We start from the raw sequence: 55,457 nt of genomic DNA, 5'->3' as shown, positions 1-55,457 counted from the left end.
ACGGGATTTCCCCTTTTTTCAGGGTTATGCGGGACGGGCTGAGCACTGGCCCCGGCGTCTTGAGGCATCGAAGCGTTCTTTCGGTGCAGATATTTCCCGGACCTTTTGCCTGGGCAGGGTCGGTGAGTTTCCTGCAAGCATCTGTCGACGTAAGACTTATCCCGGGCGCCAGCTGAGCACTTCGTCCATGGAGGTCGGCGCGCCCTGGCTTGGAAATCGAGCGGTCGCGACCATAGTATTCCGGTGCCGCCGTCGTCCAGGATAAGTATGGCCGATCCAGCCCGCGAACAGGCTGTCGAGCGCGGAACGCCCGGGGCGACATCATCGAGGGCCCCGGTGCGCCACCACCCGCGCCTGACCGGCTCGACCGCGACCGGGCGCGATGCGGGGCCCTGCGTCGGCACCGTCTGGTAGACCCTGCGCGACTGGGATGCCCGGATCAGCCCGCCAGATGGCGACGCTGCGCCGTCGGCGCTGCGGGGATCGTGCCGCGCGGTACCCTCGTGACGCGGGCCATGGTGTTGGCTGTCGCGTTGCTGGATGCGGTGTCGCTACAGGGCAGGGGCGTTGTTACTCCGCAGCCCGAAGGGGCGGTTGCGGGGGGGAGGCCTCGGCCGGCTCGGGCTCCGCATCGGTCTCGGGCGCTTTCGCTTCCTCCGGCTCGGGGGCCGGCGCAGCGACAATGCCGGGGTCGGGGCGGGGGTCTTCGTCCCAGTAGATCGTCGGGTTGGTCGCGCGCCGCGCCTGCCGCATCAGCGCGTAATCCTGCGCCTGACGCCCCATGCTGCCTGCGCCCATCCGCGCCAGACCGCGCGCGACCCAGGCCAGGATGGTCCAGAACCACACCCGCAGCGCCAGAAGCGAGGGCGTCACCACCAGCGTCAGCACCGTCGCGATGCCAAGGCCGAAGACCACGGCGGTGGCAAGTTGCTTCCACCACAGCGCGGTCGGGCTGTCGACCGTGTAGCCGCCATTGGCGAAATCCAAGCTGATGCCGAACATCATCGGCGCAAGTCCGGCCATGGTCGTGATCGTGGTCAGCAGCACGGGGCGGATACGTGCCTCGGCGGTTCGGGTGATCGCCTCCAGCCGGGGCATGTAACGGGCGTATTCCTGATAGGTGTCGATCAAGACGATGTTGTTGTTCACCACGATGCCTGCCAGCGCGACGATGCCCGTGCCCGTCATGATGATCGAGAATGTCTGGTCCATCACCAGCATGCCGATCAGCACGCCCGTGGTCGACAAGATCACCGCCAGAAGCACGAGGATGGAATTGTAGACCGAGTTGAACTGAGCCAGCAAGATGATGAACATCAGCCCCAGCGCGGCCCCGAAGGCCTGTCCGAGGAACGCCTCGCTCTCGGCCTGATCCTCCTGATCGCCCGCCCATTCCCATGTGACCGAGGCAGGAAAGGGGTTTTCGGTCTCGATCCAAGTCGTGATCGCGGCGATCCGTTCATTGGCGTTCACCGGAACCAGCGTTGCCGTCTCGGCGCGCAACGCATCGCGCAGGGTTTGGGACGTCTGACCCTCGGACAGCGCGTAGACCTGCCACGACACGTCGCGCAGCGTGATGTCTGCCGTCCCGCCCGAGGCAATGGCCGCGAGATCGCGCAGATAGCCCAATGTCGCGCCATCCGCGTCGGCGACACGCGACAGGCCCGCAATCACATCGGCCTTCACGTCAAAGATGCGGCGCTGGTCGATGCGGCTGATTTCGGCCAATTGCGGGGCAGGGGTGTAGGTGACGAAATTCGACAGCGGCACCAGACCGTCCTGTGTGCGAACGCGCAGGCTGTCGAGCGTGGACAGAACGCGCGCCTCTTCGGGAAAGCGGACGCGGATCTCGATCTCCTCGTCCGAGGTCGGCACCCGCATGGTGTCGAGCAAGATGCCCCGTGTGATGAGCTGCACCATTGCGCCCACCGTCGCCACATCCGCGCCGAACCGGCCCGCGGCCTCGACATCGACGTCGATCTGCCAGTCGATGCCGGGCAGGGGCAGTGTATCTTCCACCAGCGTCAGGCCCTCGAGGTCGTCGAAGCGGGCACGCGCGATCCGCGTCGCCTCCTGCAACTCCTCCCAATTGTCGCCCGACAGGCGCAGCGAAACGGGCTTGCTGGACCCCGGCCCATTGGCGGCGGCAAGGATTTCGGTCTGGATACCGGGCATATCGGCCAGTCTCGCGCGCAATTCGTCGATGATGACATTGCCGCTGCCCCGCGCGCCCCATGGCTCGAAGTCGATCTGCACCTGTCCGATTGTGTCGGCCGGCGCCTCGGCCCCGCCGGTGTTGTTGTTCAGCCCACCGTCGCCCGCAAAGGCAAAGACATCGCGGATGCCGGGCTGCTGCATCACAAGCTCTTCGACCTGGCGGACCAGCGCGTCCTGTTCCCCGATCGACAGGTTGCCGCGGGCGCGGACATAGACGATGGCGCTTTCGGGTTCGGTCTCGACGAAGAATTCGACCCCGTTGTTGTTCTCGCCGAAGTAGGTGAAGGTCGCCACAACGAAGGCTATGACGGCCGCAATGGTGACGACCGGCATCACAGGATTGCCGACGATGGCGTGGATGACCCAGCCAAAGGGTGTGCGCCTGTATCCGGCAGTGACCGCGCGGGGCTTGCGCGCGATCTGCACCGATCCCAGCAGGACGGACATCAGCACCGAGGCCGCGACGAAGATCAGCGCGCCGGGCGCCATCCGCACGATCGGGCTGGCCTCAGTGGGCATCGTGATCAGGACGCCGGGGTTGATCGTCTGCATCGCGCCCAGAAACATCAGGTATGCGACCGCCAGCGTCATCGCCAGCCGCACGAGATACCATGGCACCAATGCCGTCAGCAGCGCCGTGCCGCGATCCACGACACGGGTAAAGCGCGCCGCCACCCCGCCCAGAACCGGCAGATACACCAGCGCCACGATCAGCGAGGCCGACAGCACGAAGATCATCGTGACCGGTAGCATCCCCATGAATTCGCCCGCGACGCCGGGCCAGAACAGCATCGGCAAAAAGGCGCACAGCGTCGTCGCGGTCGATGCCACGACTGGCCAGAACATCCGCTTGGCGGCGTCGGTATAGGCTTGCATGGGCCGCGCGCCCGCCTGCAGGCGCTTGTCGGCGTATTCCACCACCACCACCGCGCCATCGACCAGCATGCCCACCGCCAAGATCAGGCCGAACATCACGATGTTGGAAATCGCCACCCCCATGATGCCCAGCAAAACGAAGGCCAGCATGAAGGAGGTCGGAATTGCAAAGCCCACCAGCATGGCCGAGCGCGTGCCAAGCGCCGCCAGCACCACGATCATCACCAGCGCGATGGCCGTCAGCACCGAGCTTTCCAGCTGGCGCACCATGTCGGCCACCGTCACCGACTGGTCGAGCGTCGTGGTGACCCGCACTGCCTCTTGCAGTTCGGCGGGCCATTGGCTGCGCACACGGTCGACTGTCTCGCGCACCATTGCCGAGGTGTCGATGATGTTGAACCCCTGCCGCTTGACCACCTGCAACGCGATGGTCGTCTCGCCATTGAAGCGCGCGGTGCCGACCCGGTCCTCGTAGGTCAGGCGGATCTCGGCCAGCTCGCCCAGCGTCACCACCCGGTCGCCGTTCACCGTGATCGGCAGGGCGTAGACATCGGCCACCCCGTCAAAGCTCGACGGGATCTTGACCGAGATGGCCCCGTTTTCCGTCGTCACCTCGCCCGCGGCGATCAGCTGGTTGTTGTTGACAACCGCGTTGATCAGATCGGCGGCGGTGACATCATAGACCTCAAGCGCGAGCGGGTCGAGGATGACCTCGAGCATCTCCTCGCGCGTGCCCGCAAGACCCGCCTCCAGCACCGGCGACAGCGCCTCGAGGGCGGTCTGCATCTCGTTGGCCAGCCGGATCAGCGTGCGTTCGGGCGCGTCGCCCGAGAGCGCCACGATGATGATGGGAAATTCCGAGAAATTGATCTCGCTGATCGAATAGCTTTCGGCACCCGCCGGAAACTGCGTCTCGGCCCGGCCCATGGCGTCGCGCACATCCGCGATGGTCGAGGATTTGTCCCAGCCGAATTCGAATTCCAGAAACATCCCCGCAAAGCCTTCGGCGGCGGTGGCGCTTATCGTGGTCAGCCCGTCGAGGTCCTGAAACTCGGCCTCCATCGGGCGCACCAGCAGGCGCTCGCTGTCCTGTGCGGAAATGCCGGGGAAGGGGACAGAAACGAAGAGGCCCGGAATGTCGATGTCGGGCTCGCCTTCCTTGGGCAGACCGACATAGGCCGCCGTGCCAACCGTCAGCGACAAGATGACGAAGGCCACGACCATGCGCGCACGGCTGGCGGCCCAGTCGACGATCCCGATCATTGCGACAGCTCCTCGAAGGTGACGCGCACGGGCGTCCCCTCGGTCACGAATTCCTGCCCCACGGTGATGACATCGGCCACCTCGTCCAGCCCGGTCAGCCAGACGCCGGTGGCGGTGTCGCGGATCATGCGCACGGGGACAAAGGCCACGATCCCGTCCTCGACAATCCGCACGCCCAATTCGCCCGCATCGCTCAGCGTCATGGCAGAGGCCGGCAAAAGATGGGCCGATGTGCCTTCGGTCCGGATCAAGATATCGGCGGTCTGGCCGTCGCGGATCGCCTGATCCGCGTTCGGCACGGTGATCTCGACGCGGAAGGTGCGGGTCTGCGGATCGGCCGATCGGCTGAGAAACGTCACCTGACCGGTCACTTGCCGACCCGACGCCAGCCGCGCGCCGGCCTCGGCGCCAAGCGCGATGCGGTCCACATTCGCCTCGGGCACGAAGCCCACAAGCTTGATCGGGTCAAGCTGGATGATCGTGGCGCAGGGCGTTCCGGGCTGCATCAGGCTGCCCAGTTCGGCGGTGTCGCTTTCCAGCAGGCCCGCGAAAGGCGCGTGGATGGCAAGGCGGGTCAACTCATCCTGGGCGCGGGTCACGGCGGCCTCGGCGGCAAGGATGCCGCTTTGGGCGCTCTGGATCGCGGCCTGCGCGGCCTCGACGCCGGCGGCGGCCGATGAAACGGCAGCTTCGGCCGAGGAGACGGCGGCGACAGCACCGGCGGCGCGTGTTTCAGAGGCGAAGCCGCTTTCACTCAGCCGCGCGGCGGCGTTGCCGTCGATGCGGGCGGCGTTGAGCGAGGCCTCGGCCTCGGCCTGACGGGCGCGGGCCAGCGGCAGTTGCGCCTGCGCCTCGGGCAGACGGGCCTGCGCCTCCAGCAGGCGCGCCTCGGCCTCGGCGAGCGCGGACAGGCGCGTTCCCGGGTCGATCTCGCACAGCAGTTGCCCCTCGGCCACGTCGGCGCCCGCGCGCAGCGGCTCGGACACGATCCGCCCCGAGGTTTCGGCCGCGACCACGACCTGCCGCAGCGCTTCTGTCCGGCCGCGCAGGACCACGGCGTTCTCCGTCACCTGCGCCACCGACCGGCGCGCGACGACATGGATGCGCCCCACGACTGCCGCGTCACCTTCGGTCGCATCCGCAGGTGTCGCTATTGCTGTGGTGGCCGCGTCTGGCGCGGCGGCGGGGGTCTGTTGTGTCGTGTCCTGTGCGCCGAACCGGGCGGCGAAATCGAGCAAGGTCTGCCGGTCGAGGATCAGAAAATACAGCGCCACGCACACAAGGGCGGCAGTGATGATCGGAAAGATGCGCATTCATGTCCCCGTGTTCGGCAATCTTGTCGGTTGGCGCTATTCATTGCGCCCTCGGCATCGGGGCAGGCCCCCATGCGCGCGACCACTCTGAACCGACCGGTTCAGATTAGGGGATCCCGCGGCGACGCGCAAGAATGAACTAATCCGTTCAGATTGCCGTGCAAGGTCCCGCGCAGCATTCTGCCCCTACGCGCGCGACCCTTGCACGGATCGGCCGCATCGGGCTAAGAGGCGCAGCAACACAAAGAGGTGCCCGGCGGGGCCCGGGGCGGGGGCAGCATGGCCAACAGCGACAGTTTCATCGAAGAGGTCAGCGAAGAGCTGCGCCGCGACCGCCTGTTTGGGGCGATGCGCCGTTGGGGCTGGGTCTTGGCGTTGATCGTGCTCGGTCTCGTCGGCGGGGCGGCATGGCTGGAATACCAGCGATCACAGGAGCGGGCGGCGGCCGAGGGGTTCGGCACCGCGCTGATCGCGGCACTGGACCTGCCCGATCCCGAGGCCCGCTTGGCCGCGCTTGAGGCGATCCCGACCGAGGGGCCTGTGCCCGCCATCGTGCTGGCCCTTCTTGCCGCGGGCGAGATCGTTCAAGACGGTGAAGGGGCGGACATGGCTGCCGACCGGCTGCGCGCGGCGGCCCAAGGGGCCGAAATTCCGCGTCGCTATCGTGATCTGGCCCTGCTGCGGGCCGAAATCCTTGCCCCGTCTGACGCGGAGACAGCACGGCTGGTGCTGGGCACGCTGGCCGAGGCCGGGGCGCCCTATGCCGCGCTTGCCGAAGAGCAATTGGCGCTGCTCGACCTGCGCACGGGCGATCTCGACGGCGCGCTGGAACGGTTGCGCGGGCTGGAACGCAGCGCTGCCGCCACGCCGGGCTTGCAACAACGCGCGTCTCAGTTGATTGTGGCGCTGGAAGCTGGGTCGAGGCTGGTCGATGCGGCCCCGGCGCCGGTGCCTGAGGTGGCGCCAGAGGTCGAACCGCTGGTCGAGGATGTGGCCCCAGAGGCGGATGTCGGACAGGATGCCGACACGCCCCCGGAAACGGCGGCCGAGGAACCGGCCCCCGACACGGGCAACTGATCCGCGCGGAGCGGCGCGGCAAGACAGGATCCGCCACAGTGGCGGCAAGACAGAGAGGCCGGGAGCAGATGACCGGGGTTGAGGGCAGAACAGCGGCACAGCGCATTGCACGGATCGCGGCTCTTGGCGTGCTGTCTGTGATGGGGCTGGCCGCCTGCGAACGCGACACGGTGCTGCCGGGCGAGCGCTTCGGCACGCGCACGGCGCTTGAGGCAACCCTGCCCGGCCCCGATGGGCGCGCTGCGGCCTCTGACGTCGCCAGCACGGATGCCGCCCGCTCGATCAGCCTGCCCGCGCCGACCCGGCTGGCAGACTGGCCGAGCCGCGGCTACAGCGTCATCAACCAATTGCCCCATGCCGCCCTTTCCGCCAATCCGGTCGAGGTCTGGGCGGCTCCGATCGGGGCGGGCAACACGCGGCGCAACCGCATCGCCACCGATCCGGTGGCGGGGAACGGGCTGGTCTACACCATCGACTCAGGTGCGCAGCTGCAAGCAACCGCGCTGGCCAATGGCGCACCCGCATGGATCGCCAGCCTCGTGCCCGATTTCGACCGCGGCAGCAACAATTCGGGCGGCGGTCTGGCGCTGGCGGGCAATCGGCTCTATGCGACCACGCCCTATGGCGAGGTTGTCGCGCTGGACGCGGCGACAGGCGCGGTGATCTGGCGGCAACGGCTGGGCGTCGTTCTCGGCGCGCCAACGGTGTCGGGCGGGCTGGTCTATGTGGTCGGCCGCAACTCCGAGGCCTGGGCGATCGAGGCCGATGACGGCCGCCTGCGCTGGCGTATCCCGTCCTCTGAGGCGCCTTCGGTTCTGGTCGGCGGGGCAGCCCCCGCGGTCGCAGATGACCGGGTGGTCTTTCCTTTCCCTTCGGGCGAGATCGTGGCGGCCTTTCCGAACACGGGCGTGACGCTGTGGAATTCCTTTGTCGCTGGCGGGCGTCTGGGCACCGCCTACGCGGGTTTCAACGACATCACTTCGGACCCGGTGATCATCGGCGGCACGATCTACGCCGGCAACCAGTCGGGTCGCGTGGTGGCGATGAACGCGCGCACCGGCACCCGGCTCTGGACCGCGACCGAGGGGGCCTATTCCCCCATGGTCGTTGCCGGAGGCGCGGTGTTCTTCGTGTCCGACCGCAACGAGTTGATGCGCCTTGACGCCAGCGACGGCAGCCGCGTCTGGGGCACGGAACTGCCATTCTATCAGGCCAACCGCGCCCGGCGGCGGGACGAGGTCTTTACACATTACGGCCCGATCCTTGCGGGCGGTCGGCTGGTGGTGGCCTCGGGCGACGGGCTGATCCGCCTGTTCTCGCCCGAAAGCGGCGCGCTGGTCGGCTCTCTGGAGCTGCGCGGCGGTGCGGCCTCCCATCCGATCGTGGTGGGCGACACGCTTCTGGTCGTCAGCGAAGACGGGCGGCTGCACGCCTATCGTTGATCGGCCGCATGCGCGTCAGTTGAACCATGCGATGCGGGTCTCGCGGTCGATGCCCAACATCCCTCCCGCACCATAGGCCGTTGCGCGGGCAAGGTTGAACCAGATCGCGACGCTTTCGCGCAGGACCCACCACACAATCGACCTGTCATCGGGATGCGGCACGGGGTCCACCATCGGCGCTGCTGCATGAAGCACGACCTCGTTCAGACCGAAGGCCTTGAAGATCACAAAGGCACGCGGCAGGTGGAACGGGTCCGACACCACGATGACGCGGTCCGTTCCTTCGTCCAGCAGGGCAAGGGAAAAGGCCGCGTTCTGGATTGTCGAATGTGACGCGGGTTCGCGCAAGATCGCCTCGGGCGGCAGACCCGCGGCCAGGGCGAGGTCGGCCATGGCGTCGGCCACTGCCCGATCCGGGCTGCCGGCGCCTGAAAAGACGACAACGGGCGCAGCCCCCGCGGCCTGCAGCGCCGCACAGGTCAGGGCTCGCCGTTCGGAGGCGGGGCCGGGCAACTGGCGGTCATGGTGGGACAGGCCCGCGCCAAGGCAGATGATCGCATCCGCAACAGCCGGGGGCGGGCGGTCATCTGGCCAAAAGATCTCGGTGGCGGCGATCAGCAAGAGGGTCATGGCCCAGAGGCCGAACAGCACCGCAATCACTTGCCCCAAGATGAGGCCGAACCGCTGCACCCTTGTCTTGATCGAGGCGCCCGCCATGCTGTCCGGTCCTCAGGGGGCTTCGGTGATCTTGTAGTCGCGCATTATGCCGACGGTGGCCGCCGCGAATCCCGACGCGGCCGTGCGGGATTGATGGGCGTCAAAGGCCGCCCGGTCGGCAAAACGCTCCTCGACCTGCCAGATCAGCGGGTCGTCGGACTGGGTCACCTCGAACGACAGACAGCCCGGTTCGGCGCGGGTCAGGCGGATATGGTCGGGCAACAGTCCTGCCAAGCGCGCGGCAGTCTCGGCATTGGGGCAGATCACCCGGCCAGAGAGGTGGATCATTCCCATTCGATCGTGCCCGGCGGCTTGGACGTGATGTCATAGGTCACGCGGTTGATGCCCGTGACCTCGTTGATGATGCGGGTGGCGGTCTCGCCCAGAAACTCATGGGTGAAGGGGTAGTAATCGGCCGTCATTCCGTCAACGCTCGTGACCGCGCGCAACGCGCAGGCGAAATCATAGGTCCGCCCGTCGCCCATCACGCCCACGGTGCGGACGGGCAGGATGGCGACGAAGGCCTGCCAGATCTCGTCATAAAGCCCGTGGCGCCGGATCTGGTCGATGAAAACGGCATCGGCCTTGCGCAAGATGTCGAGCTTTTCGCGCGTGATCTCGCCGGGGCAACGGATCGCCAGACCGGGGCCGGGAAAGGGATGGCGGCCGATGAAGCTGTCGGGCAGGCCAAGCTCGCGGCCCAGCGCACGCACCTCGTCCTTGAAGAGTTCGCGCAAGGGCTCGACCAGTTTCAGGCCCATCTTTTCGGGCAGGCCGCCGACATTGTGGTGCGACTTGATCGTGACCGACGGGCCGCCCGAAAAGCTGACCGATTCGATCACGTCAGGGTAAAGCGTGCCTTGCGCGAGGAAGGCCGCCCCCTCGATCTGGTCGGCATAGTGCTGGAACACATCGATGAACAATCGCCCGATTGTCTTGCGCTTTGTTTCCGGATCGGAAACGCCGTCCAGCGCCGTCAGGAAGCGCTCGGACTCCTCGGCATGGATCAGCGGAATGTTGTAGGTGTCGCGGAACATGGTGACGACCTGCTCGGCCTCGTCTTCCCGCAGCAAGCCGTGATCGACGAAGACGCAGGTCAGCTGATCCCCGATCGCCTCGTGGATCAGGACGGCCGCGACCGAACTGTCGACACCGCCCGACAGGCCGCAGATGACCTTTGCCTCGCCCACCTGCTCGCGGATGGCGCGGATCGCCTCCTCGCGGTAGGCGGCCATGGTCCAGTCGCCCGAAAAACCTGCAAGCCGCACGAAATTCTCGTAGAGTTTCGCGCCCTTGGGGGTGTGGTGCACCTCGGGGTGGAACTGCACGGCGTAGAAATGGCGGCTGGCATCGGCTGTGACGGCGAAGGGCGCGTTGGGCGAGGTGCCATAGACCTCGAACCCCGGCGCAAGCTGGGCGACGTGGTCGCCATGGCTCATCCAGACCTGTTCGCGCCCGGTCTCGAACCAGCCGTCGAGCAGGGGCAATTGGCCCGCAGGCATGACATAGGCGCGGCCAAACTCCGCAGTGCCGCCGCCGCCGGTGATCTTGCCGCCCTCCACCCGGCCGCCCAGATCTTGCATCATCACCTGTTGACCGTAGCAGATCCCGAGGATGGGCACGCCGCGGGTGTAGACCGATTGCGGCGGGCGGGGTGATCCGGGCCGCGTCACGCTGTCCGGCCCACCCGACAAGATAACCGCCTTGGGCGCGAAATCGTCGAGGAAGGCGTCGTTGACCTTCTGGTAGGGGTGGATCTCGCAATAGACGTTCAGCTCGCGCAGGCGGCGGGCGATCAGTTGCGTCACCTGGCTGCCGAAATCGATGATCAGCAGGCGGTCATGGTCTTGCGGGTCGGGAACGGCGGATGTGCTCATGCCCCTCGCATTAGAACCCGGCGGGACGCCGTGCAAGCCCGGGCCTTGCCGCCCATGTCGCTTTCCCCCTCAGGGTGCCGCAATCCACCCGTGCAGGCGCGACCCGAGGGAGTAGGAACGCGGCAGGACACACCACCTCGCACGGGGGAGATCAAGATATGGCGGCAGCGGATCAGACAGCGCGGCGGCAGCGGGGCGGCGGCGGGGCCGCGCGGCGGGCCGAACGCTCGGCCGTCAGCTTCGAGACCGCGCGCTACATCGAGCGCAACATCCCCAACTTCGAGATCCTGACGCCCGAGGCAATCGAGATCATCGAGCACAACGCCGAGATCGTGCTGGAGGAGATCGGCGTCAACTTCGTCGAAAACCCCGCCGCCTTGCAACGCTGGCGCGAAGCGGGCGCCGATGTGCAGGGCGAGCGGGTGCATATTCCGCGTGGCCTCGCGCGGTCCTTGTGTGCCACTGCGCCGTCCCGCTTCACCCAGATCGCGCGCAACCCTGCCCGCAATGTCGAGATCGGGGGCAACACGCTGGTGCTGGCGCCGGTTTACGGTCCCCCCTTCGTGCGCGACCGGCTGGGCGGGCGGCGCTATGCGACCATGGCCGATTTCGAGATGTTCGTGAAACTGGCCTATATGTCGAAATGGCTGCACCATTCGGGCGGCACGGTCTGCGAGCCGACGGATATTCCGGTCAACAAGCGCCATCTCGACATGCTCTATGCCCATATGAGCCTGTCGGACAAACCCTTCATGGGATCGGTGACGGAACCCTCGCGCGCTGCCGACAGCATCGAGATGGCGCGCATCCTCTTCGGCTCGGACGTGGTCGACAGCCAATGCGTGATGACCTCGCTCATCAACATCAACTCGCCCTTGGCCTTTGACAGCACGATGATGGGATCTCTGGAGCATTATTCCGCCGCAGGCCAAGCCTGCATCATCTCGCCCTTCATCGTCGGCGGCGCGATGGCGCCGGTGTCGGTGGCGGGCACGCTGACGCAGGTGCTGGCCGAGGTTCTGGCGGGCGTGGCCTATTCCCAACTGGTCCGCGCGGGCGCGCCGGTGATCTTCGGCGCCTTCGTCACCTCGATCGACATGAATTCCGGCGCCCCCACCTTCGGCACGCCCGAGGCAAGCCAGATCACCTATGGCGCGGGGCAGTTGGCGCGCCGGCTGAACCTGCCGTATCGCTCGGCCGGCGCCTTCAACGGGTCCAAGCTGCCCGATGCGCAGGCGGCTTACGAGAGCGCCAATTCGCTGAACGCGGGGCTTTTGTCTGGTGTGAATTTCATGCTGCACGCCTGCGGCTGGCTGGAGGGCGGGCTGGTCGCCAGCCCAGAGAAATTCGTGATGGACGCCGACCAGCTCGGCATCTTGCACAAGCTCGCCGAAGGCGTGCCCTTTGACACCAACGCGCAGGCGATGGACGCACTGCGCGAGGTGGGGCCGGGGGGCCATTTCCTCGGCTGCGCCCATACGCAGGAGAATTATGCGAGCGCCTTTTGGCGCACCAACTTGCTGGACTACAAACCCTATGAGACATGGTCCGAGGAAGGCGCGCGCGACACAGAGGCGCTGGCCTCAGCCAAGCTCGACAAGATGCTGGACGATTACCGTCAGCCCCATCTTGATCCCGTGATCGACGAGGAATTGCGCGCCTACATGACGCAAAAAAAGGCGTCGATGCCCGACGCCTTTATCTGACTGCAGGCTTCAACTGATCGAGCGGGCAGCGCACAGGATCGCGCTCATCACCTCGACATGGCGCGAGGGGGAATAGCCCAAGCCCCCGCCAAGGCGCGCGGCGTTCAGACGGTCCTCTTCGGCCAGCAGGGTCTGGACGGGGCGGCGCTGTGCCCGCCTGTGCGCGTCGCCGGTCAGGGCCGCCATCCGGGCTGCCCTGAGCAGTAGACCGGGGCGGCGCATCGTGGACAGGGTGGAGATCAGATCGGACATCGCGGGGCCTCCTGCGGGGTGATCGTTGCATGCCCAGCCTGACCCCGGAGCGTGGGGTGTTGCACACAGGCTTATCCACCGGGCGCACCCCCGCTAGTCGTTTACGAAATCGAAACAAATTTCAATTTATCCACTCATTTTAACGAAACGGTAATCAATTCGGCGAAATCCTGCCGCTGTTGTCCAATCGTGAGGGAGGTGGAACCATGCCATCGGCCACGGCCGATCACGGCCGCCCTGTGCCTGATCAAACCCTGTTGCCGCCCAGTCCGCCCGACTGGGTGCCGGTGCCTGCGCTGCAATATCTTGCCCATACCACGGCCGGTCGCTCGCTGCGCGAGATCGCGCGCGTCACTGGCGAGGCGCCTTCGACCGTGTCCCGTCGCGTGCGCCGGATCGAGGCCCGCCGCGACGATCCGCTTCTGGACGAAGCGCTGACCCTGCTGGGTGCGACCCTGCTGTCGCCCCCCGACACTGACCTCCAGTCAAAGGAGCACTTGCCCATGACAGCCCCGTTCCGGTCTCCGCTCGACGACGAAGGCACGATCGCCCGCGAGGCGCGTCGCATCTTGCGGCGGTTGTGCGAAACCGATGCCGTTCTTGCCGTCGCCGGTGATCTCGACAAGGCGGTTGTGTTGCGCCCCGGCGCGGATGGCGAACAGACCCGCACCGCCGTCGTCGACCGCAAGATCGCGCAGGCCTTTGCCGTCAAGGACTGGATCAGCTGCCTCAAGCCCGGTCGCATCGCGCGCTACACGATCACGGCGACCGGCAAATCCGCCCTGCGCCGACTGCTGGACGAAGATCGAAAGCGCCGTCACGAGGCGCTGGGCTTTGCCGAGGCCGCGACGCCCTTTCAGGCGCAGCATATGGTCTGGGGGCATGCACAGGTGGCCGAGCCCGGCGGGCGGTCGCGCAAGCTGCGCGTCAATCTGGCGGAATCGCCGCTGGCCGTGCTGGCGCGGCGCAAGGGGTCCGACGGCAGGGTCTTCCTTACGCCCGATCTGGTGCAGGCGGGCGAGCGTCTGCGCGAAGATTTCGAGCGCGCACAGATGGGCCCGCGCGTGGGCCAGAACTGGGACCGCTTCCTGACCGGCGGCGACCGGGGCGGGTTCCTCAGCGACAGCGGCATCGCCGAAGGGCCGCGTGCGGCGCGACAACGGGTGTCGGATGCGCTGGACGATCTCGGGCCGGGACTGTCGGATGTGGTGCTGCGGGTCTGCTGTTTCCTCGAGGGGTTGGAATCGGCCGAACGGCGGCTGGGATGGTCGGCGCGGTCGGGCAAGATCGTGCTCAAGATCGGGTTGCAGCGCCTGCTCAAGCATTATCAGGACCGCCACGGCTTCGTGCCGGCGCTGCGGGGCTGATCCAGAGAATTTTCCGAAAATCTCCATCAACCTGCGGGTTTGCATGTGATGCAACTCGGCTGCGCCGAAATGCGCATGCAGACCCGCGCAAGATGCGCTAGGTAAGGCATGAACCGGAGGAGAGAGGCCCGATCCATGCGCGATCTGAAGATCCCCGAACAGCGCCATCCCGAAAAGGCGCATCGCCCTGACAATGCCCAGCCTAAGAAACCAAGCTGGATCAGGGTCAAGGCGCCCGTGGGCAAGGGATATCAGGACACCGCGCGGATCATGCGCGACAACAAGCTGGTCACCGTCTGCGAAGAGGCGGGCTGCCCCAATGTCGGCGAATGTTGGTCGCAGGGTCACGCCACCATGATGATCATGGGCGACATCTGCACCCGCGGCTGTTCGTTTTGCAACATCGCCACCGGCAAGCCGCAGGCGCTCGACCTGTTCGAGCCGGGCCGGGTGGCCGATGCGGTCGCCAAGCTTGGGCTGAACCATGTGGTGATCACCAGCGTGGACCGCGACGATCTGGAGGATGGCGGGGCGGAGCATTTCGCCATGACCATCCGCGCGATCCGCAAGCGCGCGCCTGGGACCACCATCGAGATCCTGACCCCCGATTTCCTGAAATGCGCAGCCTCCGTTCTGGAAACCGTGGTTGCGGCCAAACCCGATGTGTTCAACCACAATCTCGAAACGGTGCCGGGCCTATATCCCTCGGTCCGGCCCGGCGCGCGCTATTTCCACAGTTTGCGCCTGCTGCAGCGGATCAAGGAACTGGACCCGACCATCTTCACCAAATCGGGCATCATGGTGGGCTTGGGCGAGGATCGGCAGGGCGTTCTTCAGGTGATGGACGACATGCGCGCGGCGGACGTCGATTTTCTGACCATCGGGCAATATCTGCAACCCACGCCAAAGCATCACGCCGTCGACCGTTTCGTGCATCCCGACGAATTCGCGGCCTATGAGAAGGCCGCCTATGGCAAGGGGTTCCTGATGGTCTCGGCCACGCCGCTGACGCGGTCGAGCTATCACGCGGGCGATGACTTCGCGCGGCTCAGGGATGCGCGGCTGGCGCGGCTGGGGCGGGGCTAGGGGCGCGCGCCTAGCTGCCCAGCGGCGACAGCCAGCTTGCCACGGTGATCACGACCGTGGCCGGGTCGTTTTCGCCCCGCAGAACCGCAAAGGGGATTTCCTCATACCATGTCAGCCCGATCCCGCCTGACGGGCCGGGGCCCCGCCATCCCTCGGCGGTCATCATCGCAATAAAGCTGCCCGGTTCCGGCTGTTCCCCGGTGACGTTCACGGAAAAAGGCCCGATGCTGTCGAACAGCCCGGTCAGGATGGCGGGCGGTGCGGCGGTGATGGCGTCAGGGTCCGCGATCGGCACGCCCAGAAAGCAAAACTGCGCGGCGATCGCGTCGTGCGGCACCTCGCGCCATGCGACCGCAACCGCATGGCTTTCCAGCCAGGTGGCTGGCGGGGCCAGCGCGTGCAACACTTCCTCGAGCCGCGCCACATCGCGGTTGTCCTGTGCGGCATAAAGCAGCTGGATTTCGCGCAGCGCCGCCAGCCTGTCACGGCCCGTGCGGATGCAATGGATCGAGACCGGCGGGTTGAAGCTGGCGTCGGTCAGCCCCCCGAGCCACGGATCATCAAAAGGCCCGGGCGCGGATGGACCGGGGATGCCCACGAAACCCGACCATGTGATGGCGCGGTCGCCCGCCACGATCTCGCGCAGCGTGGTGAGGTCGTCCGGCCATGCTTGCCCAATCTCCAGTGCGATGCTCAAGGCGTCATCAAGGGTAAAGAGAGCATGATCTTGCGCGGCCGATGGCGTGGCTAGGCCGATCAGGGCGGCGAAAACATAGGACACGTTGCGCAAGTTGGGGTCCTCATGACATCGATAGCCGAGATTTGTGGCCGAGCGCCCCAGCTGTCAAGGCGAGCGCCGGTTCACTCGTCGGAGGGCAGCGCCTTGAGGTAGGCCGCGATGGCCAGTCGGTCGGCCTCGGGCAGCATCGCCATGTTGCGGATCACCGACACCATATGCCCGCCCGCGCTGTCGAAATCCGGTGTGAAGCCGTCGTTCAGATAGGCCGCGATGTCGGCTTCGGACCAGCGCAGCCGGTCGGGCGTCAGGGCCGGGATCGTGCCGGACCCCGACGGGTTCGGCGCGCCCGTCATCCATGCCGACCGGTCGAGCCCCCCAAGCGCGTCGCGCGGTGTGTGGCATTCGGCGCAATGGGCCAGTGCCTCGGACAGGTAACGGCCGCGCGCCTGCTGCTCGGTCAGGTCGCCCGCCACCACGAACTCATCCGACAGGTTCAGCAGGTTCCACGCGCCCACGGCCCGCCGGATCGAAAAGGGAAATCCGACCTCATGGGGCAGGGACGGCGTGTCCGAGGCGGGTAGGGTCTGCCAGAATGCCCAGAGATCGGCCAGATCCTGCCGCTCCGCCAGCCGATAGGCGGTGTAGGGAAACGCGGGGTAATAATGCCTCCCCTCGGGGCTGATCCCGTTTTGCAGAGCCGTGACGAACTGCGCCAGTGTCCAGTCGCCGATGCCATGCACCGGATCGGTCGAGATGTTGGGCGCGACGAAAGTGCCGAAATCGGAGGCAAATCGCTGCCCGCCCGCCAGCACCAGCCGCGCCGCGTCCGTCGCGCCCTCGGCGGCATGGCACGAGGCGCAGCCCGCCGCCCAGAACACCGCCTCACCCGCTCCGGCATCTCCTGTCAGCCCCGCAAGCTCGGTACCGTGGACGAAGCTGGGGCGCGTCGCGATCAGGCCTGCTGCAAGCGTTGCAAGGCCAAGGACGAGAGCGATGACGATGAGGCGGCGCATCGTGACAACAGCCCGGGGTGCGCAAAGCCGCGCGCCCCGGGCCCGATCTTTACTGCGGCGCGCGGTACGCGTCGTGGCAAGAGCCGCAGGTCGCGCCCAGCGGGCCCAAAGCGGCCTGCATCGGTTCGAGCCCGGTGCCCGCGACGGCGGCCAGACCTTCGGCGGCTGCGCCGAAGGCGCCCCATTTCTCGACGACGTCGGGAAGGTTTTCCCAGATGGCGGGCAGGGCGCGGGTGCCGTCGAGCGCCATGTTGTCGGTGCCCTCGGGCCAGTGGAAGGACTGGTCGAGCATGCTGATGGCCACAAGGTTGTCGGCGGCGGTCTGGGCTGCGGTGGCATCATACTCGGCATTGCCGCGCGCCATGCCGCCCAGAATGCCGACATTCAGCGCCATGATCTGGAACTGACCCTGACGCGCCTGCACCGGGGCGGGCAGGTCTTGCGCGATGGTGGCAGTGGCGCCCACGCCGATGATGGCGAAGGTGGCAGCCGCAAGAACACGGATGCGGTTGGTCATGATGGAAAGCTCCCCTTTGGGTGGCAAATACACGGATCACACACGCTGAACCCTAAAGGCGCCGGGTGATGCGTCAACCTACGCTTTTGTGACTTGCCGCAGGGGGATGGTGCGTCGGCGATGACCTGCCCGCCTTTTGTCGTCACGGCGTTGTCAGTCGGGGGCCGCGGGGCAGGCGGTCTGCGGTCAGCCAATCGGGCCAGCCCACCAGCCATTCGATCGCGGCAAATGCTATGCCGATGCCGCAGATGACCGCGATGGCGATGCGCTGATTGCGTGACGGCGGGTGGCGCAGCCACAAGACCATGCGCAAGAGGAAAGGGGGCATCAGGCCGCGCCCGTCATCCTGACCTTGCCGATGAAGGGCAGGTTGCGGTTGCGCTGCGCGTAGTCGATGCCGTAGCCGACCACGAATTCGTCGGGGATCTCGAAGCCGATCCAGTCGGCCTTGATCGCCACCTCGCGCCGCGACGGCTTGTCGAGCAGGGCGATGGTCCTGAGGCGCGCAGGATCGCGCGAGCGCAGCAGCCCCACCACATGGGTCAGCGTGTGGCCGGTGTCGACGATATCCTCGACCACCAGCACATCACGCCCCGCGATCTCGCCGCGCAGATCCTTGAGGATGCGCACCTCGCGCGAGCTTGTGGTGGCATTGCCGTAGCTTGACGCCTCGAGGAAATCGACCTCGACGGGCAGGTGCAATTCGCGCACGAGATCGGCGATGAAGACGAAGGACCCGCGCAGCAGGCCCACGACCACCAGCTTGTCGGTGCCGGCGAACGCCGCCTCGATCTCGCGGGCCAGCGTCTCGATCCGCGCCGCGATGGATTTGGCCGAGATCATCTGGATGACCTCATAGCCCGGTGTCGCGCCGTCAGGCGCGCCTGTTGCGGTGCCCTTGCCCGCGACCGTGGATGCCTGCGCCATAATGCCCCCCGGCCGATCCGGCCCGAACCCCTTGAACTACGCCCGAGGTTTTATGACATGGTGGCGAGGGAAGAAAGACGAAAGCACCGATGCCGACCCATTCCGAAATCCGGGCGCTGCCTTACAGCGCCGACCAGATGTATGCGCTGGTGGCCGATGTCGCACAGTATCCGCAGTTCATTCCGTGGATCAGCGCCAGCCGCGTCCGCTCGGTCACGCCCGAGGGGGGGCATGCCGTGATGCTGGCCGACCTCGTGATCGGCTTCAAGATGTTCCGCGAGCGTTTCCTGAGCCGCGTCACCTTGTGGGAGGCCGACCGCAAGATCGACACCGAATATGTCGACGGCCCGTTCAAGCACATGATTTCCAAGTGGGAATTCGCGCCCGCGCCGGATGGCAAGGGCGGGTGCGAGGTACATTTCTCGGTCGATTTCGAGTTTCGCAACAAGCTTTTGCAAGGTGCGGCGGGGCTGTTCTTTCACGAGGCCATGCAGCGCATCGTGCGCGCCTTCGAGACCCGGGCCGAGGCGCTTTACGGGCGCGACGGCGCGGCGATTTCGGCCTAATCCTCGGGCGGGATCAGCCGGATCTCGCCTTCCTCCTCCAGCGCGCGGATGGCGGTGACCACCTCGGCCATCGCGGCCTCTCCCTCGTCGGGGCGCAGCGTCGGCAGGCTGCCTGCGTCGTCGCGGATCTGTTCGGCCAGCCGCTTGGACATGTTTTCCAGCAAGAACTCCACAGACAGCGGCGCCTGTTCGATCCCCGCCGCAATGGCGCGGGTGACCACATCTGGGTCGACCCGGCGCAGGATGCGCGGCACATCCGCAGGCTCGACCCGCTTGGGGATATGCTGGAAGGTGAAGATCGCGCGCCGCACCTCGATGGCAAAGCCCTTGTCTCGCGCCTCGAGCCCACCCAGAAGCGCTTCGCGCAGGGCGCCGTTGACCGAGTTGAGAATGGCGCCGATCCGGTCCACCGGACTGGCGCGAAAGGCGGATTCGCTCACGCTGTCCAGCTGTTCGACCAGATGCGCGCCGATCCGCTCCACCATGGCGGGCGTGACCGTCGCGGTCAGCGACACCGCATGGGCGATCACCTGCGCCCGCGCCTCGGGCAGGCCCGCCAGCAGCGCCGCCGCCTTGGCGACCCCCAGCTTGGACAGCAAGATCGCCGCGACCTCGGCGCTTTCGGACATCAGCAGCGGGCGCAGACGGTCCGTCTCCATCGCGGCCAGCCGCGTCCATGGGTCGGTCGGATCGCCCGCCTCGGCCTCGGCGCGCAAGCCGTCGCGCGCTGTGGGCGAGATATGCGGCTCCAGAAGCGCGATGGCATCGGCGAGGGTGTTGGGCGTGGTCAGGGCCAGCCCGTCGAGCCGCGCGGTAAACTCGCGCACCACCTCGGCCAGCGTCACCCGGCTGATCGGCCCCAGCGAGGCAAGGGCGCGGGCCAGATCCGCCTGCATCTCGGGCGTCAGCCGGTCCAGTGCCGGCGACACGTTCTGGCTGAGCAGAAGGCGCACGATCACGGCCGCCTTCTGTTGCGAACTGAGCCGCGCCGGCAGCTCGACGACACGCATGTTTTCACCGCCCATGGCGGGATCGCAAATATCCAGTTGCAGGCCCATGTCCCACCCATCCTTCGCTCGCAGTCACCCAAGCCCCAAGGTGGCGGGCCGGGGTTAAGGCGGTGCTGACGCGGCTGGGTGAGTCACGGCGTATTCGGCGCGAATGCGAGACGGATTTGGTGAAAACTGGCGCGGTTTGGTGCAGGCAAACATCAAAAAAATCGCGCGCAGCGGACTGCGCGCGATCTCAAAGGGTTTGGTCTGGCGGCCTTTGCTCAGCTGGTCGCGGTGGCGACGCAGGTCTGGGCCGTCGCATCCCAAGTCATGCCTTCGGCACAGCTCATGGAGGCTTCTTGCATCCGGCCCCAGGAACATTCGGCATAGGCAAAGCCCGGCATGGCCAGCAGGACGAAAGCGGCCAGGAAAGTCTTGATGCGCATTCTCGCGTCTCCTGTCTCAACTGCGGTCTGGTCGTCTGTTGCAGTTGAAAAGGTAGCACGCGAGCCTTGAAAGACAACGATCTTGCGCGGCTGGTCCGCAACTATTCCGCTTGTTGCTGAAATCAGGCGCAAAACTGCTCTGCCCCTGCGTCAGTTTTCCCCAAAGACCCGCCCAAAGATCGTGTCGACATGCTTGGTGTGATAGCCGAGGTCGAACTTGTCCTCGATCTCGGCGGGGCTCAACGCCGCCGTCACCTCCGGGTCAGCCAACAGTTCCTCGCGGAAATCGCGGCCCTCTTCCCAGACCTTCATCGCGTTGCGCTGCACCAGCCTGTAGGCATCCTCGCGGCTGACACCGGCTTGCGTCAGCGCCAGCAGCACGCGCTGCGAATGCACCAGCCCGCGGAACTTGTTCATGTTGGCGATCATCGTGTCGGGATAGATCACCAGTTTCTCGATCAGGCCGGTAAGGCGGGCGAGCGCGAAATCGAGCGTGATGGTGGCATCAGGCCCGATCATGCGTTCGACCGAGGAATGCGAGATGTCGCGCTCATGCCAGAGCGCCACGTTCTCCATCGCAGGCACAACGGCCATGCGCACGATCCGCGCCAGACCCGTCAGATTCTCGGACAGGACCGGGTTGCGCTTGTGCGGCATCGCGCTGGAGCCCTTTTGCCCCTTGGAAAAGAACTCCTCCGCCTCCAGCACCTCGGTGCGCTGCATGTGGCGGATTTCGGTGGCGATATTCTCGATCGAACTCGCGATCACGCCCAGCGTGGCAAAGAACATCGCGTGCCGGTCGCGCGGGATGACTTGGGTGGAAATCGGCTCGGGGCGCAGACCCAGTTGCGCGCAGACATGCTCCTCGACCGCCGGGTCGATATTGGCGAATGTGCCGACCGCGCCGGAAATCGCGCCCGTGGCAATCTCCCAACGCGCCTTTTCCAGCCGGTTCCGGTTGCGCTCCATCTCGGCGTAGAAACGGGCGAAGGTCAGGCCCATGGTCACGGGTTCGGCGTGGATGCCATGGCTGCGCCCGATGCGCACGGTCATCTTGTGTTCCATGGCGCGGATCTTGAGGGCGGCCAGAAGCGCGTCGATATCGGCCAGCAAGATATCGGCCGCCCGCGTCAACTGGATGTTGAAGGTGGTATCCAGCACGTCCGAGGACGTCATCCCCTGATGGACAAACCGCGCCGCGTCCGCGCCGATGATCTCGGCCAGATGGGTGAGAAAGGCGATCACGTCATGTTTCGTCACCGCCTCGATCTCGTCGATGCGGGCCACGTCGAACTCCACATCCTTGGCCGCCCAGACGGCCGCCGCGTTTTCCTTCGGGATCACGCCCAGCGCCGCCTGCGCGTCGCAGGCATGCGCCTCGATCTCGAACCAGATGCGGAACTTGGTGGCGGGCTCCCACAGGGCGGTCATTTCGGGGCGGGAATAGCGGGGGATCATGGGCAGGGCCTTGCGTTCGGGACAGGGTTTGCGCTCTCTTAGGGGCAGGGGCGCGGAGGAACAAGGTGACGGGATCACGCAACTTGATGCACGCGGTGGCGGTTCTGGCGCTGCTGACGCCCGGCGCGGCATGGGCCGAGGGCGCGCCGGACCTGTTCGCCATCCTGACCACGCATGACGTGATCTATGACGGGATCGGCTGGGAACGCCACGCCGCCAATGGCCGCTTGATGGTGCAGATGGATGAGGACATGCGCTCTCGTCTCAGCTTCGGCGAGTGGTGGCTGCGCGGCGACGCCCGCTGCCTGCGCTGGCACCGTGCGATGGAGTGGGAATGCTACGGCGTCACGCTGGACGGGGCGGATGGGATCACTTTCACGGATGATTATGGCAATGTCAGCAGCGGGCGACTGATGGTGCGGGACGCCGAGTGATCGGGCTGGCCGATCTGCAGGGCCTGTGGCGTCTGACCCGGACGATAGAGGACGCGCGCGCCGGGTTGGTCGGACACCTGCTGGGGACCAGCCGCTGGCACCCAGACGATGCGGGATTGGTGCAAGACGAAAAGGGCGTTCTGCACTATGGCACCGCCCCCCCGATGCAGGCCGCGCGGCGCTACCTGTGGCGGGCCGAGGCGGGCGGGCTGGCCGTTTTCTTCGCGGATGGGCGGCCCTTTCACCTGCTCTCACCGGCGCGCCTGACCGACCGGCATTGGTGCGATCCCGATACCTATGTGGTGAGCTATGACCTGTCGTGCTGGCCCGACTGGACGCAAGTTTGGCATGTCAGCGGCCCGCGCAAGGACGCGGTCATAACCAGCCGGTTTCAGCCCTTGGGATAGGCGCGCGCCAGCATCAGATCGGCCGCCTTGGTCATCCCTGCCACCTCGAGCACCAGCGCACCGTGGATCAGCCCCAGCATTTCCTTGGCGCGCGGTTTGGGTTGTTCCAATGTTTCGGGAAGGCGAGTGATGATCCAGTCGATCTGGCCGACCAGAATGCGCCGTGCCGCCGCGATGTGATCGGCATCGCCCCAGCCCGCGCCCGACAAGATATCCAGCCAGACCCGCAGGTAGGGGCGGAAGGTCGGTGTGCGCAACAGGGCAACGATCTCGGCCAGCGCCGCGGCTTCGGACGGTGCGCGAGGGCGGGGCAGGGCGGCGGCCATGGCCGACAACATCTCTGCCGACAGATGTTCGAGCAGCGCCGCAATCAGCGCGCCTTTCGATCCGAAATGATAGATCAGCATCCGGTCCGAGGTGCCCGCCGCGCGCGCCAGCGGCCTGAGACTGGCCCCCGCCAGCCCGGTGCCGCGCACATGGGCCGCCATCGCGATCAGTAGGTCGGGTTTGTTCAGGTTCGTCATCTCTGCTCGATGCCCCCTTGGTTCTTGGTCTGTCGGGTGGCCTGTCTGGATCGGGTGCGCCTGTCCGGGTCAGGTGCCTGTGGCCTCGGTGGTGTCGGCACCATTCCCCGGCGCGGGGCGCGTGGCAAGGATGCGGTCGGCCTTCTTGCGCACGAGGACCGTCCGCAGGTCATGCATCGCCAGCAAAAGGCGGTCGGTGACATCCTCCAGATCCTCGTCCGAGGCGCGGGTCTGCGCCCAATGCGTCGTGAGGTTCAGGTAATCGATCGCGCGGTGGATGTCGTCGATGTCGCGGTCCGCCAGCACGGCGCGGCGGTCTTCCATCCAGGCTTCGATCACGGACAGGTCGCCGGGGCTCAGAACCGTTTCGCCATGTGGGCGGATGTTGCCGTTGCGGATGTTGACGACGGCGATCTCTTCCATCTCGATGCGACGCTGCCGGTTTTCGGTCGAGACGCGGAAGACGGCGGCCCCGTTCTCGCGGATGCGGAAGTAATATTCCGGAAGCTCGGTCATCCACGGCCTGCCTGTGATGCCCGAGTGCGGGCGGTGTGATTATTGGCGAGGATGGTATTGCGCGTGTCGCCGCGTGTCAAAGGGCGCGGCTCAGCGCGACGGGGGCTGAAAGGCGGCGCTCAGGATCATGGTCAGCGCATGGCGGGTGGCCGCCGACCGCACCTCGGCGCGGCCGATGGCGCCGAACTCGCGCGTCTCGGTCACGACGTCGCCCCCGATGGCCAGCCCGAAACAGACGCGCCCCTCGGGCTTGTGCTCCGACCCGCCGGGGCCAGCGATGCCGGTGACGGAGATTGCGATCTGTGCGCCCGACCGTTCCAGCGCGCCTTGGGCCATCTCGGCCGCGACCGGCTCGGATACCGCACCATGGGCCTTGAGCGTCGCGGGCCGCACGCCCAGCATCTCGGTCTTGGCGGCGTTGGAATAGGTGACGAAGCCCCGGTCGAACACGTCCGACGATCCCGCCATATCGGTCAGCGCCGCCGCGATCATGCCGCCGGTGCAGCTTTCCGCCGTTGCCAGCCGCCAGCCGCGCCGTCGCAGCGCCTCCAGCACCGCGGCGGCGCTCATCCCATCACCTGCGGCAGATGCGCCAAAAACGCCAGCACCGCGACGACCAGCGCCGCCATCCAGCCCGCGATCATATCATCGGCCATGACGCCGAAGGCGCCCGTCTGCCGGTCTGCCCAGCCCACCGGGCCGGGCTTGAGGATGTCGAAGAGGCGAAAGGCCACAAAGGCCGTGACGACGCCCGGCCACAGGTCCCAGAACCCCGCGCCCGCCATCTGCGCGCCCAGCGAGACGGGCCAAAGCGCGATCCACTGGCCCGCCACCTCGTCGATGATGATCTCGGACGGGTCCTTGTCTGTGCTGCCGCGCGTCGCTTGCGCCACCGCCCACCAGCCCAGGGCGGTGACAGCCAGCGTGGCCGCCAGCACCAGCCAGAACCCGCCCAAGACATGCAGCCCCCAAGCCATCAGCACGGCGGCGGCGCTGCCCCATGTGCCGGGGCCGGGGCGCATGTGGCCGATCGGGCCAAGGGTGCAAAGCGCGCGGATCATGCTTTCACCAGCGTGACCGTGGCCATGGCGGCGATGCCTTCCTCGCGCCCGGTGAAGCCCAGTTGCTCGGTCGTGGTGGCCTTGACGGAAACGCGGCCGATCTCGATGCGCAGCAACTCCGCCAGCCGCGCCCGCATCGCGCCTGCATGCGGGCCGATCTTAGGCCGCTCGCAGATCAGCGTCAGGTCGGCATGCGTGATGGTGAAACCCCGCGCCGCCGCCATCTCGACCGCATGGGTCAGGAAGATATGGCTTTCGGCCCCTTTCCACTGTGGATCGCTCGGCGGGAAATGCGTGCCGATATCGCCCTCGGCCAGCGCGCCATAGATCGCGTCAGTCAGCGTGTGCAAGCCCACATCGGCATCCGAATGGCCCTGCAACCCGCGCGCATGCGGCACGGCCACGCCGCACAACATCACATGGTCGCCCGGGCCGAAGCGGTGCACGTCAAAGCCGTTTCCGGTGCGGATATCCATTCCTCGTCTCTCCAGTATTTGTTCCGCGCGGGCGAAATCGCCGGGTGCCGTGATCTTGAGGTTATCCTCATGGCCCGGCACGATGGCCACGTCCATGCCATGGGCGCGCGCCACCTCCACGTCATCGGCAGGCTCGCCCGCAAAGGCGCGGTGGGCGGCCAGGATCGCAGGCAGGTGAAAGCCCTGCGGCGTCTGCGCCCGCCACAGGCCGTCGCGCGGCACCGTGCCCTCGACCAGCCCTTCGCCGCGCCAGAGCGCATCGGTGACGGGCAGCGCGGGGGCAGCGCCTTGGTGGGTGGCAAGTGCGGCGATCACCGCGTCGATGACGGGGGCGGGCACGCCGGGGCGGGCGACGTCATGGATCAGCACCAGATCGGCCGCGCCATCCACGGCCATCAGGCCCGCCATGACCGAGGCTGCGCGGGTCGCGCCGCCGGTGACGACGCGCAACCCGGTCGCGTGCGTCGAGGGAATGAGGTCAGCGGGCGTGTCTTCGCCCACGACCAGCGCGATGAGGTCGACGGACGGGTGGCGGTCGAAGGCGTCGAGCGTCCATTGCGCCACGCTGCGCCCCGCCACCGGGCGCCATTGCTTGGGCAGGCCGCCGCCCGCGCGCGTGCCGCGCCCGGCCGCGACGATCAGCGCGGCGATGCGGGGACGGTCGGGGGCATCGGTCCTTGTCATGCGGCGGTGATAGGCGCTGGACGCGGGCCGCACAACGGGGCACATTGATCGCACATTTTTTAGGCAGGCCGCCCGATTCCTGTGCGATGCTGTCCCGTGCGTGGGCTGTCATGATTGTTTCTTTTGAACTCTCCGCCGCGTCGACCTAGGCCTCAGGACGTGCGCACAAGGATTAGGCACTTGACGGTTTCATTGGCAGCATTTCCCCCGTCACCGCCGGTTCTTCTGGCGCCCATGGCGGGTATCACCGACCGCCCGTTCCGCGACCTCGTCGCGTCCTTCGGCGCCGGCATGGTCGTGTCCGAAATGATCGCAAGCCAGGAGATGGTGGAGGCCAAGCCCTCCGTGCGCGCCCGGGCCCGGCTTGGCTATGACGCCGCGCGTACCGCCGTGCAGATCGCGGGCCGCGAGGCGCACTGGATGGCCGAGGCTGCCCGCATCGCCGAAGGGCAGGGCGCGCAGGTCATCGACATCAACATGGGCTGCCCGGCCAAGAAGGTGACCAACGGCCTGTCGGGGTCCGCCTTGATGCGCGACCTCGACCATGCGCTATCGCTGATCGAGGCGGTGGTGGGCGCGGTTTCGGTGCCCGTGACGCTCAAGACGCGGCTGGGCTGGGATGACGGGCAAAGGAACGCCGCAGACCTTGCGCGACGTGCACAAGGCGCGGGCGTGGCGATGATCACCATCCACGGCCGCACACGCTGCCAGTTCTACAAGGGTCAGGCCGACTGGGCTGCGATCCGCACCGTGACCGAGGCGGTGAGCCTTCCCGTCATCGCCAATGGCGACATCACAGGCCCTGAGAGTGCCGCGCGCGCGCTCCGCCTGTCGGGGGCGGCGGGTGTCATGGTCGGGCGCGGGGCGCAAGGCCGACCCTGGGCCTTGGCCGAGATCGCCGCCGCCCTTTACGGCACGCCTGCGCCGCGGGTCCCGACCGGGGCGCGGCTGGTCGATCTGGTGGCCGGTCACTATGAGGCCATGCTGGGCTTTTACGGGCTCGACCTTGGGCTGCGTGTCGCGCGCAAGCATCTTGGCTGGTACATGGACGCGGCCGAAACGCCCGCCGATCTGCGCCGCCTTGTCCTGACGGCCACCGCACCGGCGCAGGTTCTGGCGCATCTGGCACAGGCGCTGGACCGTCCCGCCCGAAGGGATGCTGCATGACCAAGGTCACAACCAGCCTTTGGGCCTCCCTCCCGATCCCGGCTGTGATCTGCGACGCCGAGGATCGCATCCGCGACGTGAACCCCGCCGCGGAACTCTTTCTGAACGCGTCGAAAAAGGCGCTCGACGGCAGCCCGGTCTGGGACAAGATCTTTGTTGATGCGCCGCTGGAAGAGGCCTTTGCCCGCGTCCGCAGCGCCAGCGCGCCCTTGTTCGTCAACGCCGTCGACGTGGGCACCGGAAGTCGCAAGCCGGTGTCTTGCGACGTGCAGATTGCACCCTTGGCCGACAAGCCCGACCATGTGCTGGTGCTATTGGAAAGCCGCGAACTGGCAGGCCGCATGGACCGCGCGATGTCGTCGAAATCGGCGGCGAAATCGGCCATCGGAATGGCCGAGATGCTGGCGCACGAGATCAAGAACCCGCTGGCGGGTATCACCGGGGCCGCGCAGCTGATCGCCATGAACGCCAGCGGCGAGGATCGCGAACTGACCGATCTGATCGTCGAGGAAACGCGGCGCATCCTCAAGCTGCTCAGCCAGGTCGAGGAATTCGGCAATGTCCGCCCGCCTGACCGACGCGCGGTCAACATCCACGACATCCTCGACCGGGCGCGCAAATCGGCCGCCATCGGGTTCGCCGCCCACATGACAATCGAGGATGACTACGACCCCTCCCTTCCGTCGACCTTCGCCGATTCCGACCAGTTGCAGCAGGTGTTCCTGAACCTGCTCAAGAACGCCGCCGAGGCCGGACGCAGCGGGGGCACGATCCGGTTGCGGACATTTTACGAGATGTCGCTCAAGGTCCGCCGCAAGGATGGATCTGGGGCTGCCGTGCCCTTGCAGATCGAGGTCATAGACGACGGCCCCGGAATCCCGCCCGACATCTCTCAAGACCTGTTCGAACCCTTCGTGTCGGGCCGTGAGAATGGCACGGGCCTTGGCCTCGCGCTGGTCAGCAAGATCATCGCCGATCACGAGGGCTGGATCGGCGTCGACAGCGTGCCGGGGCGCACCGTGTTCCGGGTGTCGCTGCCCGTCGCCCCCAAGGAGGCGAAGGAATGATCCCCTTTCCCAAAGACGCCCAGACAACCGGAGAGACCTGACCCATGGACGGCACCGTTCTTGTCGCAGACGACGACCGCACCATCCGCACCGTTCTGACCCAGGCGCTGACGCGCGCGGGCTGCAAGGTGCACGCCACATCCAGCCTGATGACGCTGATGCGCTGGGTGGACGAGGGCAAGGGCGACCTCGTGATCTCGGACGTGATGATGCCCGACGGGAACGGGCTCGAGACACTGCCGCAGATCACCGAGAAACGGCCCGGCCTGCCGGTCATCATCATCTCGGCGCAGAACACGATCATGACCGCGATCCAGGCGACCGAAAAGGATGCCTACGACTACCTGCCCAAACCTTTCGACCTGCCCGACCTGATGAAGCGCGCGGCCCGTGCGCTGGACCAAAAACGCCGTGTGCAACCCCAGCGCAGCGCCGCGACCGGCGCCTCGGCCGCGGCCATCCCCGCGCAGCAAGAAGATCTGCCGCTGGTCGGACGCACGCCTGCGATGCAGGCGCTCTACCGGCTGGTGGCGCGTGTCATGAACACCGATCTGCCGGTCCTTGTGACCGGCGAAAGCGGCACCGGAAAATCGCTGATCGCGCGCGCCATCCATGATTTTTCCGACCGGCGCACGCTGCCCTTCGTCATTGCCACCGCGGGCGATCTGGAGGGGATGGACGGACCCTCCGCCTTGGCCGCGCGGGCCCGCGGCGGCTCGATCCTGTTCGATGAGGTGGGCGATCTGAGCGAGGAGGCGCAGGCGCGCATCGTGCGCATGCTTGACGCGTTCGGGGATTCGGCGCCGCGTGTCATGGCCAGCTCGCAACGCGATCTGATGGAGCGGATGGAGGCGGGCCAGTTCCGCCAGGATCTGTTCTACCGGCTGGGTGGCGTGACGCTGACCGTGCCCAGCTTGCGCGAGCGCGTCGACGACATTCCGTTGCTCGTCACCCATTTCCTGTCGCGCGCCGAACGCGACGGCCTGCCGCTGCGCCGCTTTTCCAATGACGCGATGGATCTGATCCGCGCCTATTCCTGGCCCGGCAATGTGCGGCAGCTGGAAAACACCATCAAGCGGCTCACCGTGACCGGCCAGACCGAGGAAATCGGCAAGGCCGAAGTCGAGATGGTGCTGGGCAACCAGCCCGCGATCGAGCCTTTGATGGGGGGCGCGCCGGGTGACAAGCTGTCGTCCTCGGTGGCCAAGCATCTGCGGCGCTACTTCGATCTGCATGGCGGCGTGTTGCCGCCTGCGGGGCTTTACAACCGCATTCTGCGCGAAGTGGAGACACCGCTGATCGAGATCGCGCTGGAGGCGACGGGCGGCAATCAAGCCAAATGTGCCGATCTGCTGGGCATCAACCGCAATACCTTGAGAAAAAAGATCACCGATCTGGATATCCGCGTGACACGCCGTCGCAAGTTGATGTAAACCCGCAACAGTCGCGTGGCCGATGGGCGACAGCCCGGAATTGGCCGTGTCACCTTGGGGGAGCATCCCGTGGATCAACCCGCGGACAGGCAGGCCGGCGGCCTGATCGACCGCTTCTGGCGGTTCAAGGAAGACCCGGGCGTGCGCAGCGCGGCGACGCTGGGTCTTGTGATGTTGGGCCCGGTTCTGGCCGTTCTGACCTTCCTCGTGCTCGGGCCGCTGTCCGATATGGCCGATGCGCCGGGGCTGCGGCTGATCATCCTTGCGGATCTTGTTTATGTGCTCGTCGTGGCGGCACTCGTCGCGCGCGAGGTCGCGCGTATCGTCGCCTCGCGCCGCGCGCAATCGGCCGGATCGCGGCTGCATCTGCGGCTGACGGGCGTGTTCACGGTGGTGGCGCTGGTGCCCACGATCCTGGTCGCCGTCTTTGCGACCATCACCGTCAACATGGGGCTTGAGGGGTGGTTTTCCGACCGCGTGTCGCGCGCTTTGGGAAACTCGGTGGATGCCGCCGTCGCCTACAGCCAAGAACACCGCGACGACCTGTCGACGGATACGCTGGCGCTGGCGAATTTCCTGAACCTGAACCGTCGCGCGACGGTTTTGCTGTCGGATGGCGACCTGCGGCAGTTGCTGTCGCAAGGCCAGGGCCGCATCCAGCGCGGCCTGCAGGAGGCTTTCATCATCGATGGCGGCGGCGAGATCCGCGCGCGCGGCGAATCGAGCTACCTGTTCGACTTCGACCTGCCCAGCGAGGCCGACCTCGCGCAGGCGGCCGAGGGTCAGCTTGTGCTGATCGAGGATCGGCGGCAGAACGAATTTCGCGCCCTGATGCGTCTCAACGCCTTTCCCGATCGCTATCTCTACGTCAGCCGCGAGGTCGATGGCTCTATCCTCGCGCTGCTCGACGAGACGCAGCAGACGGTCCAGCTCTATCGCCAGCTCGAGGCCGACCGGGGCCGCGTCTTGTTCGAATTCGGCCTTCTGTATCTTGGCTTTGCGCTCATCATGGTGATGGCGGCGATCTGGCTTGGCCTGTGGTTCGCCGAACGCCTGTCGCGCCCTGTCGGACAACTGGCCGGTGCCGCGCAGCGGGTCGGGCAGGGCGATCTGTCGGTGCGCGTGCCCGAGGAACGCGGCGATGACGAGATCGCCATGCTGGGCCGCCTGTTCAACCAGATGACCCGCCAGCTCAAGGGGCAACGCGACACGCTGGTCGAACAGAACGCCGCGACCGAGGCGCGGCGGCGTCTGTTCGACAGCGTCCTGGGGTCGGTCACCGCGGGTGTGATCGGCTTGAACGAGGCAGGCCGCGTCGATTTCATGAACCGCTCGGCGCTGCGGCTGCTGCAGCTGGTCGAGCAGCGCGACAGCGGTCTCAGCCTGTCGGCTGCAGTGCCGGAATTTGCCGCGCTGTTCGAGAGGTTGCAAAAATCGACCGCCGAGGCGGTTCAGGAAGAGATCAAGCTGACGCGCGCGGGCAAACAGGAAAGTCTGCTCGTGCGCATGGCCGTGCGCCGCAATGCCGAAGACGAGCTGGAGGGCTATGTGGTCGCCTTCGACGACGTGACGCAGCTGGTCAGTGCGCAGCGCATGGCTGCCTGGGGTGATGTGGCGCGCCGGATCGCCCATGAGATCAAGAACCCGCTGACCCCGATCCAACTCTCGGCGGAGCGCATAAAACGGAGATATGCCAAGGATCTGCAGGGTGAAGACAAGGCAAAACTTGAAGAGCTGACCGAGATCATCGTGCGCCAGACCAACGACCTGCGCCGGATCGTCGACGAGTTCTCCAAGTTCGCCCGCATGCCCGAACCCGAGACCCGGGTGGAGGATCTGGCCAGGCTGTTTCGCGAGGCACTGACACTGCAGCGCGCGGGCCAGCCTGGCGTGCGCTTTGACTTCGCCATTCCCGCGGACCCGGTGATGGCGGAACTGGATCCGACGATGATTGGACAGGCCTTTACAAACTTGTTGAAGAACGGTGGAGAAGCCATTGAAACACTGCAGGAAAAAGGCGCTCCGAAAGGCCATGTCCCGCAGTTGCGCGGCGCGCTGACCGCAACCGCAGGGGCGGCCATCATCACGATCGCCGACAATGGCATCGGCCTGCCCGTCGACCGTGAGAAACTGTTCGAACCCTATGTGACCACCCGCGACAAGGGCACGGGTCTGGGGCTGCCGATCGTGAAGAAGATTATCGAGGAACACGGCGGGACGCTGGAGTTGCTGGATGCGGAGCCGTTCGAGGACGGCGCGCACTCCGGCGCCATGGCGCGCATCACCTTGCCGATATTGCCCAACGGAGAGACAGCATGAGCGACATTCTGGTCGTGGATGACGAGCGCGATATCCGCGAATTGATCTGCGACATCTTGCAAGACGAGGGGTATGCGACGCGGATGGCGGGCACCTCGGACGAGTGCATGGCCGAGCTGAACAAGGCGCAGCCGGGGCTGATGATCCTCGACATCTGGCTCAAGGACAGCTCGATGGACGGGATCGACATCCTCGGCCATGTCAAGCGCGACAACCCCGACGTGCCGGTGGTCATCATCTCGGGCCATGGCAACATCGAGATCGCGGTCGCCGCGATCAAGCAGGGCGCCTATGACTTCATCGAAAAGCCCTTCAACATCGATCAGTTGCTGGTGGTGATCCGGCGCGCGATGGAAACCTCGCGGCTGCGCCGGGAAAATGCGACGCTGCGCAGGCAAGATGTGAAGGGCGCCGAGATGATCGGCACGGGCATCGCCTTCCGCACCCTCAAGGGGCAGCTCGACAAGGTCACGAAATCGAACGGCCGGGTGATGCTGACCGGTGGGCCCGGCGCGGGCAAGGAGGTGTCCGCGCGCTACATCCACGCCCATTCCAACCGCGCAAGCGCGCCCTTTGTCACCGTCAGTTCCGCCGCCGTCCAGCCCGACCACATGGAAGAGGTGCTGTTCGGCCGCGAAAGCCCCGAGCGTGGCGTGGAACAGGGCCTGTTGGAACAGGCCCATGGCGGCGTGGTCTATTTCGACGAGGTGGCCGACATGCCGCCCGGCACGCAATCCAAGATCCTGCGCGTGCTGGTGGACCAGTCCTTTACCCGCGTGGGCGGCACGGCCAAGGTGCGGGTCGATCTGCGCGTCATCTCGTCGACCTCGCGCGATCTGTCGGCGTTGATCGCCGAGGGGCGGTTCCGCGAGGAGCTGTACCACCGGCTGAACGTTGTCCCGATCGAGGTGCCGAGCCTTGAGGACCGGCGCGACGACATCCCCGAACTGGCGCGCCATTTCATCGCCGAGTTCAACCGCGATCAGGGCCTGCCGCTACGGCCCTTGGGCGAGGATGCTTTGGCGATCTTGCAGACCATGCGTTGGCCCGGCAACGTGCGCCAGCTGAGGAACGTGATCGAGCGCGTGCTGATCCTGGGCGATGGCACCGGCCCGATCGAGGCGCGCGACCTGCCCGGACAGGCCGAGGCTCTGGGCGAGGATGAGGGCGGCGCGCTGTCGCCCACGCTGACCACGCTGCCACTGCGCGAGGCGCGCGAATTGTTCGAGCGGCAATACCTGATGGCGCAGATCAACCGCTTTGGCGGCAACATCAGCCGCACCGCGAGTTTCGTCGGCATGGAGCGCTCTGCGTTGCACCGCAAGCTCAAGTCGCTTGGGGTGGTCACGACCAGCAAGTCGGGCGCGCGCGTGGCGCAGATGGAAGACGACGACTAGCCCCGATCAGATCGGATTGACGATCAGCGCAGGACCCGGACCTGGACTGTAGAGACAGGTGCCGCCTGTCAGTTGCGGCATGACGGTGGACAGCCGGATTTGCGTGCCCTCTTCGCAGCGGGGCAGGCCAATGCGCGCGTAGCCGCGCGCGCCCATGCAGCCCTGCGCGGCGGTGCGTCGGAACGGCGCGTTCACATCGACCGTATAGGGGTCGCCGCCCTCGAAATAGCCCGGCTGGGTGACGCAGACCCCGGCGCTGTCGCAGATCTGCCGGGGCGGCACATAGCGGCGCGGGGTGTAGCGGGTCTCATTGCGGATCGGGAAATCCGTCAGCGCCTGCCTGTCGCACGCAGCGATATAGGCATCGCGGGTGGCAATGTCCACGCCCTCGGCGTAATAGGTCGATCCCGTGACGCAGCCCGACAGGGTCACGGCGGTGATCACGATGGCAAGCGTCAGGCGCATCCGCGCGTTCCTTCCTGCAGCGATCCCGGTCGGAACCTATTGCCCGCCCGCCGGCCTGTCCAGCCTTCAGCGCGTCACGATCAGGTGCTCGAGCCCATGGAAATGGTAGATGTTGGCATAGGATGGTTGTGCGGCAAGGCGCAGGCCCGGGTGCATCTCGAACAGCACCGTCAGCGCGATCTGCAGTTCCAGTCGTGCAAGAGGCGCGCCGACGCAGAAATGCAGCCCCGCACCAAAGGCGAGGTTGGCGGGGCCGTCGTCGCGGTCGGGGCGGAACGTCTCGGCCTCGGCATAGACCGCAGCGTCCCGCCCGGCCGAGGCCAGCAGCAATCCCACCTGATCGCCGCGCCGGAAGTCGTGGCCGAACAGCGTGACATCCTCGTAGGCGGTCCGCGTGAACAGGTGCAAAGGCGGGTCGTGGCGCAGGATTTCCTCGACGAGGGTCGCGGCGCCCGCGCCGGGGCGTGCGCCCGTCTGCAGGCAAGCCTTCACCCCGTTGCCCAAGCTGTGAACCGTCGCCTCGTGACCGGCGTTGAGCAGCAAGATACAGGTGGTGATCAACTCGTCCGTGCTGAGTTTCTCGCCCGCCTCCTCGGCGGTGATGAGCGCGGTGATCAGGTCGTCGCGCGGGTCGGTGCGGCGACGCTCGACATAGGCGCGCAGGAAGCCCGCGAAATCTTCGGCGGCGGCGTTTGCCGCGACCTCTTCGGCGCGGGTGCGGCGGGCCTGATACATCTGGACCATGGCATTGGACCAGCGCAGCAGCTCCGGGGCCATGGCCTCGGGCACGCCCAGAAGCCGGGCGATGAGGATGACCGGGATGGGGCGGCAAAACGCATCAAGCAGGTCAAACGCGCCCACGGGCAGTTTCGTGGCGAGGTCGCGGGCGAGGGCTTCGATCTCGGGAGCCATCGCTTGAATGCGGCGCGATGTGAAGGCGCGCAGCACGAGGCCGCGCAGACGGGTGTGGCGCGGCGGCTCCAGCTCCAGCATGGAATGGGCCTCGACCGCGTAGAAACCCGCGACATGCTCGGGGATGTCGGGCTGGGTGATCGGCTCGCGCCCGAAGCGGCGGTCGCGCAGCAAGGTGTTGACCGCCCGATGGGTCGTGGCCATCGGCAGGGCGTAGTCTTCCCACCAGACCAGAGGTCCGGCGGCCCGGGCGCGGGCGTAGAACGGGTAGGGGTTCTGGACGAAAACGGGGTCAGTGGGGGATTGGAACAGCCGCTGCATGGGTCTTGTCATCGCAGGCGGCGCACCGCTTGGCCAGCGGTGCGCCATGCATATTTGGAGAAAGATGAAGGGGAAGGACGGGCCTGCCCCTTGCGGTTCAGTCTGCGCCGCGCACCGGGATGCTGGCGTTGGCGCTGGGGTTGAACAGGCGCTGGATCAGGTAGATGCCGCCCGCAAACCCTAAGCCGACCAGATCGGTGACAAGCCCGCCCTCGATCATGAAGAGCGCGGCAAAGACCAGACCGATGCGCAAGAACCAGGCCGAGCGTCCGCCCATGAACCAGCCCTGCACGCCCGCCGACAGGAGAAACACACCGAAGGTGGCGGTGATGCCGGCGCGGATGACCTCGAACCATGTCCCGTCCATCAAGAGCGCACCGTTGTAGAAGAACATGAAGGGCACGATGAAGGCTGCGATGCCGATCCGGAAGGAGGCGACCGAGGTTTCCATCGGGTTGGCGCCCGAGATGCCCGCCGCCGCATAGCTGGCCAGCGCCACGGGGGGCGTGATGGCCGAGACAACGGCGAAGTAGAAGACGAAGAAATGCGCCGTCAGAAGCGGGATGCCGAGGTTCACGAGGCCCGGCGCCACGACCGCCGCGGCCACCGCATAGGCCGCCGTCGTGGGCATGCCCATGCCGAGCAGGATGGCGATGCACATGGCGAAGAAGAGCGCGAGCAGCTGGCTGACGCCCGCGAGGTCCAAGAGCAGGTTGGAGAAGCGCGCACCGACCCCTGTCAAAGAGATGACGCCCACGATGATGCCCGCCGCCGCACAGACCGCGATGATCTGGATCGACATGATCCCCGCCAGCTCGAAGGCCTTGATGATCGAGCGGATGCCCATCCGGTAGGGTGTCAGCCAGCTGACCACGGCTGCGGCGACGGTCGCAAGCGTGCCTGCCCGTATCACTGAATAGCCCATGAAAAGCGCCACGATCAAGATGATGATGGGGATGAACAGGAAGATCTGCCGCGCGAGCTTGCGCAGCTTGGGCAATTCGTCCTCGCGCATGCCGCGCATGCCCAGTTTGGCGGCCTCCATGTCGACCATGAAGTAGATCGAGGCGAAATAGAGGATCGCGGGGATGATCGCGGCGGCGGCAATCTCGGTGTAGGGGATGCCCGTCACCTCGGCCATGATGAAGGCGCCCGCGCCCATGATCGGCGGCATGATCTGCCCGCCGGTCGAGGCCGCGGCCTCGATCGCGCCGGCGGTCTTTTTCTGGTAGCCGACCTTTTTCATCAGCGGGATGGTGAGTGAGCCGGTCGCCACGACGTTGCCCGCGGACGTACCGTTGATCATGCCCATCAAGCCGGAGGCGAAGATGGCGACCTTGGCCGGGCCGCCGCGCGACCGGCCTGCCAAGGCGAAGGCGAAGTTCACGAAGTAATCGCCCACTTTCGACGCCTGCAGAAAGGCCGCGAAGATGATGAAGAGGATGATGTAGGTCGAGGAGACCGAGGTGGTCGTGCCAAGGATGCCGACATCGGAATAGACCGTGCCGAAGAAGCGCTGCCATGTGTAGGGCGTTTCGACCCGCAGGATCGAGGGCAAGAGATGCGCGGTGAAGGTGTAGAGGAGGAAAATGCCCGCGATGACCACCAGCGCCATGCCTGCCACGCGGCGTGTGAGTTCTAGGATCAGCGCTGTGCCCGCCGTGGCGGCGAAGGCCACGCCGATGGGCACCTGCGGCGTGCCGACGGAATTGCGGCCTGCCGTGCTGTATATCGGGATGAGGTAAAGGGCCACGATGACGGCGCAGAGCCCCAGCACGATGTCCGACGCGGTGAAGGCCGCGCGGTCACGTCGTTCGAACCAGCTTGTCACGATGGCGCCAAAGGTGGCGACCAGAAGGGGCAGGCCGAACCACCATATCTCGCGGTCATAGACCCAGTCGTAGACGGCGAAGTTTTCGGGGATCGCGGGCATCGACATCCACAAGACCCGGCCACCCATCTCGATGACATTCTCCGAGCCGATGAACTGGATGAAGCCCAGCGTGGTCACGGCGGCGACAAGGGCGGGCAGGGCGAGCGCTGCGGCGACAAGGGTGATGGTGCGCGTCTCGCGTGCGGGGCCCGGCGGGGCGCTCGCCGGAAAGCTGTAGGCGGAAAAGAGCAAGAAGCCCAAGACCAACGCGCCCGCGATATGGACCATGCGGAAATTCCACGGCTCCATCGGCAGGGTCGGCAAGAAGGGCAGGCGGCTGGCCCAGGTGCGCTGGATCTCGCGCGCGGCGCTGCGCAGCTCGGCGGCCGCGGATTGTGCGGTGGTGATATCGGCAGCAAGCGCGCGGATTTCGTCAGCGTTACTGGCGGTTTGGGCGACCTCGTCGGCCAGTGCCATCAGGCGGCGCATGCTGTTGCCGGTGAAGGCCTCGCCCGCCGGGCCCAGTGCCGTGCGCAGGTCCGCGAACCCGCTTTGGGCCTCGCGTTCAGCCATGGTGGCCTGCACCGACCAAGGCGTGGCGATCAACCCGCTGATCGACAGACCGTTCAGCGCCGCCATGTGGAAGGCCGCATAGGCAAAGGCCAGCGCCGCAAGAATGGTGTAGGCGCGCCCGACAAAGAGGCGACGGTTGCCCTCGATAGGCTCTTCGTCGACGCCTTCGGCGATGACCTGATCGGTCGGGCTGGTCTGGTCGGTCATGATGTCGGGTCCCCCGCGGACGGCAATTTCGGCCTGTCTGTCATGCGGGCCGCGCCATTGTGTGACGGCGCGGCCCCTTCGCGTGTCAGGCGCGGGGCCGGATGGCCCCGCACGCGATCACATGGCGCCGTGGATGGTGGCGGGGTCGATGGTCGCGCCGGCGTTCTCGGTGAACCAGCGGGCCGCACCGGGGTGCCACATCAGGGCAGTGTTCTTGTCCCAATGCTCGGGCAGGGTTTCGGTGGCGGCCGAGTGGATGCCGACCATCCGCTCGTTGTCGGACATGATCACGTCGGTGACGGCGTAGACGAAGCTCTCGGGCAGGTCGCAGTTGGCGATGGCGAAGTTCCACATCGCCACCGAGCGCGCGGGGGCAGTCAGGGTGGAGTAGGTATCGGCCGGGATGTCGAAGGCCGACACCGGGAACTGCTCCATGATGGTGGCTTGCTCGGCCTCGGTGAACTCGATGATGTTCACATCGGTCTGCACCTCGAGCTGCGACACGGTCGGGATCGGCACGCCCGCTGCAAAGGCGATCACGTCGAGTAGACCGTCCTGAAGCTGGCCGCCGAGGTCATCCCAGCCGCCGTTGCGACGCTCGAATTCCACGCCCAGCGCTTCGAGCATCAGCGGGAAATAGGTGTCCGACGACGATCCTGCGGGGCCGAAGCCGATGCGCGCGCCGGCAGGGATGTCGGCGATATCCTCGATCCCGGTCGACGACAGGACCGTGACCGAGAACGGCGTCTGGTACATCGGGAACATCGCGCAGGCGTTGGTCATCTGCAGGCCGGGCGCGATCGGGTTGGTGCCGGCATAGGACTCGGCTGCCGGACCCATGGTGGTCAGGCCGAAAGCGGCCTCGCCGGTGTGGACCAGCGCCATGTTCTGCATCGGGCCGCCGGTCACTTCGGCGCCTCCCGACAGGCCCAGCTCGTCGGCCACGAGGTTTGCCCAGCCGGCGCCATATACGAAGAACGTGCCGCCTTGCGACGCTGTGCCGACGGTGAAGCTTTCGGGCCAGCCGGTGCGGTCTTCTTGTGCGAAAACGGCGGTCGCGGTCAGCGCGGTGGTGGCCGCAAGTGCTGCGATACGGGTGAAGGTCATTCCGTGTCTCTCCCTGTTGAACGGATAAAGCGCCCGGCTCCCCCCGGTCCGCTTGGCGTCGGGGTGTGGCGGGTCCGGGTGTGGCATGCAAGCCTTGCATGACCGGGTTGCAGCCGCGTTGATGGATTTCCGGGCGCCATGGGTCGCTTTCTACCCAAAACGCCTCCGCCATGTCACCCCTGTGACACAACGCGCGCCCAAGCGGTCAATCTTCGCGGAAGTTTTCCCGGCTGAGCGCATGGCGCTGCATCTTTTCGTAAAGCGCCTTGCGGCTCAGCCCCAGCGCCTCATAGGTCGCCTTGAGGTTACCGCCATGGGCGGCGAGGCTGGCGGCGAGCAGCGCCTTTTCATGGGCGGACATCTTGTCGGCCAATGTGCCGCCCGGTTCCGCGTCGCCTGTCCAGAGCGCGCTGTCCAGCCCCAGCGCCAACCGCTCGGCGGCATTTCGCAACTCGCGCACATTGCCGGGCCAGTCCCGCGCGGCCAGCGCCGACAGCACCGCACCCGGCACATTCGGCACGGGGCGACCGGCGCGCGCGGCGGCCAGTGCCAGCAGTGACAGGAACAGCTCGGGAATATCCTCGCGCCGTTCTGACAGAGGCGGCAGGCGCAAGGTGACGACATTGAGCCGGTAGAGCAGATCGGGCCGAAACCCGCCATCGCGGGCAGCGGCGGACAGGTCGCGCTTGGAGGCCGCGACGATCCTGAGGTCGAGCAAGATCGGATCATTCGAGCCTAGCCGCGTCACGCTGCGGTGTTCGACCACATGCAGCAGCTTGCCCTGAAGCGCCAGCGGCAGGCTGTCGATTTCGTCGAGAAACAAGGTACCGCCGCGCGCATGTTCGAACCGGCCGTAGCGCGCGCGGGTGGCCCCCGCGAAGGCGCCGGCCTCGTGGCCGAACAACTCGCTTTCGATCATCTCGGCGGGCAGGGCGGCGCAATTGACCGCGATGAAGGGGCGATCAGCCCGCGCGCTGGCAGCATGGAGCGCGCGGGCAGTGACTTCCTTGCCGGTGCCGGTCTCGCCTTCGATCAGGACATCGGCATCGGTGTCGGCCACGGCGCGCACCTGCGCGCGCAGCCGCACGATGGCCTCGGACCGTCCCAGCAGACGATCCGTGACCGGGTCCTGCGCCGCGATCCCGCCTGCGCGCAGGCGGCGGTTTTCCAGTGTCAGTCGGCGCTTTTCCAGCGCGCGGCCCACAGCCTCGACCAGCCTGGCCGGGGCATAGGGTTTTTCAAGGAAATCGTAGGCCCCGCCTTTCATCGAGGCGACGGCAAGGTCGACGTCACCATGGCCCGTCACCAAGATCACGGGCAGTTCGGCGTCGATGGTCAGCACCTCGGTCATCAATGCCAGACCGTCCATGCCGGGCATCCTGATGTCGGTGACCAGAACGCCCGCGAAATCGGGCGTGACATGGGCCAGCGCGGCGCTGGCACTGTCGCACAAGATCGTGTCAAGATTGGCCAGCATCAGGGCCTGCCCAGCCGCGTGGCGCAGCGGGGCCTCGTCATCGACGAAAAGGACGGGGGCGGGGGTTTGCGTCATTCCGCGGCCATGTCGGACGGCGGATCGGTCAGGTCAAGCTCCACGGTAAAGACCGCGCCGCCGCCCGCCCGGTTGGCGGCACTGAGCCGCCCATTGAAATCACGCACGATGTTGTAGGAGATCGACAGCCCCAGCCCCAGCCCCTGACCCGGCGGCTTGGTGGTGAAGAACGGATCGAAGGCTTGCGCCAGTGCCTCATCGGCAAGACCCGTGCCGGTATCGGCCACCTCGAACAGGCAGCGCGTGCCGCTCACCTGCAGCGTGAGCGTCACCATCGGCGCGGGATCGTCCTCCATCGCGTCCAGCGCGTTGCCGATCAGGTTCACGATCACCTGTTGCAGCCGCACGCGCCCGCCTGTGACCCAGACCTCGGTGGCGGGCGGCGCATAGGCAAGCTGCGCGCCCGCCGCCTGCAGCCGGGGGCGCATCAGGTCCATCGCATCGCTGACCACGGCGCGCATCGGCACCGGGCCGGTCTTGTCTTGCGGGCGGCGGGCGAAGTTGCGCAGGTGCTTGGAGATCGTGGCCATCCGGTCGGCCATGGACGAGATCAGGCCGATGTTCTCGCGCGCCTCGGCGACGCGGTCACGGTCCAGAAAGGTCGCGGCATTCTCGGCATAGGCTTTCACGGCGGCGAGCGGCTGGTTGAATTCATGGCTCAGCGCCGCCGACATCTGGCCAAGGGCAGCCAGCTTGCCCGCTTGCACCAGATCACCTTGGGTCTTGCGCAATTGCGCCTCGGCGCGGATGCGATCCTCGATTTCCTGACGAAGCTGCGCATTCGCGGCGTCCAGATCGCGGGTGCGCTCCTGCACGTGCGCCTCCAGCCGTTCCTGTTCGCTGCGCTGTCTGACCAGCCGTTCCTCCAGCCGGATGCGGCGTTGCCAGATCGTGGCGGCCACCAGCGACAGGAACAGTGCCGCCAGCCCCGCGATCGTCATCACGCCTAGCGCCTGCCCACGGGCGGGGGCTGTCGGCGACAGGATCGACACCCGCCAGCCCGAGGCCGCGATCAGCCCCGTCTGCATCACCATGGTCTCAAATCCGCTGTCGCCCTCGATGGTGACGATCTCGTACTCCGTTCCGCGCAGGGGTATGCGGCGCACAGGCAGCGGCCTGAGTGCGGACAAGGGGTATTGCCGGGTCGCGGCTATCGCCTCCAGCGCAACCTCGGGCACGGGGCCCATGGTGCGGAAATGCCAATCCGCCCGGTCCGACAGGAAGATCACGTTCGACATGTCTTGCACGATGATTGTCGCGCCGCTCTCGGCCCATGTCGCCTCGAAGGCATCAAGCGTGATCTTGATCGCGACGACACCCACGATCTCGGTGCCGTCCAGAACCGGCGCGGCAAAGAAATAGCCACGTTCGTTCGAGGTCGTGCCGAGCGCATGGAACCGCCCGCGCCCGCTGGCCAAGGCATCGGTGAAATAGGGCCGGTAGTCGAAGCGCCGCCCGACGAAAGAGCGTTCGGTCCGGTAGGACGAGGCGGCGATGGTCAGGCCGGTCGTGTCCATCAGGTAGACATCCGACACGCCCAGCGACAGCGCGGTCTGGCGGAGTTGTTCGTTGACGAAGGGTACAAGGCCCGAATTCTCGGGATCGGTCAGAAGCTGCGCGAGGATCGGACGTTCGGCCAGCAGGCCCGGCAACGTCTCTGTCCGGCCGATCGCGCCGCGCAGAACCTGCGTGGCCAGATCGAGCGTGGCGCGGTCGCGGTCGCCGATCTCGATCTGGTAGGCGCGTTCGATGTGTGGAAAGGCCAGCAGGCCCAGAACGGCCAGGACGGCCAGGACGGCCAGAACGGCGGCCACGACGGCCGCGGGCCTGCGCGGCGCACGAGGGGGCGGATCGGTCAAGCTGGCGTGGGCGGTGTCCATCTGTGCAAGTATGCAAGGCGCGCGGGCGGCTGGCCAGTGGCCGCGTGCGGCCCAGCCTGCCTGTCGCGGAATGCAGGATTTTCCCCGTACTGCCGCCGATCATTTTTCTGGCCTTGTCCGGTCCGGGCCGTCTAGGGTCGCGCAAGATGGCGTGCCTTTGCGTCCGCCCGTGTAAACCGGAGGATTTGTCCATGCAAACAAGGATCATCGGCCCCTGTGCCGCAGCGGCGATTGCCGCATTCGCCATGCCCGCGGCCGCGCAGGGCGTGTCTTGCGGCGGGTTGGGCGAGGGTGCGCCATGGCTTGGCGGCAGCCGTGAAGCGTCGGATCTGGCGCGGGTGCAGGCGCCGCTGGCTTTGTCGCGGGTCACGGTGGGCGCGGGCATGCGGAGCGTGGCGCTGTTCACGCTCAGCCAGCCCGGCGAGTTCCGGGTCGAGGCGGCCCCTGCCGACGAATTCGGCGACACGGTGCTGGAACTCTTCGATGCCAACGGCACGTTGATCGTGACCGATGACGATTCGGGCGGCGCGCTGTCCAGCCGGGCCGAGCTGCCGCTCGCGGCCGGTGACTATTGTCTGGCCGTCATGGGCTATGCCGGGCAACCCGTCATCGCCGATCTGCAGGCCAGCCGTCTGGACATGCCGGCGCTGACGCAAGGGCTGTACGGCGGGTTCGCCGGGACAGAGGGTTTTCCCTTCTTTGTCGGCGTTCAGCCCTGCCTTGCCGACACACCCGCGACACGGCTCGGGCAAGGTCCGATCGACGCGCTGCTGCCCCAGGGCGGTGTCAACGCCTCCAACACGGTCGCGGCCGTGCCCTATTACCGGTTCACGTTGGCCAGTCCTCAGGCGGTCAGCATCCGGGCCGAGAACTGGGATGCCGACCCCTACATCTACATCTTTGACGGGCAGGGGAACTTGCTGGCCGAGAATGACGATTACGACAGTCTCGACAGCCGCATCGATTTTACCCAAGCCCTCCCGCCGGGCGACTACTGCATCGCCATGCGGGCCTTGTCGGACCCCAACCTGCCGGTGACCGTGCGGGTGCTGGGCTTTGACGCCCGGGCCGCCGCTGCCGAGGCCTATGCCATGGGCGATGCTGCTCCGCCGCTCGACGGCAGCTATCCGGTGCAATCACTGGGCGTGGTCGGCCGCGGGCTGACGCAAGATGTGTCGGTCGCGGGCCGCACCGCGCAGTGGTTCGTGATCGACGTGGCGGATTACAGTCTGCTCATCATCAACGCCGACGAGGTGCGCGACAGCGATCCGGTGTTGATCGTCTTCGACGAATTCGGCCGTGAGCTTGGCTTCAACGATGATGCCAACGGCACGCTGAATTCCGAGCTGACCGTGCGCACGCCGCCGGGCCGCTACCTGATTGCGGTGCGCCAGTATTCGGACGGGTATCAAGGCATCATCCGGCTGGGCGTGCAGCGCTTCGTGCCTGCGCAATAGTCCCTGTCGCCCTCGCACTGTGTTCATCGCCGCGTCCGGAACTGTCCGGGCGCGGCGGTTTGGTCTCAGGCGGCGTCGAGCGCGGCGATGATGCCTGCGAAATCGGCGGCCTTGAGCGAGGCACCGCCGACCAATGCGCCGTTCACGTCCCGAACGGCAAAGATCTCGGCCGCATTGCCGGGCTTGACCGACCCGCCGTAAAGAATGGCCATCTCGCGCCCTGCCTCACCAAAGCGGGTCGTCAGATGCGCCCGGATCGCGCCATGCACCTCGGCGATCTGCTCGGTGGTGGGCACACGCCCTGTGCCGATGGCCCAAACGGGTTCATAGGCGATGACCAGCGTCGCGGCGGTGACACCGTCGGGGATGGAGCCCGACAATTGCGTTTCGACCACGGCAAGGGTGACGTCGGCGTCGCGCTCGGCTCCGGTCTCGCCGACGCACACAATGACGGTCAGGCCCGCTGCCAAGGCCGCCTCGGCCTGCGCGCGGACCTCGGCGTCCGTCTCGGCATGATCGGCACGGCGTTCGGAATGGCCGAGGATCACGTGGGTTGCGCCCGCATCCGTCAGCATCGCCGCCGCGATGTCGCCGGTATGTGCGCCCTGGCTGGCCGCGTGGCAGGTCTGTCCGCCTATGGCGATGGCACTGCCACTTGCGCGCTCGGCCATGCGATGGATCAGCGTCGCGGGCGGGCAGATCACGATCCGGGCGACGGGGGCGGTGTGGGCGGCGATCAGGGCGTCCAGCTCGGACAGCGACGCGCCGTCCCCGTGCATCTTCCAGTTTCCGGCGGCGATCTTGGGGGGCATGATCTGTTCCTTGGGCTCGGGTCGGTTGCGATGGGTCGCAGGGGCACGACCGGAGGTCAAGCCGTGGCCATGGAGGCGGTGTTGCTCGGGGTCACGGGTTCAGGATGCGGCGCTGCTGCGCTCGGTCTCAAGCTCGGCCACGTCCTTGAACTTGATCGACTCGCCGCAGCCGCAGGCGTCGGCGACATTGGGGTTGCGGAACTTGAAGCCGGATTCCAGCAGGCTCGTCTCGTAGTCGATCACGGTGCCGAACAAGAACATCTGAGCCATCGGCGCGATCATCACGCGTGCGCCCTCGGTTTCCACGATCTCGTCATGCGGGTCGATGTCGGTGACGTAATCCATGGTGTATTCCATGCCCGCGCAGCCGCCCTTCTTCACGCCGACGCGCAAGCCCTGATGCCCGTCGCGCGCCATCAGTTTTGCGATCTGCCGAACGGCTGCCGGGGTGATGGTGACGGCCTGCTTGCCGGGAATGCCGAACATGGAACCTGTCCTTCGGGGTTGGGGTGTTTTTCCCAATGTAGGGTGTTGTGCGCCGTCACTCAACCGAAGCTTGGCAAGATCGCCCAAAGCCCTCCGGCGCAGGCCAGACCCCAGCCCATGCTGAGCGCGCTGCCCCGGATCAGTCGTGCGCGCCCCCGCCCATCGCGCCTTGGCCGTTCGCGCGCTACCTGCGCGGCCTTTACGGCTAGGATGAAAGGCATGGCCCAAGGCAGGCCCGCCGCGACCAGCGCCGAGAGCGCCGTGCGTTCTGCCCAACCGAGGCGCACGCCGCGCCCATCGGCCTCGGGGTCGGTGCTCAGCGCGATGGCGACAGCATATTGCCCGCCCCGCGCCGCGAAGAGGAAAACCGCCAGGATCAGGTAGAACCGCGCCAGCCAGTCGATGCCCGACAGCGGGCTTTCGGCCCAGAGGCTTGGCGCCAAGGCCACGACGCCAAGGATCGAGACGATGTGCAGCATCTGGTCGACGACATAGGCCCCAAGACCGCCGCCCAACACATGCGTTTTCGTCAGGTCGATGGCCAGATGCGCCAGCGCCAGCGCCAGAAACCACCACGAAAGCTGCAGCGTCACCACCGGCATCATCGCCAGAACAACGCCGATATGCAGGCCGATGGCTGCGGGTCGGTCTTTGTTCTCGACCATCCATCGGGTCTGCAGCAGGTAATCGGCGATCACATGGGCCAGATAAAGCGCGGCAAATGTGGATGCGGCCATGATCTTCCGTTGCGCTGCCGTGGCCCGCGCCCGTCTTTGGGGCGGTCCGGTCCTGTCCTCGTCTCGGAATGGATCATGGCAGGGGGAAAAGTGCCCCACAAGGCCGGCGGCCTGCGGGGTTTCCGGGCTTTACATGAAGCCCAGTTCCAGCCGCGCCTCGTCCGACATCATGTCCATGCCCCAGGGCGGGTCCCATGTCAGTTCGACATCCACGTGCTTCACGCCTGCCAGCGGTTCGACCGCATCGGCGACCCAACCGGGCATCTCGCCCGCGACGGGGCAGCCCGGCGCGGTCAGCGTCATCACCACGCGCACGGCGTTGTCGGGTTTGATGTCGATCGTGTAGACCAGCCCGAGGTCGAAGATATTGACCGGAATTTCCGGGTCATAGACCGACCGGCAGGCCGCGACGATGTCGTCATACAGCGGGTGATCCGTGCTGGACGGCTCGATCAGGGGTGTTCCCTCAAGCTTCGGTTGCTGCTCGGACATCTGGGCTGGCCTTCCGCGGTAATCCTGAGCGAAGATATAAGGAAAGGGAAGCCGGGCGTAAAGGGTCGCTCAGACAGCGCCCCGGCCTGCGACCGCGTCAAGGCCCGCGCGCAAGCTGGCGGGGTCCATCCCGCCAAGCCGCGTCTCGATGCCGTGATGGGTCGCGCGCCACACTGGCAGGGCCGAGGCGAGCATGGCGCGCCCGGCCTCGGTCAGCGACAGGCGCCGACTGCGCCTGTCCTTGGGGTCGGGCGCCACCGTCACCAGCGCGCGGGCCTCAAGCGGTTTGAGCGCCGCCGTCAGCGTGGTGCGATCCATGCCCAGAAGCGGGACAAGATCGGTCATGCGCGGAGGCTCGGGGCGGTTCAGCGCCATCATCAGCGAGAATTGCCCGTTGGTCAGTCCAAGGTGCCGGAATGCGTCGTCAAAGACGCGCGCGATGGCGCGGGCGGCGCGCTGGCTGTGCAGGCACAGGCAGGTGTCGCGCACTTCAAGCGTGATGGCAAAGGGCGGGTCGGGGCTGTCCATGCAAAAGAGTTGATATCAACATAAATGCCTGTCAAGCTTCTATCACCGAATCCGTTCACGGAGTGCTGCCATGTCCTATGTTCACGGTTTCCTTCTCGCCGTCCCCGCCGACCGCAAGGAGCAGTATCGCCGCCACGCCGCCGACGCCTGGCCCGTCTTCGAAAAGCTCGGCTGCCTCTACGCACAGGAAAACTGGGGCGTGGATGTCGAGCCGGGCAAGGTGACGTCCTTTCCACAGGCCGTGAAGCTGGAGCAGGGCGAGGTGGTCGTCTTCGCCTGGATGATCTGGCCCGACCGCGCCACCTGCGATGCGGCCTGGGCGCAGATGATGGCCGACCCGACCCTGACCGAGGGGATGGGCGACATGCCCTTCGACGGGATGCGGATGATGTGGGGCGGGTTCGAGCCGCTCTTCGTTGCCGGAACCGCGCCCGCCGCCTGACGACCGTCAGCCGCCCCGGCGCTTGCGCACCGGCATGGGCCGCACCTTGCGCTCGATCGCATCGTAGAGCAACGCCGCGATGTTCTTGCCGGTGGCCAGTTCGATGCCCTCAAGCCCGGGGGAGGAATTGACCTCCAGCACCTTGGGGCCATCGTGGCTGCGCAGAAGGTCGACGCCGGCAAGCCCGAGACTGAAGACGCGCGCCGCCCTTACGGCGGTGTCGCGTTCTTCCTTGGTGATCCGGACCGGTTTTGCGCTGCCGCCCCGGTGCAGGTTCGACCGGAAATCATCGCCCGAGGCGGTGCGCTTCATCGCGGCGACGACCTTTCCGTCGACGACAAGACAGCGGATATCCTCGCCCGCCGCTTCCTTGACGAAATGCTGCACAAGGAAATTTGCCCGCAACCCGCGAAAGGCGTCGATCACCGATTGCGCGGCTTTCTTGGTTTCGGCCAGCACCACGCCCTTGCCTTGTGTCGATTCCAGCAGCTTGACGACGAGCGGGCCGGTGCCCACCAACGCAATCAGGTTGTCGGTATCCTTGGGGCTGGCGGCAAAGGCCGTCTGCGGCATGCCGATGCCACGGGCAGCCAGCAACTGGTGGGCGTGCAGCTTGTCGCGGCTGGCGGTGATGCCCGCGCTGCCGTTCACGCAATGCGTGCCCAGCATCTCGAACTGGCGCAGGACGGCGGTGCCGTAGCTGGTGACGGACGCTCCGATGCGCGGGATCACGGCATCATAGCGGGGCAGGCGGGTGCCGTCGTAATGCACCTCGGGCGCCAGCGCGTTGATCCCCATGTAGCAGCGCGTGGTATCGATGACTTCGACCGTGTGTCCGCGTTCCTCGCCTTCGGTCACCAGACGTCGTGTGGAATGATTGTCCTCGCGGCTCAGCACCGCGATGCGCAAGGACCGGTGGGGCGCGGCGAGCTTGACCTCGGCGGTGTGGTAGACGTCATAGCTCAGACGCTCCTGACAGAAGCTGGCGGTCGGGCTGATGCGCCAGTCGGGCGGGATCGCCTGCCGCCCGATCAGCATCCGGTAGGCCATGTTGGTGCGGTCGGTCAGCGTGATCTCGATCGGCACTTCGGCCCCGCCAATCCGGAGCGTGCTCTCGATCACGTAGCGCAATTCGCTCTCGCCGTTCGAGGAAATCACCTCGCGCCGGTCCCGGATCGGCGCGGAACAGGCGATGGTCAGGTCGGTGCGCCCGGGCACGGGATGCACGGCAAAGCGCAGCTTGGGCCGGGCCGCGGGGCCGAAAGGTTCGATGTCGAAGGCATGCAGCGCCGAGGTCTTGGCGCCGGTATCCACCTTGGCCTTGAGCGCGGGCAGACCCAAGCCGGGCAGCGCGACCCATTCTTCCCATCCAAGCGTCAGGGGCCGGTGTTGCATGACCATGGGCGCGCTCCTTGGCATCGCGGTGGAATCGGGGCATGACCTGCGGGGTTTCGCGGGGGCACGCAAGGATGACCATGGGCGATCTGTTCGAATTTCATGTGACAGCGACCGATGGCGCGGCCCGCACCGGTGCGATTTCCACGCCGCGTGGCCAGATCCGCACGCCCGCCTTCATGCCCGTTGGCACGGCGGCGACTGTCAAGGCGATGCTGCCCGAAAGCGTGGCGGCAACCGGTGCCGATATCTTGCTGGGCAACACCTACCATCTGATGCTGCGCCCCACGGCGGAACGCATCGCGCGGCTGGGGGGCTTGCATGCCTTCATGAACTGGACGGGGCCGATCCTGACCGACAGTGGCGGGTTTCAGGTCATGAGTCTGGCGGACCTCAGGAAGCTGACCGAAGAGGGCGTGACCTTTCGAAGCCATGTGGACGGGTCCAAGCACGTGCTGTCGCCCGAACGCTCGATGGAGATCCAGAAGCTGCTCGGCTCCGACATCGTGATGTGTTTCGACGAATGCCCTGCGCTGCCGGCGACCCGCGACCGGATCGCCGAAAGCATGCGGTTGTCGATGCGCTGGGCCGACCGGTCCAAGACGGCCTTTGGCGACAGGCCGGGCCATGCGCTCTTTGGCATCCAGCAAGGCGGGCTGGAACGCGATTTCCGCGAGGAATCAGCCGACGCGCTCAAGGCCATCGGCTTCGACGGCTACGCGGTCGGCGGTCTGGCGGTGGGCGAAGGGCAAGAGGCAATGTTCGCGTGTCTCGACTACGCGCCCGCGATGCTTCCGCAGGACAAGCCGCGCTATCTGATGGGCGTCGGCAAGCCCGACGACATCGTGGGGGCGGTCAAGCGCGGGATCGACATGATGGATTGCGTGCTGCCGTCCCGCTCGGGCCGCACTGGGCAGGCATGGACACGGATGGGCCAGATCAACATCAAGAACGCCCGCCATGCCGACGACCCCCGCCCGCTGGATGCGGATTGCAGCTGCCCGGCCTGCCGGAGCTATTCGCGGGCCTATCTGCACCACGTCTTCCGCGCGGGCGAGATGATTTCGGGCATGCTGCTGACGTGGCACAACCTGCATTATTATCAAGAACTTATGGCGGGCATGCGCGCGGCCATCGCCGAGGGGCGGTTCGCCGGCTTCGAGGCCGATTTTCACGCCCGGCGGGCTGACGGCGATATCGAGCCGCTTTAGGTCGGACTGGCTGTCAGAGCGCGGGCGTTGCGGGCGTGGCGCTGGGCAAGCCTTCGGGCGATACGCCCCGGCAAGACCGCGCGCGCGGCATGAGCCGGCGTTTCGGTCGAAAGACCGGGAAACAGCTGGCGCAATTCGCGCCGCGCTGCAGGGTCCAGCGCACGCAACGCCTGCCGTCCCACCAACAGCGTTTCCGCCCAAGCGCCTTCGGCCCGCACCAGTTCGTGCCGGTCCAGGCGCAAGTGGAGGTATCTGACCGGGGCAAACCGTAGCGATTGCGCGATGCCGGGAAGGGCGCACAGATGCTTGGCCGCGACCAGAACCTCCGGACTGCCGGTCATCCGTTCCGCGATGCGCGAGCGCACCAGCACCCGATGCTGCGGCGACAGCCACAGGTCGCGCTGCGGCAGCCCCGGCCCTAATGCCCCCGCCGCGAGGCGGAACGGGCGCAGGTCGGGCTGGGCAATGATGCCCGCAAGCGTCACGTCGCGCCGCCCGATCCAGCGCAGGGGCTGAGGCCCATGGTCCAGCGTCACCACGAGGTCGCCCACGCGCAGATCCTCGACCGCGACCGGCCCGCGCGCGGTCTCGATCATCGTGCCTGAACAAAAGCAATAGGCGCCATAGGCATCGACGAAATCGAGGTTGCCGTCATTGTCGCCCGTCGCCAGATCGCCGTTCTGCTCCGACGCGAGATAGGTCAGCGTCGTTGGGGTATCGGGCAGCCCGCCGCGGATGTCGTAGAGCAGGAAGCCGCCCGCGCCCTCGAACACGATGTAGTCATCGCCCGCCCCCACGCCCACGACATAATCGTGCTTTGGCGTCAGCGCGTCATGGCCCGGCACCACGGCCCAGCCGGTGATGTCGGTCGCGGGATCTCCGGTGCCGGTATAGACCTCCAGCGTCCAGACCTGACCGTTGAGAAAGCTGTCGTCGGTGGCATTGATATTGCCGCTCCAGACCAGCCGGTAAGTCGTGTCGCCCCCGGCCAGCGCCTGGGCGCCCGGCACGATCATGGCGAAATCGGCGTCGCCGCTATTGCCCTGATTATAGGGCGACCCGGTCACGCTGGCGATCTGGTCGCCGGTCAAGAGGATCGGGGTCGTATACATCTCTTGGCCGCCTTGGCTGTCGGAACGTTGGTTCCACTTGCTCCAACGGCGCGGCGGCACGACATATTAGGCAGGCGGACCGGCGCAGGCAGGGCGCAGGGCTTGACTGTCCCCGCACAACATTCGGTGCATTGTCACGGTTTCGCCACCATCCCTCCCTTGCGTCGCACCGATGGCGGGCGCAGGATGGGGATCGACGCGGCAAGGCGGCGGTGCTTGAAAGCCCCTGTCCCCCGCCCCAAGTTATGACATCCTGACCGGAAGGGGGCAGGGCGGCTGCGTAGACAGGGCCCGCCCCTTTGCCAAGACCAAGGAAGGCAAGAGCCAGTGACCCAACAAACCTATCCCGTGCTGCCGTTGCGCGACATTGTGGTGTTCCCGCACATGATCGTGCCGCTGTTTGTCGGCCGCGAGAAATCGGTGCGCGCCCTCGAAGAGGTGATGCAAGACGACAAGCAGATCCTGCTGAGTTCGCAGATCGATCCCGCCGTCGATGACCCGACGCCTGAAGGCATCTACCGCACCGGCGTGCTGGCCAATGTGCTGCAACTGCTCAAGCTGCCCGACGGCACCGTCAAGGTGCTGGTCGAGGGGCGCGCGCGCGTGCGGATCGAGGCCTTTACCGGAACCGACAGCTTCTTCGAGGCGCGCGTGACGCCGCTCGACGAGACTGAGGGCGATCCGGCGGCCGTGCAGGCGATGGTCGGCGCGGTGGCCGAGGAATTCGCCAAATATGCGAAGGTGAAAAAGAACATCCCCGAGGATGCGCTGACCAATGTCAGCGAGGCGACCGATCCCGCAAGGCTGGCCGATCTGGTGTCGGGCCATCTGGGCATCGAGGTGGGCCAGAAGCAGGAGCTTCTGGAGACCCTCGACGTGGCTGTGCGGCTTGAAAAGGTCTATGGCCTGATGCAGGGCGAAATGTCGGTGCTGCAGGTCGAGAAGAAGATCAAGAGCCGCGTGAAGAGCCAGATGGAGCGCACGCAGCGTGAATACTACCTCAACGAGCAGATGAAAGCGATCCAGCGCGAACTGGGCGACGGTGAGGAGGGCGCGGGCGAACTGGCCGAGCTGGAAGATCGCATCGCGGGCACGAAACTGTCAAAGGAAGCCCGCGACAAGGCAGAGGCGGAACTGAAGAAGCTCAAGAACATGTCGCCCATGTCGGCCGAGGCTACCGTGGTGCGCAACTACCTCGACTGGATGCTGTCGATCCCATGGGGCGTGAAATCCCGCGTGAAAAAGGATCTGGGTCGCGCCGAGGCGGTGCTTGATGCCGACCACTACGGGCTTGAGAAAGTCAAGGAACGCATTGTCGAATACCTTGCCGTGCAATCGCGCAGCCAAAAGCTGAAAGGCCCGATCCTGTGCCTTGTCGGCCCGCCGGGCGTGGGCAAGACGTCGCTTGGCAAATCGGTCGCCAAGGCCACGGGGCGCGAATTCATCCGCATCAGCCTTGGCGGTGTGCGCGACGAATCGGAAATCCGTGGCCACCGGCGGACCTACATTGGCTCCATGCCCGGCAAGATCATTCAGGCGCTGAAAAAGGCCAAGACCACCAACCCGCTGATCTTGCTCGATGAGATCGACAAGATGGGGCAGGATTTCCGGGGCGACCCGGCCAGCGCCATGCTCGAGGTGCTGGACCCGGAACAGAACTCTACCTTCATGGATCACTACCTCGAGGTGGAATACGACCTCTCGAATGTCATGTTCCTGACCACGGCAAACTCCTACAACATGCCAGGGCCGCTCTTGGACCGGATGGAGATCATTCCGCTGGCGGGCTACACCGAGGATGAAAAGCGCGAGATCGCCAAGCATCACCTCGTCGAGAAGCAGACGAAGAACCACGGGCTGCGCGCCCGCGAATTCGAGCTGACCGACGCGGCGCTGACCGACATCATCCGCTATTACACCCGCGAGGCAGGCGTGCGGAACCTCGAGCGCGAGATCGCCAAACTGGCGCGCAAGGCGGTGACGATGATTGTCCGGAAACAGGCGGACAAGGTCATCGTCACGCCCGCCAAGCTCGAAGAGATGCTGGGCGTGCGGCGCTTCAAGTTCGGTCTGGCCGAACGCGATGACCAGGTGGGTGTCGTGACGGGACTTGCCTGGACCAGCGTGGGCGGCGACCTTCTGTCGATCGAGGCGCTGCGCCTGCCCGGCAAGGGCCGGATGAAAACCACCGGCAAGCTTGGCGATGTGATGAAGGAATCCATCGACGCGGCCGCGAGCTACGTGCGGTCCATCGCACCCAAGATCGGGGTCAAGCCGCCCCGGCTCGACAGTTGGGATATCCATGTCCACGTGCCCGAGGGGGCCACGCCCAAGGACGGGCCGTCTGCAGGCATCGCCATGGTGACCTCGATCGTGTCCGTCCTGACCCAGATCCCTGTGAAGAAGGGCATCGCCATGACCGGCGAGGTCACGCTGCGCGGCCATGTGCTGCCCATCGGCGGGCTGAAGGAAAAGCTGCTGGCCGCGCTCCGGGGCGGTATCACCACGGTGATGATTCCGCAGGAAAACGAAAAGGACCTGACGGAGATCCCCGATAACGTGAAACAGGGCCTGACGATCATCCCCGTGAGCCATGTGTCCGAGGTTCTGGAACGCGCGCTGGCCCGCCAGCCCGAGCCAGTGGATTGGGACGAGGAAGCCGAAGCTGCCGCCGCAGCCTCTCGTGCCGCCGAGCGCGGCGGCGAGGGGGCCGTCGCGCACTGAGCGACGCCATCATTGCCGCAAAGGCGCGCCGCGGCATCTGCTGCGCGCCTTTGCGCTGCAAGGATCTGCCGCTGGCGCGGATCACCCACCCCTTGTCTGTTGCAACCAAATCGCGCTTGGAAACCCGGATGGCTTTTGGGAAGCAGTCGCCCTTGCGGGTGCCCGGCGCGGACGGCAAGGTGCCGCCATCACCGCGCCTTAGGGATCGCAGGACATGACCCAAAGCCATTCCCGCCGGCGTATCTTGCTGGCTGCCGGTGCGGCGCTTGCCACGCCCTTTCTGGTGCGTCCCGCTGCGGCGCAGCAATCGCGCACCGAGCCACTCATAACGCTGCCCGGTGACATTACCCATGGCGATCAGGCCACGATTACCCGCGTGCGCACCGCCCGGCCGCTGGTGGCGCTGACCTTCGACGATGGCCCCCACCCCAGCCTCACCCCGCAACTTCTTGATATCCTTGCGGCACGCCAGATACGGGTCACCTTTTACGTGATCGGGTCGCGGGTGGTGCGCCAGCCCGAACTCACCCGCCGCATTGCCTTGGCCGGTCATGAAATCGGCAATCACACATGGTCGCACCCCAGCCTTTCGGGCCTCGGCGATGCGGCCATCCTGTCCGAGTTGGACAGGACCACGCAGGCCGTGTTCGATGCGGTCGGCCGCCCGCCCGTCACCATGCGCCCGCCCTATGGGAATCTGTCGGGGCGCCAGCGCCTGATGGTGCACCGGGAACGCAACCTGCCCACTGTGCTGTGGTCGGTCGACCCGCAGGATTGGCGACGACCGGGGGCATCTGTCGTCACCAGCCGGATCGTCAATGCCGCTCATCCCGGCGGGGTGATTCTGGCCCATGACATCCAGAGCGGCACCGTGAACGCGATGCCCGCCACGCTCGACGCGCTTCTCGCGCGCGGCTATCAGTTCGTCACCATGTCCGAGCTGATTGGCTGGCCGCGCTGGAACCAGCGCCGCATCCGTCTGGCCGCAAGGGCGAGCTGAGGGTTTCGCGCAAGACCCGCCCACAAGATCTGGCCCCCTCTTGCAACCTTCGATAGCATGGTGCCCGAGGATCACATCGGGCGACTTGCGACAGTGCCGCGGCCCGCACGGAGGACAGCATGGCGACCAGCCGCAAGACCCCATCCAAGACCACCACCGCCAAGGCGACCGCTGCCGGTCCCAAGCGGCGTGCAGGCGGCAAGCGTGCCGCCGCGGCGGACCCGAACGCCGAAGCCGCGGCGAGCCCACCTGCCGACGCGCGCCCGCATCTGCGCGCGGTCGAGACCGCCGCACCGGCCCCTGCCGCCAAGACCAAGGCCAAGGCTGAGACCGCGACCACGACCGATGGCGCGGATGCGAGCGGCTCCGACCCGCGCTTCAAGCGTGCCGATCTGATCGAGGCGGTGGCCGAGCGCACTGCGCTCAAGAAATCCGATGCCAAACTCGTGCTCGACCTGGTGCTTGAGGAACTGGGCCGTGCGCTCGATCGCACGGATGATCTGATCCTCCCGCCGCTTGGCAAGCTGTCGGTCAAGCGGCGCAAGCCAGATGCCGATGGTCCCGGCATCCTGACCCTCAAGCTGCGCCGCCCCGGTTCGGGCGCGTCCAAGGGCGACGAAAGCCCCCTTGCAGACCCGGATGAGGATGGCTAAAGACCCATCCACCCGGCGGGTGATTAGCTCAGTGGTAGAGCGCTTCGTTCACATCGAAGATGTCGGGGGTTCAAATCCCTCATCACCCACCATCTTTCCTGCTCGGTCTCTGCCCTGATCCTGAGCGTTGCACAGCCACGCAGTCACGGGCTTGCCCGTCACGGCCCAAGCGGCTATCAGGC

51 protein-coding genes and 1 tRNA gene are annotated in these 55,457 nt (G+C 66.5%); 20 read left to right on the top strand and 32 right to left on the bottom strand.

What is annotated here, in order from left to right; all coding sequences use genetic code 11:
• Positions 1-570: 570 nt before the first annotated feature.
• Together C7455_RS04120 and C7455_RS04115 are read right to left on the bottom strand one after the other, a co-directional pair.
• The gene (locus C7455_RS04120; protein ID WP_109665724.1) at positions 571-4,356 is read right to left on the bottom strand and encodes an efflux RND transporter permease subunit; all 3,786 of its coding nucleotides are present in this window, start codon (positions 4,354-4,356) and stop codon (positions 571-573) included.
• A complete protein-coding gene (locus tag C7455_RS04115) occupies positions 4,353-5,669 on the bottom strand; it encodes an efflux RND transporter periplasmic adaptor subunit (protein WP_109665721.1) in 1,317 nt (438 codons plus the stop codon). Before C7455_RS04115 ends, C7455_RS04120 begins: the two co-directional genes overlap by 4 nt.
• A 279-nt stretch (positions 5,670-5,948) precedes the next feature.
• On the opposite strand from C7455_RS04115, the gene C7455_RS04110 reads away from it, so the two are divergent.
• Complete coding sequence (locus C7455_RS04110) at positions 5,949-6,746, top strand: hypothetical protein (RefSeq protein WP_211315429.1); 798 nt, start codon at positions 5,949-5,951, stop codon at positions 6,744-6,746.
• 68 nt (positions 6,747-6,814) lie between these two features.
• Positions 6,815-8,188, top strand: a complete 1,374-nt coding sequence (locus C7455_RS04105) for an outer membrane protein assembly factor BamB family protein (protein WP_109665719.1) — start codon at positions 6,815-6,817, stop codon at positions 8,186-8,188.
• A 15-nt stretch (positions 8,189-8,203) separates the two neighbouring features.
• On the opposite strand, the gene C7455_RS04100 is transcribed toward C7455_RS04105, so the two are convergent.
• Genes C7455_RS04100 through guaA form a run of 3 tightly spaced genes read right to left on the bottom strand, consistent with a single transcriptional unit; the run spans position 8,204 to position 10,782 of the window.
• On the bottom strand, positions 8,204-8,905 hold the full coding sequence (locus tag C7455_RS04100) for a YdcF family protein (protein WP_109665715.1): 702 nt from the start codon (positions 8,903-8,905) through the stop codon (positions 8,204-8,206).
• A 12-nt stretch (positions 8,906-8,917) separates the two neighbouring features.
• Positions 8,918-9,199, bottom strand: a complete 282-nt coding sequence (locus C7455_RS04095) for an antibiotic biosynthesis monooxygenase (protein WP_109665712.1) — start codon at positions 9,197-9,199, stop codon at positions 8,918-8,920.
• Positions 9,190-10,782: a glutamine-hydrolyzing GMP synthase gene (guaA, locus tag C7455_RS04090; RefSeq protein WP_109665707.1), complete on the bottom strand. Its 1,593-nt coding sequence runs from the start codon at positions 10,780-10,782 to the stop codon at positions 9,190-9,192. Before guaA ends, C7455_RS04095 begins: the two co-directional genes overlap by 10 nt.
• Positions 10,783-10,940: 158 nt before the next feature.
• Here guaA and C7455_RS04085 point away from each other — a divergent pair, with 158 nt between their 5' ends.
• Positions 10,941-12,488 (top strand): trimethylamine methyltransferase family protein, encoded by a 1,548-nt coding sequence (locus tag C7455_RS04085; protein ID WP_109665705.1) that lies wholly within the window; start codon positions 10,941-10,943, stop codon positions 12,486-12,488.
• A gap of 9 nt (positions 12,489-12,497) precedes the next feature.
• Here C7455_RS04085 and C7455_RS04080 read toward each other — a convergent pair whose 3' ends face one another.
• Positions 12,498-12,740, bottom strand: a complete 243-nt coding sequence (locus C7455_RS04080; RefSeq protein WP_109665701.1) for a DUF6477 family protein — start codon at positions 12,738-12,740, stop codon at positions 12,498-12,500.
• Between the two features lie 206 nt (positions 12,741-12,946).
• Here C7455_RS04080 and C7455_RS04075 point away from each other — a divergent pair, with 206 nt between their 5' ends.
• A complete protein-coding gene (locus C7455_RS04075) occupies positions 12,947-14,107 on the top strand; it encodes a DUF6456 domain-containing protein (protein WP_245904203.1) in 1,161 nt (386 codons plus the stop codon).
• Positions 14,108-14,242: 135 nt separating this feature from the next.
• Positions 14,243-15,193: a lipoyl synthase gene (gene lipA, locus C7455_RS04070; RefSeq protein ID WP_109665697.1), complete on the top strand. Its 951-nt coding sequence runs from the start codon at positions 14,243-14,245 to the stop codon at positions 15,191-15,193.
• A 10-nt stretch (positions 15,194-15,203) separates the two neighbouring features.
• On the opposite strand, the gene C7455_RS04065 is transcribed toward lipA, so the two are convergent.
• From C7455_RS04065 to hpt, 5 genes are all read right to left on the bottom strand, one after another.
• Complete coding sequence (locus C7455_RS04065; protein ID WP_146199918.1) at positions 15,204-15,974, bottom strand: hypothetical protein; 771 nt, start codon at positions 15,972-15,974, stop codon at positions 15,204-15,206.
• An 80-nt stretch (positions 15,975-16,054) separates the two neighbouring features.
• Entirely contained in the window at positions 16,055-16,945 is an 891-nt protein-coding gene (locus tag C7455_RS04060; RefSeq protein ID WP_109665687.1) for a c-type cytochrome, read from the bottom strand.
• A 49-nt stretch (positions 16,946-16,994) separates the two neighbouring features.
• A complete protein-coding gene (locus C7455_RS04055) occupies positions 16,995-17,462 on the bottom strand; it encodes a c-type cytochrome (RefSeq protein WP_109665683.1) in 468 nt (155 codons plus the stop codon).
• A gap of 142 nt (positions 17,463-17,604) precedes the next feature.
• Positions 17,605-17,790 (bottom strand): hypothetical protein, encoded by a 186-nt coding sequence (locus tag C7455_RS04050; protein WP_109665680.1) that lies wholly within the window; start codon positions 17,788-17,790, stop codon positions 17,605-17,607.
• Positions 17,790-18,305: a hypoxanthine phosphoribosyltransferase gene (gene hpt / locus C7455_RS04045; RefSeq protein ID WP_109666169.1), complete on the bottom strand. Its 516-nt coding sequence runs from the start codon at positions 18,303-18,305 to the stop codon at positions 17,790-17,792. Before hpt ends, C7455_RS04050 begins: the two co-directional genes overlap by 1 nt.
• 173 nt (positions 18,306-18,478) lie before the next feature.
• Between hpt and C7455_RS04040 the strand changes: the two genes are divergently transcribed.
• Positions 18,479-18,955, top strand: coding sequence for a type II toxin-antitoxin system RatA family toxin (locus C7455_RS04040; RefSeq protein WP_109665674.1), 477 nt, complete (start codon positions 18,479-18,481; stop codon positions 18,953-18,955).
• Here C7455_RS04040 and C7455_RS04035 read toward each other — a convergent pair.
• From C7455_RS04035 to purB, 3 genes are all read right to left on the bottom strand, one after another.
• Positions 18,952-20,013, bottom strand: a complete 1,062-nt coding sequence (locus C7455_RS04035; RefSeq protein ID WP_109665672.1) for a FliG C-terminal domain-containing protein — start codon at positions 20,011-20,013, stop codon at positions 18,952-18,954. The two genes, C7455_RS04040 and C7455_RS04035, sit on opposite strands and share 4 nt — an antisense overlap.
• A 215-nt stretch (positions 20,014-20,228) precedes the next feature.
• Positions 20,229-20,393 (bottom strand): chitin-binding domain-containing protein, encoded by a 165-nt coding sequence (locus C7455_RS20050; RefSeq protein ID WP_170118955.1) that lies wholly within the window; start codon positions 20,391-20,393, stop codon positions 20,229-20,231.
• Between the two features lie 150 nt (positions 20,394-20,543).
• Positions 20,544-21,851 carry an adenylosuccinate lyase gene (purB, locus tag C7455_RS04030; protein WP_109665668.1) on the bottom strand — a complete coding sequence of 436 codons (1,308 nt, stop codon included), beginning with the start codon at positions 21,849-21,851 and terminating at the stop codon, positions 20,544-20,546.
• A gap of 65 nt (positions 21,852-21,916) precedes the next feature.
• Here purB and C7455_RS04025 point away from each other — a divergent pair, with 65 nt between their 5' ends.
• Positions 21,917-22,285 carry a hypothetical protein gene (locus C7455_RS04025; protein WP_146199917.1) on the top strand — a complete coding sequence of 123 codons (369 nt, stop codon included), beginning with the start codon at positions 21,917-21,919 and terminating at the stop codon, positions 22,283-22,285.
• Positions 22,282-22,692: a DUF6314 family protein gene (locus C7455_RS04020; protein WP_109665663.1), complete on the top strand. Its 411-nt coding sequence runs from the start codon at positions 22,282-22,284 to the stop codon at positions 22,690-22,692. The genes C7455_RS04025 and C7455_RS04020 overlap by 4 nt, the downstream gene beginning before the upstream one ends.
• Here C7455_RS04020 and C7455_RS04015 read toward each other — a convergent pair.
• From C7455_RS04015 to C7455_RS03995, 5 genes are all read right to left on the bottom strand, one after another.
• Positions 22,677-23,216 carry a TetR/AcrR family transcriptional regulator gene (locus tag C7455_RS04015; RefSeq protein WP_109665660.1) on the bottom strand — a complete coding sequence of 180 codons (540 nt, stop codon included), beginning with the start codon at positions 23,214-23,216 and terminating at the stop codon, positions 22,677-22,679. The two genes, C7455_RS04020 and C7455_RS04015, sit on opposite strands and share 16 nt — an antisense overlap.
• A 69-nt stretch (positions 23,217-23,285) precedes the next feature.
• Positions 23,286-23,732 (bottom strand): hypothetical protein, encoded by a 447-nt coding sequence (locus C7455_RS04010; protein WP_109665657.1) that lies wholly within the window; start codon positions 23,730-23,732, stop codon positions 23,286-23,288.
• Positions 23,733-23,822: 90 nt separating this feature from the next.
• A complete protein-coding gene (locus C7455_RS04005; protein ID WP_109665655.1) occupies positions 23,823-24,302 on the bottom strand; it encodes a CinA family protein in 480 nt (159 codons plus the stop codon).
• Complete coding sequence (locus tag C7455_RS04000) at positions 24,299-24,793, bottom strand: phosphatidylglycerophosphatase A family protein (protein ID WP_109665652.1); 495 nt, start codon at positions 24,791-24,793, stop codon at positions 24,299-24,301. Before C7455_RS04000 ends, C7455_RS04005 begins: the two co-directional genes overlap by 4 nt.
• Complete coding sequence (locus C7455_RS03995) at positions 24,790-25,953, bottom strand: bifunctional 2-C-methyl-D-erythritol 4-phosphate cytidylyltransferase/2-C-methyl-D-erythritol 2,4-cyclodiphosphate synthase (protein ID WP_109665649.1); 1,164 nt, start codon at positions 25,951-25,953, stop codon at positions 24,790-24,792. Before C7455_RS03995 ends, C7455_RS04000 begins: the two co-directional genes overlap by 4 nt.
• A 234-nt stretch (positions 25,954-26,187) precedes the next feature.
• Here C7455_RS03995 and dusB point away from each other — a divergent pair, with 234 nt between their 5' ends.
• The 5 genes from dusB (at position 26,188) to ntrX (ending at position 33,336) form a co-directional block, all read left to right on the top strand.
• Entirely contained in the window at positions 26,188-27,120 is a 933-nt protein-coding gene (dusB, locus tag C7455_RS03990) for a tRNA dihydrouridine synthase DusB (protein ID WP_109665646.1), read from the top strand.
• Positions 27,117-28,187, top strand: a complete 1,071-nt coding sequence (locus C7455_RS03985; protein WP_109665642.1) for a two-component system sensor histidine kinase NtrB — start codon at positions 27,117-27,119, stop codon at positions 28,185-28,187. Before dusB ends, C7455_RS03985 begins: the two co-directional genes overlap by 4 nt.
• Before the next feature lie 44 nt (positions 28,188-28,231).
• The gene (locus C7455_RS03980; RefSeq protein WP_109665640.1) at positions 28,232-29,620 is read left to right on the top strand and encodes a response regulator; all 1,389 of its coding nucleotides are present in this window, start codon (positions 28,232-28,234) and stop codon (positions 29,618-29,620) included.
• Between the two features lie 171 nt (positions 29,621-29,791).
• Complete coding sequence (locus C7455_RS03975) at positions 29,792-31,939, top strand: sensor histidine kinase NtrY-like (protein ID WP_109666167.1); 2,148 nt, start codon at positions 29,792-29,794, stop codon at positions 31,937-31,939.
• The gene (ntrX, locus tag C7455_RS03970) at positions 31,936-33,336 is read left to right on the top strand and encodes a nitrogen assimilation response regulator NtrX (RefSeq protein ID WP_109665637.1); all 1,401 of its coding nucleotides are present in this window, start codon (positions 31,936-31,938) and stop codon (positions 33,334-33,336) included. Before C7455_RS03975 ends, ntrX begins: the two co-directional genes overlap by 4 nt.
• A gap of 6 nt (positions 33,337-33,342) precedes the next feature.
• On the opposite strand, the gene C7455_RS03965 is transcribed toward ntrX, so the two are convergent.
• From C7455_RS03965 to C7455_RS03940, 6 genes are all read right to left on the bottom strand, one after another.
• Complete coding sequence (locus tag C7455_RS03965) at positions 33,343-33,801, bottom strand: hypothetical protein (RefSeq protein ID WP_109665634.1); 459 nt, start codon at positions 33,799-33,801, stop codon at positions 33,343-33,345.
• Positions 33,802-33,867: 66 nt separating this feature from the next.
• Positions 33,868-35,034 carry a cytochrome P450 gene (locus C7455_RS03960; protein ID WP_109665633.1) on the bottom strand — a complete coding sequence of 389 codons (1,167 nt, stop codon included), beginning with the start codon at positions 35,032-35,034 and terminating at the stop codon, positions 33,868-33,870.
• Between the two features lie 97 nt (positions 35,035-35,131).
• Entirely contained in the window at positions 35,132-37,687 is a 2,556-nt protein-coding gene (locus C7455_RS03955) for a TRAP transporter permease (RefSeq protein WP_109665630.1), read from the bottom strand.
• 117 nt (positions 37,688-37,804) lie between these two features.
• Positions 37,805-38,794, bottom strand: a complete 990-nt coding sequence (locus tag C7455_RS03950) for a TAXI family TRAP transporter solute-binding subunit (RefSeq protein ID WP_109665628.1) — start codon at positions 38,792-38,794, stop codon at positions 37,805-37,807.
• Between the two features lie 205 nt (positions 38,795-38,999).
• Positions 39,000-40,346, bottom strand: coding sequence for a sigma-54-dependent transcriptional regulator (locus C7455_RS03945; RefSeq protein ID WP_109665625.1), 1,347 nt, complete (start codon positions 40,344-40,346; stop codon positions 39,000-39,002).
• Positions 40,343-42,226: an ATP-binding protein gene (locus tag C7455_RS03940; RefSeq protein WP_109665621.1), complete on the bottom strand. Its 1,884-nt coding sequence runs from the start codon at positions 42,224-42,226 to the stop codon at positions 40,343-40,345. Before C7455_RS03940 ends, C7455_RS03945 begins: the two co-directional genes overlap by 4 nt.
• A gap of 191 nt (positions 42,227-42,417) precedes the next feature.
• Between C7455_RS03940 and C7455_RS03935 the strand changes: the two genes are divergently transcribed.
• On the top strand, positions 42,418-43,683 hold the full coding sequence (locus tag C7455_RS03935; protein WP_170118986.1) for a DVUA0089 family protein: 1,266 nt from the start codon (positions 42,418-42,420) through the stop codon (positions 43,681-43,683).
• Between the two features lie 65 nt (positions 43,684-43,748).
• Here the strand turns inward: C7455_RS03935 and tpiA are convergent, their stop codons facing one another.
• The 5 genes from tpiA to C7455_RS03910 form a co-directional block, all read right to left on the bottom strand.
• Positions 43,749-44,495, bottom strand: a complete 747-nt coding sequence (gene tpiA / locus C7455_RS03930; RefSeq protein ID WP_109665616.1) for a triose-phosphate isomerase — start codon at positions 44,493-44,495, stop codon at positions 43,749-43,751.
• A gap of 99 nt (positions 44,496-44,594) precedes the next feature.
• On the bottom strand, positions 44,595-44,981 hold the full coding sequence (locus tag C7455_RS03925) for a HesB/IscA family protein (protein WP_109665614.1): 387 nt from the start codon (positions 44,979-44,981) through the stop codon (positions 44,595-44,597).
• A gap of 59 nt (positions 44,982-45,040) precedes the next feature.
• Positions 45,041-45,718 (bottom strand): DUF3307 domain-containing protein, encoded by a 678-nt coding sequence (locus C7455_RS03920; protein WP_109665611.1) that lies wholly within the window; start codon positions 45,716-45,718, stop codon positions 45,041-45,043.
• 129 nt (positions 45,719-45,847) lie between these two features.
• The gene (locus C7455_RS03915) at positions 45,848-46,210 is read right to left on the bottom strand and encodes an SUF system Fe-S cluster assembly protein (protein WP_109665608.1); all 363 of its coding nucleotides are present in this window, start codon (positions 46,208-46,210) and stop codon (positions 45,848-45,850) included.
• Positions 46,211-46,279: 69 nt separating this feature from the next.
• Positions 46,280-46,738, bottom strand: a complete 459-nt coding sequence (locus C7455_RS03910) for a MarR family winged helix-turn-helix transcriptional regulator (protein WP_109665606.1) — start codon at positions 46,736-46,738, stop codon at positions 46,280-46,282.
• A 70-nt stretch (positions 46,739-46,808) separates the two neighbouring features.
• Here C7455_RS03910 and C7455_RS03905 point away from each other — a divergent pair, with 70 nt between their 5' ends.
• The gene (locus C7455_RS03905; RefSeq protein ID WP_109665603.1) at positions 46,809-47,180 is read left to right on the top strand and encodes a DUF1428 domain-containing protein; all 372 of its coding nucleotides are present in this window, start codon (positions 46,809-46,811) and stop codon (positions 47,178-47,180) included.
• A gap of 6 nt (positions 47,181-47,186) precedes the next feature.
• Here C7455_RS03905 and rimK read toward each other — a convergent pair whose 3' ends face one another.
• Positions 47,187-48,581 carry a 30S ribosomal protein S6--L-glutamate ligase gene (rimK, locus tag C7455_RS03900; RefSeq protein WP_245904202.1) on the bottom strand — a complete coding sequence of 465 codons (1,395 nt, stop codon included), beginning with the start codon at positions 48,579-48,581 and terminating at the stop codon, positions 47,187-47,189.
• A gap of 74 nt (positions 48,582-48,655) precedes the next feature.
• Here rimK and tgt point away from each other — a divergent pair, with 74 nt between their 5' ends.
• Positions 48,656-49,786: a tRNA guanosine(34) transglycosylase Tgt gene (tgt, locus tag C7455_RS03895; protein ID WP_109666163.1), complete on the top strand. Its 1,131-nt coding sequence runs from the start codon at positions 48,656-48,658 to the stop codon at positions 49,784-49,786.
• Here tgt and C7455_RS03890 read toward each other — a convergent pair.
• Entirely contained in the window at positions 49,783-50,898 is a 1,116-nt protein-coding gene (locus C7455_RS03890) for a Hint domain-containing protein (protein ID WP_245904201.1), read from the bottom strand. The two genes, tgt and C7455_RS03890, sit on opposite strands and share 4 nt — an antisense overlap.
• 384 nt (positions 50,899-51,282) lie before the next feature.
• Between C7455_RS03890 and lon the strand changes: the two genes are divergently transcribed.
• The 4 genes from lon (at position 51,283) to C7455_RS03870 (ending at position 55,367) form a co-directional block, all read left to right on the top strand.
• A complete protein-coding gene (lon, locus tag C7455_RS03885) occupies positions 51,283-53,622 on the top strand; it encodes an endopeptidase La (RefSeq protein ID WP_245904226.1) in 2,340 nt (779 codons plus the stop codon).
• 214 nt (positions 53,623-53,836) lie between these two features.
• Positions 53,837-54,622, top strand: coding sequence for a polysaccharide deacetylase family protein (locus C7455_RS03880; RefSeq protein ID WP_109665598.1), 786 nt, complete (start codon positions 53,837-53,839; stop codon positions 54,620-54,622).
• A 119-nt stretch (positions 54,623-54,741) separates the two neighbouring features.
• A complete protein-coding gene (locus C7455_RS03875; protein WP_109665595.1) occupies positions 54,742-55,275 on the top strand; it encodes an HU family DNA-binding protein in 534 nt (177 codons plus the stop codon).
• Between the two features lie 17 nt (positions 55,276-55,292).
• A tRNA-Val gene (locus C7455_RS03870) sits at positions 55,293-55,367 on the top strand.
• The last annotated feature ends 90 nt before the right edge of the window (positions 55,368-55,457 follow it).

It is taken from the genome of Roseicyclus mahoneyensis (assembly GCF_003148775.1).
GTDB lineage: Bacteria > Pseudomonadota > Alphaproteobacteria > Rhodobacterales > Rhodobacteraceae > Roseicyclus > Roseicyclus mahoneyensis.
This window is presented reverse-complemented; position numbering and strand designations above follow the sequence as displayed.

What these genes read in the sequence shown, in the direction of transcription:
- C7455_RS04120 (WP_109665724.1), bottom strand. Translation starts at nt 4,356, where the DNA reads ATGATCGGGATCGTCGACTGGGCCGCCAGCCGTGCGCGCATGGTCGTG.
- C7455_RS04115 (WP_109665721.1), bottom strand. Translation starts at nt 5,669, where the DNA reads ATGCGCATCTTTCCGATCATCACTGCCGCCCTTGTGTGCGTGGCGCTG.
- C7455_RS04110 (WP_211315429.1), top strand. Translation starts at nt 5,949, where the DNA reads ATGGCCAACAGCGACAGTTTCATCGAAGAGGTCAGCGAAGAGCTGCGC.
- C7455_RS04105 (WP_109665719.1), top strand. Translation starts at nt 6,815, where the DNA reads ATGACCGGGGTTGAGGGCAGAACAGCGGCACAGCGCATTGCACGGATC.
- C7455_RS04100 (WP_109665715.1), bottom strand. Translation starts at nt 8,905, where the DNA reads ATGGCGGGCGCCTCGATCAAGACAAGGGTGCAGCGGTTCGGCCTCATC.
- C7455_RS04095 (WP_109665712.1), bottom strand. Translation starts at nt 9,199, where the DNA reads ATGGGAATGATCCACCTCTCTGGCCGGGTGATCTGCCCCAATGCCGAG.
- guaA (WP_109665707.1), bottom strand. Translation starts at nt 10,782, where the DNA reads ATGAGCACATCCGCCGTTCCCGACCCGCAAGACCATGACCGCCTGCTG.
- C7455_RS04085 (WP_109665705.1), top strand. Translation starts at nt 10,941, where the DNA reads ATGGCGGCAGCGGATCAGACAGCGCGGCGGCAGCGGGGCGGCGGCGGG.
- C7455_RS04080 (WP_109665701.1), bottom strand. Translation starts at nt 12,740, where the DNA reads ATGTCCGATCTGATCTCCACCCTGTCCACGATGCGCCGCCCCGGTCTA.
- C7455_RS04075 (WP_245904203.1), top strand. Translation starts at nt 12,947, where the DNA reads ATGCCATCGGCCACGGCCGATCACGGCCGCCCTGTGCCTGATCAAACC.
- lipA (WP_109665697.1), top strand. Translation starts at nt 14,243, where the DNA reads ATGCGCGATCTGAAGATCCCCGAACAGCGCCATCCCGAAAAGGCGCAT.
- C7455_RS04060 (WP_109665687.1), bottom strand. Translation starts at nt 16,945, where the DNA reads ATGCGCCGCCTCATCGTCATCGCTCTCGTCCTTGGCCTTGCAACGCTT.
- C7455_RS04055 (WP_109665683.1), bottom strand. Translation starts at nt 17,462, where the DNA reads ATGACCAACCGCATCCGTGTTCTTGCGGCTGCCACCTTCGCCATCATC.
- C7455_RS04050 (WP_109665680.1), bottom strand. Translation starts at nt 17,790, where the DNA reads ATGCCCCCTTTCCTCTTGCGCATGGTCTTGTGGCTGCGCCACCCGCCG.
- hpt (WP_109666169.1), bottom strand. Translation starts at nt 18,305, where the DNA reads ATGATCTCGGCCAAATCCATCGCGGCGCGGATCGAGACGCTGGCCCGC.
- C7455_RS04040 (WP_109665674.1), top strand. Translation starts at nt 18,479, where the DNA reads ATGCCGACCCATTCCGAAATCCGGGCGCTGCCTTACAGCGCCGACCAG.
- C7455_RS04035 (WP_109665672.1), bottom strand. Translation starts at nt 20,013, where the DNA reads ATGGGCCTGCAACTGGATATTTGCGATCCCGCCATGGGCGGTGAAAAC.
- C7455_RS20050 (WP_170118955.1), bottom strand. Translation starts at nt 20,393, where the DNA reads ATGCGCATCAAGACTTTCCTGGCCGCTTTCGTCCTGCTGGCCATGCCG.
- purB (WP_109665668.1), bottom strand. Translation starts at nt 21,851, where the DNA reads ATGATCCCCCGCTATTCCCGCCCCGAAATGACCGCCCTGTGGGAGCCC.
- C7455_RS04015 (WP_109665660.1), bottom strand. Translation starts at nt 23,216, where the DNA reads ATGACGAACCTGAACAAACCCGACCTACTGATCGCGATGGCGGCCCAT.
- C7455_RS04010 (WP_109665657.1), bottom strand. Translation starts at nt 23,732, where the DNA reads ATGACCGAGCTTCCGGAATATTACTTCCGCATCCGCGAGAACGGGGCC.
- C7455_RS04005 (WP_109665655.1), bottom strand. Translation starts at nt 24,302, where the DNA reads ATGAGCGCCGCCGCGGTGCTGGAGGCGCTGCGACGGCGCGGCTGGCGG.
- C7455_RS04000 (WP_109665652.1), bottom strand. Translation starts at nt 24,793, where the DNA reads ATGATCCGCGCGCTTTGCACCCTTGGCCCGATCGGCCACATGCGCCCC.
- C7455_RS03995 (WP_109665649.1), bottom strand. Translation starts at nt 25,953, where the DNA reads ATGACAAGGACCGATGCCCCCGACCGTCCCCGCATCGCCGCGCTGATC.
- dusB (WP_109665646.1), top strand. Translation starts at nt 26,188, where the DNA reads ATGGCGGGTATCACCGACCGCCCGTTCCGCGACCTCGTCGCGTCCTTC.
- C7455_RS03985 (WP_109665642.1), top strand. Translation starts at nt 27,117, where the DNA reads ATGACCAAGGTCACAACCAGCCTTTGGGCCTCCCTCCCGATCCCGGCT.
- C7455_RS03980 (WP_109665640.1), top strand. Translation starts at nt 28,232, where the DNA reads ATGGACGGCACCGTTCTTGTCGCAGACGACGACCGCACCATCCGCACC.
- C7455_RS03975 (WP_109666167.1), top strand. Translation starts at nt 29,792, where the DNA reads ATGTTGGGCCCGGTTCTGGCCGTTCTGACCTTCCTCGTGCTCGGGCCG.
- ntrX (WP_109665637.1), top strand. Translation starts at nt 31,936, where the DNA reads ATGAGCGACATTCTGGTCGTGGATGACGAGCGCGATATCCGCGAATTG.
- C7455_RS03965 (WP_109665634.1), bottom strand. Translation starts at nt 33,801, where the DNA reads ATGCGCCTGACGCTTGCCATCGTGATCACCGCCGTGACCCTGTCGGGC.
- C7455_RS03960 (WP_109665633.1), bottom strand. Translation starts at nt 35,034, where the DNA reads ATGCAGCGGCTGTTCCAATCCCCCACTGACCCCGTTTTCGTCCAGAAC.
- C7455_RS03955 (WP_109665630.1), bottom strand. Translation starts at nt 37,687, where the DNA reads ATGACCGACCAGACCAGCCCGACCGATCAGGTCATCGCCGAAGGCGTC.
- C7455_RS03950 (WP_109665628.1), bottom strand. Translation starts at nt 38,794, where the DNA reads ATGACCTTCACCCGTATCGCAGCACTTGCGGCCACCACCGCGCTGACC.
- C7455_RS03945 (WP_109665625.1), bottom strand. Translation starts at nt 40,346, where the DNA reads ATGACGCAAACCCCCGCCCCCGTCCTTTTCGTCGATGACGAGGCCCCG.
- C7455_RS03940 (WP_109665621.1), bottom strand. Translation starts at nt 42,226, where the DNA reads ATGGACACCGCCCACGCCAGCTTGACCGATCCGCCCCCTCGTGCGCCG.
- C7455_RS03935 (WP_170118986.1), top strand. Translation starts at nt 42,418, where the DNA reads ATGCAAACAAGGATCATCGGCCCCTGTGCCGCAGCGGCGATTGCCGCA.
- tpiA (WP_109665616.1), bottom strand. Translation starts at nt 44,495, where the DNA reads ATGCCCCCCAAGATCGCCGCCGGAAACTGGAAGATGCACGGGGACGGC.
- C7455_RS03925 (WP_109665614.1), bottom strand. Translation starts at nt 44,981, where the DNA reads ATGTTCGGCATTCCCGGCAAGCAGGCCGTCACCATCACCCCGGCAGCC.
- C7455_RS03920 (WP_109665611.1), bottom strand. Translation starts at nt 45,718, where the DNA reads ATGGCCGCATCCACATTTGCCGCGCTTTATCTGGCCCATGTGATCGCC.
- C7455_RS03915 (WP_109665608.1), bottom strand. Translation starts at nt 46,210, where the DNA reads ATGTCCGAGCAGCAACCGAAGCTTGAGGGAACACCCCTGATCGAGCCG.
- C7455_RS03910 (WP_109665606.1), bottom strand. Translation starts at nt 46,738, where the DNA reads ATGGACAGCCCCGACCCGCCCTTTGCCATCACGCTTGAAGTGCGCGAC.
- C7455_RS03905 (WP_109665603.1), top strand. Translation starts at nt 46,809, where the DNA reads ATGTCCTATGTTCACGGTTTCCTTCTCGCCGTCCCCGCCGACCGCAAG.
- rimK (WP_245904202.1), bottom strand. Translation starts at nt 48,581, where the DNA reads ATGGTCATGCAACACCGGCCCCTGACGCTTGGATGGGAAGAATGGGTC.
- tgt (WP_109666163.1), top strand. Translation starts at nt 48,656, where the DNA reads ATGGGCGATCTGTTCGAATTTCATGTGACAGCGACCGATGGCGCGGCC.
- C7455_RS03890 (WP_245904201.1), bottom strand. Translation starts at nt 50,898, where the DNA reads ATGTATACGACCCCGATCCTCTTGACCGGCGACCAGATCGCCAGCGTG.
- lon (WP_245904226.1), top strand. Translation starts at nt 51,283, where the DNA reads ATGATCGTGCCGCTGTTTGTCGGCCGCGAGAAATCGGTGCGCGCCCTC.
- C7455_RS03880 (WP_109665598.1), top strand. Translation starts at nt 53,837, where the DNA reads ATGACCCAAAGCCATTCCCGCCGGCGTATCTTGCTGGCTGCCGGTGCG.
- C7455_RS03875 (WP_109665595.1), top strand. Translation starts at nt 54,742, where the DNA reads ATGGCGACCAGCCGCAAGACCCCATCCAAGACCACCACCGCCAAGGCG.